We start from the raw sequence: 56,046 nt of genomic DNA, 5'->3' as shown, positions 1-56,046 counted from the left end.
CCGAACCACCATTGGAGGTTTGGCGCGGAGTGGCGAAGATCTTGTCGAGATTGTTCCCCTGGACGACACACTATTGGTCGAAGCTTACGTAAAGCCCGAAGATATTGCATTCTTGCGTGCAGGACAGCCCGTAAAGGTAAAGATCACGGCTTATGATTTTGCGCGATACGGGGCGCTGGATGGTGAAATCGTACGGATTGGCGCCGATACCGTCACACGATCAGAGCGGAACGACGAAGAGGTGTTCGTTGTAGAAATTCGCACGAGCAACACCATGCTCGATGGAAATGGTGTCGCAGTGGAAATCATACCCGGCATGATCGCAGAGGTTGACATTTTGTCAGGTCGAAAATCCGTATTGGAGTATCTGCTGGAACCTGTCGTGAAGATAAAAGATCAAGCTTTGCGTGAGTGAGCGCAAAGACCAAAATATTCGTTCTTGCGACGCTTACTGTGTTTTCTATCTACACTGCCGGACGCAGAGGGGATCGAAAGAAATTCAGGTTCACACTCTGGCCAACAGAGCGTCGCTATTTCCAGTCGACATCCCCTAAAAAAATATACCCGGCACCGTAAATCGTTTTGATCAGGCGCGGATTCTTTGGGTCTTCTCCAAGTTTCGTACGCAACCTGGAGATTCTGACATCCATAGCACGATCAAAACTGTCGCCGGCCGCACCGCCCAAGGACTCCTGCATCTGCCCCCTGCTGATCAGCCGCTTGGGGCTTTCCAGAAACAGACGCAAAACCTCGCCTTCTGCATGGCTGAAAGGTGTTTCAGCCCCTGACCCGTCTTCCAGAACATACCGATCAAAATGCGCAATCCAGCCGTTGAATTCCGCCCTGTCCGATTGTGATGTCCGACCGCGCGGCGCGCGCAACCTGGCCCGTACCCGGGCTACGACCTCGGTGGGGTCAAACGGCTTGGTAATATAGTCATCTGCGCCAAGCTCCAGCCCTGTCACACGGTCCTGAACCTGCGCCCGGCCGGAAATAATGATCACTGCTGCACCCTGTTCCAGCGCCAAGCGATGAACAAGCGCCAGCCCGTCGGTATCTGGTAAGGACAGGTCCACAAGGCAGACATCAGGGGTTACTCGATTAAGGGATGCTTCAAACTCTCTGGCACGGGAAAAACTCTGCGTTCTGAAACCGGCATCCTCCAGCGCATCCGTCAGAATGCGCCGAATTTCGGGTTCGTCGTCGAGAATGGTCACCATTGGTTGCGACATCAGGCGGCCTCGGCTTGGATGAGAGCGGACAATTGGGCCTGTGAGAACGGTTTACGCAAAACAGGTGCCAAAGCAAGGGCCCGTTGATGCAGCGGATCTGAATTTGGCAGAGATGTCATAAGGATAAGCGGCAACCCCGGTTTCAACTGTTCAAGGATATCCAAGCCTGTACCGTGTCCTTCCAAACGGATATCGGACAAGACCAGCGAAATGTCCTTCACACTTGATATCAAGGCTAGTGCTTCATCAACTGAATTTGCTTCAATGACGGTAAAGCCCAAATCCACCAGCATGTCCCGAAACTGCCCGCGCAGGTCTTCGCTGTCTTCAACCAACAGAACCAATCCGTCCTGCGCCGGAGGAGCGGGCCGAAAAGGCAAACGCATGACAACTGAGGCCCCAGATGGCGTATTTCTTAGATTCAGATCGCCACCAGCAAGCTTGACCGTATCATAAACCATCGGCAGCCCCAGACCCGAACCGTCGCTCCCTTTTGTTGTGAAAAACGGGTTCAGCGCTTTTTCAAGCGCCTCGGGTGAAAACCCCGGCCCAGTGTCGGAAACCGTGACTTCGATCCAGATCTCACCAATGGCATGTGCACTGATTGTGATCTGGCCCGTGCTCCCGCAGGCATCCCTGGCATTCAGAACCAAATTCAAAAGCGCATCCTGAACCATACCCGGATCAAGCATCAATGTCTGTTTTGGCAAGGTGTTTACGACGGACAGGCCCACACCGCGAGGCAGCGAGGGCGTCGCCAGAATCCTCAGGTCTTCCAACAATCCCCCGATGTCAGTGGCCTGCGGTTGCGGCGTTCGGTTTCCAGTCATGTCGGCGATCCGGTTCAACAGCTGCCCGCCCCGGCGCGCCGTTTGTTGAGTTGCGGCCACAAGTTCCTGCGCGCCATCCGGCAAATCCATCTTGTCGAGGCGGGACTGCATCCCAAGGATGATAGTGAGCAGATTGGAGAAGTCATGGGCAAGCCCGCTGGTCATCTGGGCAGCCATCGCCCGGCGGCGGGTTTGCTGTAATGCAACGCGTGCCTGTGTCTCTTCGGTGATGTCCACCGACATCACGTACACACCCCCTGCCCCATCTGGCGTAAACGAAACCCGAATACGGCGGGAATCCTGATCTTCAGTGAACTCAAAGACCGACGGCTCTCCGCTATAGGCCTTAAGCAAATGGGCCTGAACCCGTTCAAAGGCGGCCGTGCCTAACGCTTCAGAAATATGAAGTCCCAGAATATCGGACGGACGCCCGGGCATGACGGCGCTCAGGCGGCGGTTCGAGTAATCGTAACGGCCGTCGCTGTCCAAATGCGCGATATGAGCCGGCATCATCTCGGTCACCATACGAGTACGCGCTTCGATTTCGGTCAGTTCCCGCTTGGCCTCTTCAAGCGCCGCGATCGTGGCCGCAAGTTTGCGGTTGGTTGCGGACAGTTCTTCCGCGTGGCTCAGCAACTGTTCCGACAGTTCCTCTGACCGCGCCCGCAACAGGTTTTCCGCCCGCCGCGTGCCGGTAATATCCGTGTAGACCGCGACCCACCCGCCTTGGGGCAGCGGCGCGCCTTCAATTGAAACAACCTGCCCATTGGGGCGCACGCGCTCCATGTAGTGGGGCTCAAACGCCAAGGCTTGCTGGACACGCAGATTGACCATTTCCTCGACACTTTCATCGTCGCCATACTCACCGCGGCTGGCAAGAAAGTGGATCGTGTCGCGAAACAGAGCGCCCCTTTGAACCAGCTCATCCGGCAAACCGAACATTTCCTGGAAGCGGCGATTGCTGAGCACCAGTTGCAACTTGCTGTCATAAATGGAAAGCGCCTGACCGATCAGGTTCAGCCCGGCGGTCGTCATCGCCTTGATACGCTTTTCGGTTATGTTCAAGTTGGTCTTCTCCACGGCTCATGCGTAGCATCAGAAATCACGCGCGGGTAGTGGAATTGAGAGGAGGCGTTTCGGACTCTGCCTTCGTTCAAGTGCTTTTGCCAATCCGCGAATGCGCAAAGAGAAATACGTCGACACACCTGCCCGTGACCGAGTGCCCGGTATAGTTAGAATAGATGAACGTTGACAAAAAACCGCGTTCTAAGATGTGTATCTGGGGCGGGATTTTGCACCCTCAGATGTGATCGAATGCAAGGACAATGTGTGGTCCATATTTTTCATCCGGTGGCGCAACATCTGTCGGCTTAACCGTGCGAGGTCCGTTGCAAAATCTGGATTCTCCGCGACGTTCTCGAATTCGCCCTTACCTTGGTGGTCGAACAGGATCGGGGGCAGATCGGCAGCGAACTCGACCAGTGTGAACCGTTCATCCCGCAATATTCCCAAACACGAGTCGCTGTTACCGGTCCCCAAGTCTTGCTGCCACAGCGTAGGGTTTTCAGGTTCTGAAAAATCAAGTTCACTGAAAGAATAGTCGCGCCAATCGTCTGGGATATTACCCCGCAACAATGGCAGCAAGGACCGACCATCCATAGCGTTCGGAACAGCCTGACCAATCCAGTCCAGTATGGTCGGAGTGACATCCACGGACTCGGTTGGAACGGTGATCTTGCTTCCCGCCATAGCTTCATTCCCGGGCAAACGGATCATCAGCGGTGTGTGATACGCTGCGTCGTAGACCGTCATTTTGCCCCAGCTGTGTCGATCCCCCAGCATTTCACCATGATCGGCGGTGATAACCAGCAATGTATCGTCGTATTGCCCGCTGTCCTTCAGGTACTGGACAACACGACCGATGTGGTGATCAACCTCGGTCGCCAGACCCAGATATATAGCACGCAAGGTGCGAATGTTTTCGTCCGTAGGTTCAACGTCATCGAAACCGTGAACGAATTTTTTCGCGCTAAAGGTATCCAGCTTTGGTCCAAAGAACGGGTGCACTGCTTTTTCTGCTGCTGCGCTTGGCAAGCAGTGCGGCAGAGGGATATCCGCCGGGTCATACATGTCATTGTACGGGGCCGGTGCGACCAAGGGCGGATGCGGGCGGATATAGGTCAAATGGGCGAACCAACCCTTTCCACGATGCGGCGCGATCCCATCAAGAAAGGCATCTGTCAGAAAAGCTGTATCGCTGTCTTCCGCCCGATACAGCGCGGGATCATTCAGCCGCGGGTGTCCACCGTCGGGCGAAACGGGCTTGTAGACATCCCAGTACTTTTCGAACTGGTACCCCTTTTTCATCAGATGCGCTTGCCAAGGATATGATTCTTCAAGGCGCATTTCGACAACTTCAACAAACCCGGTCATCGACTGTTCGTAAGACTTGAGGTCAGGGTCATTGGGATCATGGACGCGCGGGTCGGCGGAGGTATCTGTGTACCCAAACAACATTGGCAAGTAACCAGCTTTGCGCATCTCCGTGGCGATGTTTGGGGTATCGTGCCGTAACGGCGTTCCGTTTCTTACCGACCGATGATTCATCGCATATTGACCGGTCAGAATCGATGCGCGCGAGGGACCACAGGGATTGGTGACCGAAAAATGGCGGGTAAAGGTCACGGCCTCATCCATAAAAGCCCGCAAATTCGGAAGGTTCATATGGTCTGCCAAGGCCCCGGACAGGCAATCCGCTCTAAGTTGGTCGATGATGACAAACAAGACGTTCTTGGTCTGATGCATACCGACTTCTCCGATTCCGCGCCGTAACAAACAACGCGGAATGTGTATTGCTTCCCGCCATAGCGCAACCGATTTGTCGGTCAGGCAAAGGCGTGCTATCCCGACAAAGTTGTTGTGCGACAACCTCTGGCATGCACCTGTTCAGCATAGCTCCAATGCGACGGTCGGCGTGACGTCAAGGCCATCCAGCGCGGCAAAAAGAAGTCCAATGGCACAAAGCCATTGCGGTCACTGAATGTTTCACTTCACATGACCTCATGACGCAGCCTTCGATAATCTCAGAACACGATTCCAGCGGTACTCGTGTACGCATATCCGGAGAGCTGCTCACGCAATCGCTGCAAACCGTTGAACAAGGTTTTGCCTCTGTCCGCCCAACCGGAGACAGGCTTGTTCTCGATCTGTCCGAGGTCGAAGCCCTGGATACCGGCGGTGCCTGGCTGATCGCGGACCTTGGCAAACGCTTCACGTCACAAGGTGCAACACTTGAATTTCAAGGTGTGAAACCGGCACATGCCACTCTGATAGATACTGTAACCCGCAGCATACCCGACGAACCCGGTGAACTTGATAAACCGCGAAGTCTGTTGGATTTGATCGCACAGATGGGTCACATCACCGTAGGTGCCTGGCGGGATACGCTTTCCATCCTCGAATTTCTGGGTCTGACACTGCATCGGCTGTTTCGTACCATTGTCATGCCATGGCGACTTCGCAAGGCAGCGCTGGTCACACACATGGAAGAGACCGGGTTCAAGGCACTGCCAATCGTGGCCCTTATGGGGTTTCTGATCGGTGTCGTACTAGCATTTCAGGGCGCGACCCAACTGAAGCAATTTGGAGCTGAGATATTCGTGGTCGAGCTGATCTCGATCTCGGTTCTGCGTGAATTGGGCATATTGCTGACGGCTATAATCGTTGCCGGGCGCTCGGGTTCTGCATTCACTGCGTCAATCGGCTCGATGAAAGTGCAGGAAGAAATCGACGCAATGCGAACGCTGGGTCTGGACCCGATCGAAGTACTGGTCATTCCGCGCGTTTTGGCCTTGTTGATCATGCTACCCATATTGGGTTTTGTCGCCGATATGGCAGGCCTGTTTGGCGGTGCCTTGATGAGCTGGATCGACCTGGGTGTAAGCCCCGGAATGTTTCTTACCCGTTTGAAGGAAAACACCGACGTCTGGCAATTGGCAGTCGGTCTTATCAAAGCTCCGTTCTTTGCGCTCGTCATCGGCGTTATCGCCTGCTGGCAGGCAATGCAGGTCAAGGGGTCCGCCCAAAGTGTCGGTCAACGTACGACAGCATCAGTTGTTCAATCCATTTTCATGGTGATCGCAATCGACGCTTTGTTTTCGATCTTCTTCTCAGAGATCGGGATATGACATGACCGGGGATACACCACAGCCATCAGCTGCCGCGACTAAAGGTCGTGAGGCTGTCATTCGTGTACGCGGGCTCCGAACTCAGTTCGGTACCCAGGTGGTACACGAAAACCTGAATCTTGATGTCTGGAAGGGAGAAGTTCTGGGAATCGTTGGCGGGTCGGGCACCGGTAAATCCGTATTACTCAGAACTATCGTAGGGCTGAACAAACCCGCCGCCGGAGAAATCGAGGTGCTGGGCGTCGATGTTCTGAATGGTCCGGAAGATGATCGTCGCAGAATCGAACGCCACTGGGGCGTTGCTTTTCAGGACGGGGCACTGTTTTCGTCGCTGACCGTGCTCCAAAATGTGATGGCTCCTTTGCGGGAACACACAGGTCTCAGCGAAAAACTGATGGAGTCTCTGGGTGCATTGAAGATCAGCCTCGTGGGTCTGCCGCAGCTGAGTTGCGGCAAGTTTCCGTCAGAACTGTCGGGTGGCATGCGCAAACGCGCCGCGCTAGCACGAGCGCTTGCCCTTGACCCCGAGATCGTTTTTCTGGACGAACCGACCGCAGGATTGGACCCGATTGGCGCAGCCGCGTATGATGAGCTGATCGGCGAGTTGCAGCAGGCACTTGGGTTGACTGTTTTCATGGTCACCCATGATCTGGACAGTCTATACGCGATCTGCGACCGCGTTGCAGTGCTTGCAGAAAAGCGTGTGCTGGTTGAAGGTCCGATTGAGGATATGACCAAGGTCGACCATCCTTGGGTACAGGAATACTTCACAGGCCCCCGCGCCCGCGCGGCGCAACAGAAGGGGCAAAACAGGTAAAGGCAATGGAAACCCGGGCGAACTATATTCTGATCGGCGCGTTTACCCTTGCGGGGTTGTTGGGCGCATTCGGCTTTTTCCTGTGGCTCGCCAAGTTTGAGATCACGCGCCAATACGCTTATTACGATGTACTATTTGACAATGTCGCAGGTCTGTCGGCAGCCGGCGGCGTGAACTTCAACGGCCTGCCGGTCGGGCAGGTCGTTTCCTTGCAACTGGATGAAAATGATCCGTCAAAGGTTCGGGTGCGGATCGAAGTGGACGCAGACATTCCGATAACCAATGAGACAATCGCGCAGCTTCAGTCACTTGGCGTGACCGGTGTTGGCTATGTTGAACTGACCGGCGGATCGGCTAACGCTGAACGATTGCCACAAAAGAGTGTTATCAAGAGCAAACGCAGCGCAATTCAATCCCTGTTCGAAGGCGCGCCAAAAGTTCTGGATGAAGCCGTGACACTTTTGGAAAACCTGAACAAAGTCGTCGATGATAAAAACCGGGAAGCTGTGAGCGGTATTCTGGACAATCTTGCTTCGGCTACGGGTAAACTGGACAAGACACTGACAAGTTTTGAATCCGTCGCAAATGACATCGGCAGCGCTGCGCAGGATATTGGCGCGTTTTCAAAGCGGCTGGACCCACTGATCGAAACTGCGCAAACAACGCTCAAGACCGGCACGGAAACATTGGAAGCCGTCAAAACGGCATCCGGGTCCGCCAAAACGGCGCTGGACGAAGCTAAAACAACCCTTCAGACGGCGGACCGCATTTTGCAGCAGGACGTGAAGCCTTTCATCGAGCGAGGCTCGCAACTGGCTGAACGATTGACCGTTCTGTCTGATGAAGGCAGCATCACCCTTGGAATTGTAAACGAAACCGTGATGAACGCCAATACGACGCTTGGTTCGATTACTACGGCCATGGAGTCCGCCAAGGGGGCGCTGGCTTCGGCAGAATCCGCTTTTGACTCTGCAAATCGTGTCATGGAGGAAGACGTGGCACCTGTTGCGGAAGATGTCCGGAAGGCGGCCAATCAGGTGACTGAAACTGTCGCGGGCATAACGGAAAAGATCGACCAGATCTCGGACGACGTCCTGAGCGCGTCAAATTCCGCGTCCGAATTGCTGGGAACCATCGACGGCATTGTTCAGAGCAACCGCCGACAAGTGTCAGACTTCCTGCGGGTCGGGTTGCCTCAGTTTGTTCGTTTCATCGAAGAATCCCAGCGTCTTGTTATCAGTCTGGATCGCCTCGTAGACAAAGTTGAACGCGATCCGGCACGTTTCCTTCTGGGCACCCAAGCATCGGAGTTCCGTCAATGATCAAGCCTGCACTTGCAATGTTGATGGTCGCGTTGTTTGGCGGCTGCGCTGGTCTGGGCACGTTGCAACAAGCGGCGAAACCAAATGATTTGTATCTGCTGACCCCAAAAAGCACGTTTTCCTCCGCACTGCCCAGGATTGAAAAGCAGATCGTCGTTCAGGAACCCACGGCAACTGCCGCAGTGAACACGGACCAGATTGCCATTCAGCCCACCTCGTTGCAGGTTCAATATTTGCCCCGCGCCCGCTGGGTGGATCGCGCGCCCTTGATCGTTCAAACCTTGTTGGTTGAAAGCTTTGAGAACTCGGGCAAAGTCGCAGCTGTTGGACGCTCAACCGTTGGCCTGCGGGCCGATTATGTAATAGCCCCGGACCTTCGAGAGTTTCAGGGGGTCGTGATCGAAAATACCGAGAACGGAGCCAATATTCGCGTCGAAGTTCGTATTAACATCAAGGTGATCGACGAATACGAAGATAAAATCGTTGCATCCAGCTCGTTCCAGGAAAACGTCGTGGCGGCAAGCGATCAGACGCCGGATCTGATCAACGCGTTTGACCTGGCGTTGGGGCGCGCGATGAGAGATTCTGTTGAATGGAGCATTCGCAAGATCAATACCCACGTGGCAAACAACCCGCGATCCATTCCCAGATAACGAAAGTTGCATAAGACGGCGGAAAAAGCGGGCAACTACGGCCGCGCTTTCACATGCCCAATCATCGCGCTACCCAATGTGGTTTTCAGAATTGTGCGGCCGAAGCTCGGTTCCAATCATCTGCAAATTCTTCGGGAATGTCGTCCTTTAACAAGGCACCGTCCTCCAGATAAATATAAAGCTCGGCATAGGTACGCTCATGCTCGTCCGCAGTTCGGCGCAGGATATCACGGGGATGTAACTCGGACGCTTTTTCCTTGCCCATCGCGCCCAAAAGCTCGCGGAAACTTTCCAGTGTGGCATCGTGATAGCGATGAACACGCCGGCGTTTCTGCGGCACGTTCACAGCGCGCCCGCGGATGGGATCTTGTGTAGCCACCCCTGACGGACAACGGTTTGTGTTGCAATGCAATGCCTGGATGCAACCCACCGCAAACATCATCGCGCGCGCAGAGTTGCACATGTCGGCACCAAGCGCCAACTTCTCGACCATGTCATAACCGGTCGCCACTTTTCCGGAACAGATGATCCGGATCTTGTCACGCACTCCGACACCGCGCAAACAGTTGCTGACAAAGATCAAGGCTTCGTTCAGGGGCATACCCAACCGGTTGGTGAATTCCACCGGGGCTGCGCCCGTGCCCCCTTCTGCCCCGTCAATTGTGATGAAATCCGGCAAGATACCCGTTTCAAGCATTGCTTTACAGATCGCCATGAATTCGGACGGCCTGCCGATGCACAGCTTGAACCCGACAGGTTTGCCGCCTGACATTTCTCGCAGGTGCTGGACAAAATGCATCAAACCTGTGGGCCCATCGAAGGCACTGTGGGTGGGCGGAGAAATCACATCCTGATGTTCGGGCACTCCCCGTATCTCGGCAATCTCGGCATCGACTTTGGCAGCAGGCAGAACACCGCCATGGGCGGGCTTTGCACCTTGAGACAGCTTGATCTCAATAGCCTTGACCACGTCCCTTCCTGCCTTTTCGGCAAACTTGTCCTTGTCAAATCCACCAGCAGGGGTCCGGCACCCGAAGTAACCCGTCCCGATTTGCCAGATGATGTCCCCGCCTTCGGCCAGATGATGCGGTGACAGCCCACCCTCTCCGGTGTTATGCGCGAACCCCCCATCCTTGGCTCCTCCGTTCAGCGCGCGGATGGCATTGGCGCTGAGCGCGCCAAAGCTCATGGCAGACACATTAAGGCGTGAGGCGCTGTAGGGTTGCGTACATTGCGGACCCCCCAGCACTATGCGTTCTTCACTTTTGTCTACATGTTTGGGGGCTAGTGAGTGGTTGGCGCGATGATACCCGGTTTCCGTAATGTCGTATTGCGTGCCGAACGCCTGTGTGTCCACCTGCCCCTTGGCCCGAGAATAAACCAGCCCTCGGACAATCCTGTTGAAAGGCCGTCCGCTTTCGTTGGTTTCCACAAAATATTGGCGAATTTCCGGGCTTACAAATTCCAGCATGTACCGGAAATGCCCAAGAACCGGGTAATTGTTCAGGACGTTATGCCTGGTCGTCAGAACATCATAAAGACCGATGATCGCGTACGGCACCAAAATGATCAGAAGCCAAAGCGCATGAGACCAGAAGAACCCAAGGATCAGAACCACCGGCAGACAGACACAGCTCAGAAAAAAGAAAATTCTGCGTACAATCATGTTCCATACTCCTTGTGTTATTATCGGGCTGATGAGCCATGCTGTCAGAACTCAACGTGAAACAGATTGAAATTTTATTTCAAGTGCCCGCGGAAAAATGTCTGCTGAGGGACGCAAACGTGAAATCATGTTACGAACCTCCCAACTGTTGAACCCGGTGCAACCGGCGGATAAATCACGCTTAACGGACGACAAAGGGCCGATCCTTGGCAAACACACAATCCCACCTCTGGCGTGACCGAAAAAGCGTGATGTTTCTGTCCGTCTTCGCAGGCGGTGCGCTTGGGTCGTTGTTGCGTGAGGCGTTTGCACTAGAGATCCCAGGCCTAAGCTTTCTCACCTCGACTTTTGGCATCAACGTAGTCGCCTGTTTTGTTCTGGGCTCGCTATATTCCGTGCGCCATAAGGTGCACGCGCATGTTCTGCATCTTGGCGCCGTCGGGTTTTGCGGTGGATTGTCGACCTTTTCGTCTTTTGTTGCAGATCTTGAACGAATAGCCGACGGCGGCCTATGGGTAACGTCCCTGGCAATCGGGCTTGAAGTTTCATTTGGCCTTGCTGCCGCGCTGTTTGGTGAAAGACTTGGACGGCATTTTCATTCCGAAAAGACGCCGTCATGAGCGAAGTGTATCTTCATTCCATGTTCGCGTTGGGCGGAGGTCTGGGGGCTGTGATGCGCCATTGGCTGGCGCTGAAGATTCGGCACGACTTGCCACTAGCAACCTTGCTCGTAAATGTGTTGGGTAGCTTGCTGCTGGGGATCTGGGTTGGGTTTTTAGGAGGTCCAGTAGACATTCCAGAGGACCAAAAACGCCTTGTTTTCGGGTTTTGCGGTGGTTTTACAACATTCTCCAGCTTTGCCTACCAATCGCTCGAACTTCACCGCGAGCGCACATTGCTTTTGGCAGCAGGCAATATTCTGATCAGCCTTGCTCTGTGCTGGTTTTCTTTCTGGCTTGGCCTGTTGCTAACGAGCTAAAGTGCATCAAGCTGGGCAACAAGTTTGAACGCTGACCTGCTTTTCTTTCCGGCCAATGTTGGGTCCCAAGCCACGCCAATAGTTCGACAAATAAAGAGTTTGAAAAGACTTATCGCAGTAAGCTGAACTGCATCGAGTGTTCTGGTGTGTGAGCAATGGCCTGTATCCCTGATCCGGATATGGGCCATTTCTTTCTTGGATCAGACCCCATACCGGGCAAGAAACATGTCCACGGCTTGTGTCGCTACTTCAGCGATTTCTTCATTGCTGAATGAATTCTGAATTCCAAATGCAGCCCGGGTCCAGATCCGTACTTTGCAAAGCTCGGAAAACTGCTCAGCCGCTATTTGGACATTTTCAACTGCTAACTCACCTTTAGCCACGGCTTTTTCAAGGTATTCTGCCATTTGACGCTGGCCGTTTTGCGGCCCCGCTTCGTAAAATGCGCGGCCAAGTTCCGGAAACCGGTCTCGTTCGGCAACACAAATGCGGAAAACCTGCTGCGCGAAATCTGAAACCAGAAACGCCGTCAACTGTGTGGCCGCGATCATCAAAACTTCTCGTGCGGGTTTGGTCTCGTCGATCATCGCGACGACCCGTTCGGCCATAAGACAGCATTCCGTTTGTGCAACTTCCATGAACAAAAGGCGCTTGTCCGGAAAATAGCTGTACAAGGTTGCTTTTGACACTCCAGCCGCGCGGGCAATGTCATCCACGCTTGCGCCCTCGAATCCGTCCGCCATGAAAACCTCTCGGGCCCCGCGCAAAACCTGATCAAACTTTCGGCCTGTGCGCAGGATGGTGGCGGTCTGGGTCATGTCATCTCCTCGATCAATACCTGTCACAGTTTATAAACCGTTCGGTTCAGGTACAAGGATTCTCGTATTCCCTTTAACTCTGACCTCGCCCAATTTGGGGTGTTGAGCTCTTGCGACGGTTCTAAACCGTGCTAGGACTTGGCCCATGGCCGATATCTTTTTGCGTACACTTCCCTTTTTTGCAATCATCGGCCTTGGCTTTTGGGCTGGGCGCACACGGTTCTTTACGGCCGAAGCAACCGCATACCTGACCAAGTTCGTCTTCTTCTTCGCGCTGTCGGCAATGCTTTTTCGATTTGCGGCGACCCTACCCTTTGCAGAGATTTTCAACGCAAGACTGATCTTCGGTTATCTCATTGGAACCGCTGCTGTTTATGGCATAGCAACTTGCGTTGCGTGGATACGCGGCCTGGACGTGCCTACTTCGGCGGTTGAGGCACAATGCGCTGCTATTGGGAACGTTGGCTTTCTTGGCCTGCCGATGCTCGCGCTGCTGTTCACCGAAGCCGCTATTGGCCCGGTCATGCTGGTTCTGACCGTAGATCTGGTTGTATTCTCGTCTCTGATCGTGATCCTGATCAACGGTGGGCGTGACGGAAGGCTGACGCCAGCCACTTTCAAACTGATTGGAATGGGTCTGCTCAAGAACCCGATGATTGTCTCGATCTCTGCCGGGCTCGTCTGGTCATCCCTGCAAATCCCGGTTCCCGATCCGTTGAACAGCTTTCTTGACATTCTAGGTGGTGCCGCAACCCCCGGAGCACTTTTTGCAATCGGTGCGTCCCTTGCTGGCAAATCCGCGGAAAGAATTCAGATCGCGGCCTGGTTGAGTTTCTGCAAACTAGTGCTCCACCCGCTTTTCGTAGCAATCACCCTGATCTGGCTGATCCCGATCGAAACATTCCCGGCAAGCGTTGCAATTGCAGCAGCAGCTCTGCCCGTAGCAGGAAATGTCTATATGCTGGCCGCGCATTACGGCATTGCCCCACAGCGCGCCTCGGCTGCTATTTTACTGTCGACGCTCGTCAGCATTGTCACCATACCACTTGTTATTGCGGCTCTAGGTACCCCCTGACCTTCACCCTTTTAAAAATACTCACTCCAAAGGCACTCGGACTTTACGCCGGGTCCGTGGATCGTTAGCCATGTTGCGACTCTAGAATAAGGACGATGCCTGATGGAAACCCTTTCGGAAAATGCCTGTTTCGGCGGAGTGCAAGGCGTGTATCGACATGCTTCGTCGGCATGCCAATGCGACATGACGTTTGGCCTTTTTCTTCCGGCCGAGGCGAAAGATGGCCCGGTTCCGATCTTGTGGTATCTGTCTGGTCTGACCTGCACCCATGAAAACGCGATGACAAAAGCCGGCGCACAAGCTTGGGCTGCGGAACAAGGCATTGCGGTGGTATTTCCCGACACTTCGCCACGCGGTGAAGGTGTTGCGGATCACAACGACTACGATTTGGGCCAGGGCGCTGGGTTTTACGTGAACGCCACGCAGGAGCCTTGGGCACCGCATTTCCGGATGTGGGATTACATTGCCGACGAATTGCCCGCCTTGCTGTTCGAAAACTTTGCCATCGACAGCGAACGTCAGGCCATTACGGGTCATTCCATGGGCGGGCATGGCGCATTGACACTGGCCATGAACCTTCCGGGACGGTACCGCTCGGTTTCGGCCTTCGCACCCATCGCGAACCCGACGGGCGCTGACTGGGGGCGCAAACAGCTGGGCGCGTATCTGGGGGATGATGAATCCCTTTGGGCCAAACACGATGCTTCCCTGTTGATGAAAGAAACCGGTTTCGACGGCCCCATCCTGATCGATACGGGCACCAATGATCAGTTCATGGACCTGCTGCGCCCAGAAGCGCTTGCCCAAGCCATCGCAGAGCGTCGCCAGCAAGCAACCTTCCGCCTCCAGCCGGGGTATGACCATTCGTATTTCTTCGTATCTACCTTCATGGAAGATCACATCGTTTTCCACGCCGAAGCGCTGTACGGAGACTGAGATATGAGCAAATACGACTATGATCTGGTCATCATCGGGTCCGGGCCTTCGGGGCGTTCTGCGGCCATTCAGGCTGGCAAGCTCAAGCGACGGGTTCTGGTGATTGACCGAAAAGACCGTTTTGGTGGGGTGTCCGTTCACACCGGAACTATCCCATCCAAGACATTGCGCGAAACGGTTCTGAACCTGTCGGGCTGGCGCGAGCGCAGCTTTTATGGCCGTTCCTATCGGGTCAAGGACCAGATCCGCGCCGAAGATCTGAAAGCCCGCCTGCACATGACCCTCGATCACGAGGTCGATGTGTTGGAACATCAGTTCAACCGGAACCACGTCGATACTCTGGACGGTTTAGCCAAGTTCGTCGGGCCACATGAAGTGGAAGTCGCCACCGATGCCGGAGAGACCACACGTGTAACGGCCGCCAAGTTTTTGATTGCGACAGGAACCAAGACCTACCGCCCCGATTATGTTCCGTTTAACGGCAAGACCGTGGTCGATGGCGACGAGTTTCTGGAAATGGCGGAAATCCCGCGTTCACTGGTTGTTATCGGTGCCGGGGTCATTGGGGTCGAATACGCCACGATGTTCTCGGCACTGGACGTTCGGGTGACGCTGATCGAGCCGCGGGATACGTTTCTGGACTTCATCGATAGCCGCTTGATTCATGATTTCACCCATCAGATCCGCGAAAACGGTGTTGATCTGAGGTTGGGATCGGCTGTCGAAAAGATTGAAGATGCGGGCGAGCATGTGGAAGTGACCCTTGAAAACGGGCGCCACGTGCGGGCGGAAATGCTGCTGTTTGCAGCCGGGCGCATGGGCGCAACATCGAAACTCAATCTGGATTCAGTTGGACTGGAAACCGATCACCGCAATCGGATCAAGGTAGACCGCAAGACATATCAGACCGCGGTTCCGCATATCTATGCGACCGGGGATGTGATCGGTCACCCTTCGCTGGCCTCGACTTCATTACAGCAAGGGCGTGTGGCTGCCTGCCATGCGCTCGAGACACCTACACTGCCGGAAAGCCCGTGGTACCCCTATGGCATCTACTCGGTTCCCGAAATTTCCACCTGCGGCATGTCCGAGGAAGAACTTCAGGAGCGTGGCATTCCCTATGAGGTTGGCGTGGCCCGATTCCGCGAAACCTCGCGCGGGCATATCATGGGTCTGGAACACGGTATGCTGAAGATGCTGTTTTCGCTTAAAACCCGCCGTGTCTTGGGCGTGCAGATTGTGGGCGAAGGTGCGACCGAACTGATCCACATCGCTCAGGCGGTGCTGAACCTGAAGGGCACTGTCGATTACTTCGTTCAAAACACGTTCAACTATCCAACTCTGGCCGAGGCTTACAAGATCGCCGGGCTGGATGCTTTCAACCGGATGCCGATCCCGGAGGAATTCAAGGTGCGGAAGAAACCTGCTGAACCAGAGAAAAAAGAGGCCAAAAAGGCGTGACAACGCTGTATGTCGATGGCGATGCCTGCCCTGTAAAGGCCGAGGCCGAACGGGTTGCAACACGACACAAGGTGCCTATGGCACTGGTGTCGAATGGCGGTCTTCGACCGTCAGCAAACCCGCTTGTACAGGTCATCGTGGTCTCGGAAGGTGCTGACGAAGCCGACAAATGGATTGCAGAACGCTGTGGCGCTGAGGATGTAGTTGTGACCTCCGATATCCCTCTGGCCGCGAAATGCGTCGAAACAGGTGCCCGAGTTTTGCGCCCCAACGGCGAGGCCTTTACGGCAGCCAACATTGGCCAGCAATTGGCGATGCGTGATTTGATGGCTGACCTGCGGGCCGCCAATCCATTGGGGGCCGGAGGCGGCGGCCGACCGTTCAGCAAAGCAGATCGTTCGAGGTTTCTGGATGCGTTAGAGCGGGAACTTCGCGCAGCGACCCGAGGGTAAGTGCAGTCACCGGCAAGCTAAAATGCCAGACGGTAACCAGAAACGCCCGTTTACAAGCCCGCCGAAAGAACGCAGGCTGCGAAAGACTTCTGATCAGGCTATTCGCAAACGGAGACCGAATTATGAAAGTACAGGGTGCTCATTACCGGTCGATTTGGTGGGACAAATCGGCAGGTGAGGTTCGGATTATCGACCAGCGTTGGCTGCCCCATGACTTTCGGGTGGTTGCCCTGAAAACGCTGGATGAATTTGCGACAGCGATCCGCGACATGTGGGTCAGGGGTGCGCCACTGATTGGTGCAACAGCCGCGTTTGGAATTGCCGAACAGATGTCCCGTGACAGCTCTGACGCTTCGTTCGATGCCGCATATGACGTATTGCACGCGACCCGGCCAACGGCAATCAACCTGCGATGGGCATTGGACAGATGCCGCGACTCGCTGATGCCACTTGCCCCAAGTGATCGTGCTGAACGGGCCTGGGCACTGGCACAGGAGGTTGCAGACGAAGATGTTGAGATCAATGCCTCGATAGGTCGCCACGGGCTGCAACTGATCAAGGAAATTGCAGCCCGAAAGCCCGCAGGTGAACCGGTCCGGCTATTGACGCATTGCAACGCCGGTTGGCTGGCGACGGTGGATTGGGGAACGGCGACAAGCCCGATGTATCACGCGCATGACGCGGGCATTCCGCTTCATGTCTGGGTGGATGAGACCCGGCCACGAAATCAAGGGGCGCTGACATCCTGGGAGCTTGGTGAACACGGCATTCCCCATCGTTACATCGTGGACAATGCAGGCGGTCACCTAATGCAACATGGTTTGGTTGACGCCGTCATCACCGGTACAGACCGGACCACGGCACAAGGCGACGTCTGCAATAAAATCGGCACCTACCTGAAAGCCTTGGCGGCGCGGGACAATGGGGTTCCGTTTTATGTCGCCCTGCCCTCGCCTACGATTGACTGGACGGTTCGGGATGGAGTGTCGGAAATCCCGATCGAAGAACGCGATACAAAAGAAGTGACCCATGTCATGGGCGTGGATGGACAGGGGGATATTGCCGATGTTCGCGTCACCCCGAACGGGACGAAAGGTGGCAATCCTGCCTTTGATGTCACACCCAACCGGCTGGTGACGGGGCTTATCACCGAACGCGGCGTCTGTGCCGCCTCGGCCGAAGGCCTTGCAGGATTGTTTCCGGATCGAGTCGGCTAGATTAACACCCCACACGGCGTTACCGCTGGCACGCGCACGTAGGTCGAGCGCGAAACGTCACGTCAGGCGGGGACTGCCAGACGGTTCTCTCGGATAGGTAGATGAACGATGGCGCTGAAGGCCCCTATTGCCACACCGATCCACCAGACCAGGGCATAGTCACCATACTGGTCATACATACGCCCCCCCAGCCAGACGCCCAGGAAGCTGCCAACCTGATGGCTGAAGAAGATTATGCCATAGAGTGTTCCCATGTAACGCAAACCATAGAGGTGCGCGACAAGACCCGACGTGAGCGGAACGGTGGCCAACCAAAGCGATCCCATCACCAGCGAGAATGTAATGACGGACAGCGGCGTTATCGGGAAAACGATGAACAATGCCGCAGCAAGTGTCCGACCGGCATAGACCGAGGCCAGCAGGTATTTCTTAGGGAAATGATTACCTGCCCAACCCGCCAATAGAGTCCCGGCGATATTGGCCAAACCAATCAGTGAAATCGATACCGCGCCAAGTGCTGACGTGGATGTGATGCCGATGGAATACAGCACGCTGCCGGGTTCGATCGGGCCGCACATTTCGGTTACGAATGCCGGAAAATGAGCGGTGATAAATCCAAGCTGGTAACCGCAGCTGAAAAACCCAATAAATATCAAAGCATAAGAAGGATCTCGGAACGCCTTCCCCAGAATTTCTCCCATGCTTTCTTGCAACTCTGCCTTTGAAGCTGGTTGAGGCGCCCGCATGAAAGGCAAGGTCAATACAAGCGCAAGAATGGCAGCGGCAAACACGACGAAGACTTGTTGCCAGGGCAAGAATGACAGCAACCACTCAGCCGTCGGCGCGCCCAGAACCTGCCCGAAACTGCCCGCAGCAGTAACGATGGCCAGCGACATGGACCGGTTTTCATCAGAGGACGCGCGACCGACCACAGCCAAAACCACACCGAACCCGGTGCCAGCAATGCCAAACCCAACCAGCCACGCATAAACCTGATGCTCGAGCGGTGTGACGGACCAAGCCGACAGAACCAGACCAGCAGCATAGGTCAAGGCGCCGAGGATAATGGCCTTTCGGTCTCCTACTTTCTCAGCGATAGCTGCAAAGATCGGTTGACCGATGCCCCAAGCCAGATTCTGGATTGCAATCGCCAATGAGAAATCCGTGCGCAGCCAGCCAAATTCACTGGCGACCGGAATCTGAAACACGCCGAAAGACGCGCGCACGGCAAAGCTGACCGTGATGATGATGCATCCAACGATCAGGATCGGGTTCAACATGCGGGTGGGTTGCGGCATTGCGACCTCGGGTAGTTTGGTTCGACGGACCGTACTGCATTTACGAGTCGCGTCAATTCAACAGATTTGCGGTCACGGATAAGCAAATTTGATACGTCAGGGAAATGTCTTCTTTTCAACGGGCTGGGTCACGGGTAAGGCTCTGGGTCATGACGGATCTGATTTCGCACTACGAAGCCCGCGTCTCGGATGGAACTCTGACGCGTGACGACGCTCAAGAAGCCGTTTTGCCCCAGTTTGAGCGCATCCGCGCGGCACTGGCCGAGCCGGTAAAACGAGGGTTTTTCCGCAAGGCTCCACCGCCACCCAAAGGCCTGTACTTGTGGGGCGGCGTCGGACGCGGTAAATCGATGCTGATGGATATGTTCGTCGACACGCTGGGTGAAATCCCCGCACGGCGCGTTCACTTTCATGCCTTCATGCAGGAAATCCATGCCGGAATGCACAAGGCCCGGAAAGAGAACGTCGAAGATGCGCTGGCACCCGTGGCAAAGGAGGTGGTGAAATCCGTCCGCCTGCTGGCCTTCGACGAGATGCAGATCACTGACATTACGGATGCGATGATCGTCGGCCGTTTGTTTGACCTGCTGCATGAAGGTGGCGTTGTTGTCGTGACCACGTCGAACAGGCATCCGGACGCGCTGTATAAGGATGGGTTGAACCGGCAATTGTTCCTGCCTTTTATTGCCCATATCAAAGACCAGTTGCAGGTATGGGAACTGGTATCGCCCACGGATTACCGTCAGAACAGATTAGAGGGGGCTCCGGTATATTTTACACCCATCGGACCAGAAGCGCGGCAGAAATTACGGGATGTCTGGAAAGATCTTGCAGGCGGACCTGCCGATCCGTTGATATTGCAGGTCAAAGGCCGCGCTGTCGAACTGCCCGCATTTCGCAACGGGGTTGCACGGGCTTCGTTTTATGACCTGTGTGGCCGGATGCTGGGACCGGCGGACTATCTGGCTATCGCAGAAGCAATTAAAGTGTTGGTGCTTGAGGATATCCCCCGTTTGTCGAGAAATAACTTCAATGAAGCCAAGCGCTTTGTCATCATGATTGATGCGCTCTACGAGGCAAAAGTTCGGTTGATCTGCTCGGCTGCGGCAGAGCCCGAGATGTTGTATGTCGAAGGAGAAGGCACCTTTGAGTTTGAGCGTACTGCATCGCGCCTGCGGGAAATGCAGGACCAGAACTGGGGGAAGTAGGGGCTCTGCCCCCGTCGCGCTGCGCGCGCCTCCCCCGGAGTATTTGCGAAAAGATGAAGCTTAACCGTTTTCGCGCAGGATGTTTCCGGCAAGATAAAGGGAGCCGCAGATCAGGACACGCGCCTGTGGGTCTTTGTCCGTGATTGTCTTCAACGCTTCCGAAACACTTGCAGCGACTGAAGAAGGCAGGCCAACTTTGGTGGCAGCGGCGGCGGTTTCTTCGGCGCTGAGCGTGGCCGCCTCGCCCGGTATGGAGACGGCGGTCAGGCTTGCAACCTGTCTTGACAGTGGCGCGAGGTACCCAGTCACGTCTTTCGTGTTGAGCATACCGCAGATTATGTGCGTAGGGCGTTGCGGCATCTTTGCCAGCACATCGGCAAGCGCGATGCCTGCGGCCGCGTTATGCCCTCCATCCAGCCACAGTTCGACCTGGGGGGCTTGCTCGGTCAGCGGGCCGGTTTTGAGACGTTGCATACGCGCGGGCCAATTGGCATTGGACACGGCAGCCTCGTAGGCAGTGTCACCCATTGAAAGATGACGCAGAACCGCCAAGGCAGCACCGGCATTTTGGAACTGATGTGCACCCAGCAGGTTGGGGAGCGGCAGATCACGCAACCCGGTTTCGTCCTGATAGATCAAGCACCCGTTTTCTTCATGAACGTGCCAATGCTGGCCATGTATAAGCAGCGGTGCGCCCAACCGGGCGGCTGTGTACTCGATCACCTCCAGTGCCTCGTCTTCCTGCGGGCCGACGATGCATGGCACACCGGGTTTGATAATTCCCGCCTTTTCGGCGGCAATCTTTCCCAAAGTGTCGCCCAGATACTGTTCATGATCGATTGAAACAGGCGTAATGACTGTCACCGCCGGTTCATCAATCACATTTGTTGCGTCCAGCCGTCCGCCGAGACCGACTTCAAGCAGAGTGTAATCTGCTTTGCAGCGAGAGAAGGCCAGCAAGGCAGCGCAGGTTGTGATCTCGAAATACGTGATGTTTTCGCCGCCATTCGCCGCGTAGCACTCATCCAGAACCGCAGTCAGGTCGGGTTCTGAAATCAGTTCGCCCGCCAACCGGATACGTTCGTGAAATCGCGCCAGATGGGGCGAGGTGTAGGCATGAACGGAACGCCCTGCCCCTTCCAAGCCCGCCCGGATCATGGCCTGGGTCGAGCCTTTGCCATTGGTCCCGGCAATATGGATAACCGGTGGCAGCTTGAGCTGCGGATTGTCCAAGGCGGCCAGCAATCGCCAGACGCGATCCAAGGTCAAATCAATGATCTTGGGGTGTAGCGCCATCATCCGGTCGAGGATGGCGTCAGATGTCTTGGTGTTCATTTTTTCCCGGTCTCTTCGGCCTGCGCGACCTTGGCCGTTTCATCCGGTGTCGGTGCTGGCAGGTCACCTTTGATCGCCGGCGGTTGGTTCATCAGCATCCGGGTGATGGTGATCAGTTCGTCACGCATCTCGGTACGTTTGGTGACACGGTCCAGCATCCCGTGATCCAGCAGGTACTCGGCCCTCTGGAAGCCGTCGGGCAGCTTTTCGCGAATCGTCTGCTCGATAACTCGGGGACCGGCAAAGCAGATCAGCGCGTTCGGTTCCGAGATGTGGACATCACCCAACATCGCATATGACGCCGTCACACCACCGGTGGTAGGATGGGTCAGCACAACGATATAGGGCAGATTTGCTTCTTTCAGCATTTCGACGGCCACGGTTGTGCGCGGCATTTGCATCAGGCTGAGTATACCTTCCTGCATCCGCGCTCCACCCGCTGCCGAGAACAGGATCAGTGGGCGCTTTAGCTTAACCGCTTCTTGAGCGGCTGCGATGATCGCGTTGCCCACATACATGCCCATTGATCCGCCCATGAAGGAGAAATCCTGCGCTGCTGCAACGATAGGCGTGCGTCCGATTTCGCCTTTGGCAACCAGCATCGCCTCTTTTTCGCCGGTCTTTTTCTGCGCCGCTCGCATACGCTCGGGGTATTTCTTCTGGTCGCGGAAATGCAAGGGATCTTCTTTTGGCGCTGGCACTGCAACCTCAGTGAAAATTCCGCCGTCGAACAGGTGATTAAACCGCTCGCGTGGGGTAATCGCCATGTGATGGTCACATTGGGTACAGACGTTCTGATTTTCCGCTAGTTCACGATGAAACAGCATCGTTCCGCACTCGTCACATTTCTGCCAGAGGTTTTCGGGCACTTCGCGGCGAGAGAAGATCGAGTTGATCCGGGGGCGGACGTAGTTTGTGATCCAGTTCATGTCGGAACCTTGGCTTGTGCGGTGTTGACGTCAAATAAGACGCCACGGGAAGAAATGCAATCAACGCCTGATCGCAAGCCGCGCCGCCAGCCAGCATACGAACATCACAGCCAAATCCACCACCAGCCAGGGACGAAGCTGTTCGGCGTCAGATGCATCGAACGGAAGCGAGAAAAGCGCCAGCCCGCTCAGGTTGTCCGGCAAGGAAACGAACAATAGTGCGATGATGTTATTGAAGAAATGCAAGGCGATAGCTGGCCCCAATGTCCCTGATCGCGCTGTGAGATCGGATGCAAGCATCCCAAACATTAAGGCCCACAGCACAAACAGAATTGCATTTTCTCCTGCCAGTTCCGGTGTGTAATGGCCAGCAGCAAACACAACAGACGGAACCCCCATCCAAATGACGGGCGATTGAAACCTGGCGGCAAGGGCTTGCTGAATGTACCCTCGAAACAGAACTTCTTCGGCGCTGGTCTGAATCAGGACAACCAATACCGAGACCGGAAGCAACAAGAGCCATGTTAAAAATGGCAGATTCTTTGACAGAGATCCCCCCAAACCGTAGGGCGGTAGCAAGACACCGACAGCGCCCAAGATGAGTAGGGCTTTCAGCACTTTCAGAAATTGGGCCGCAACCAGACCCCGCTTGCCGAAAATTGATCCTAAGGATCGGTGCTGCAGCTGACGTGCGGCCACTGCCACGCCAAGAATGATAAACCCGAAACTGGCCAGCAACAAAAGCAGCGCCAAAGGTGTGCTGCCTTGCAAAAGTTCCTGAGCCCACTTCGCTGAGCCCAACCCCGCGACCACGGTAAAAAACACCAGGTTCAAAACGCTGACCAACACGGCGATCAATGCCAGCCCCAGCAATAGACGCCAGAGTTCGGGTTTGGCGCGGGCTGTTTCGATCAAACGCGCATGAGCTGAATACGCACTAGGCATCCTTACCAATACCTTCCTGCACCGTTTCATCTGTCACGGGTGGAAACATGTCTTCGGCGTTCTGGGCCACGCTGATTCTGTTCGAAAGCGTCGTCAGATACCCTGCAACCGTCTGTAGCAACTGCATAGCGACCGAAGAATCGCTTTCAACAACGGCACGCAGCTCTTCCGCGCCAATACGCAAAAAGCTGCTATCTTCCGTCGCGACCAGATCCAGCTGCCTAAGTTCCCCTGTAATAATAGACAGGTCTCCGATAAGCCGACCGGGTTCTATGATCGAGATTGTACGTTTCGTTTCATCCTCGTTGGACCAATCCAGTTTGGCCTGTCCTGAAATGCACAAATAGGCCGCATCCGGCGCCTGACCGCGGGAAAAGATGACTTGCCCGGCGCTGGCTTCGTACCATTGCGCCGAAAACGCCAGCAGCCTCTGGTTTCTGCCATCCAGGCCTGAAAACAACTGCGTTGCTGACAGGATCTCGAGTTTCCGGCTCAGATCGTCCGACGTGCTGTCCTCATGCGCTGGTCTGCTTCGCGAGACGCCGTCGATCCGTCCATCCTTGATTTCCACAAACAAGTCATAGGCTTCGGGATGTGCAAAATGATCCTCCATGAATATCATGATGGAATCGGGCAGCAGTTCCCGCAGTTTCAGGCGCGTGCGCAACCGGCTTTCCGAGTCGTGGCTGGCTAGGGCTTTGTCCAGGATCAGGATGTCGGGGCGTTTGATGCCTGCGCGCGAAAAAGCGGCACGCTCCTGAAACACAGTTGGAAGGTTGTTGCCGCCCAGCCCGGACGGAAGGTCATAAATAATGGCCGCTGCCCGACGGCGCAGACCGGCTTCGTTCATGGCCTCTGCAACGATGTCTTCGATATCTTCGGCATGGGCACCCGCCATCAACGATATCCGGCCATAGATCGCGTTCTCCATCACGGTCAAGCGCGGCACATAGATGTCAGGCGCCACAGACATGAACAAACCGTCCATGGCACCACGCAACCGTTCAGCCTGGGTCTTGCGGATAGCTAGGATTTTTTCCTTGTATTCCTCTGGGAAATCCGGGCCGATCTGTTCTGCGGTCAGAAGGAAAGGCACTGTCAATAGCAAGGCGCGCTCCTGATCGCTCAGCGCGGCATTCCCTTTGGCTTTGCGCCGGTCCTGGATGTCGAGCAGCCGATGATACATGTCCTTTGACATGCCAAGCCGCAGAAACAGAGGATGGTCGGCCCCGTCCCGCCCAAATGTCTTGCCAAGAGTATCCATGACAGCATTCGATATGCTGATCGCGTCATCTGCCAGATCATGGGTGCTGAGCAATTGCACGAACCGCGCGTCTCCGGCCAGAATGTCTGGAGATATGTCTCGCGACGGTGCCGCGAACAACAGGTTGCCCCCAAGCGGGACGGCCGGGTTAAACTGGTTTGGATCGAACCTATAGACATACCGATCCAATCCTTTTTCTTTCAGCCGTTCTGCAATGGTTTCTCTCAGCCTGACTATTTCCTGTGCCAGTACAGGGTGTATTTCTGGATCAAACTGGGAGCGCAGAGTGCGCCGGAACATGAACTCGTCTATCCCCATAGCTTCCACCAGCTGGAACCACCAGTCACGTATTCCATCAATATCGTCCAGACCGGCAAGCCCCGGATCGATCCACTCATCTTCCAGCGAATCCGGTGGGTTACCCGCCCGAACAGACTCGATCTGACGACGGGACGGGGTTCTTATGGCATCTGCCTCGTGCTGCGGATGTGTGCGCAACGGCATCATGAGGTTATCGCCCAAAGTCCCATCAAACAGATAGGGGCGTGAATAGGCATACCCGATCCGGGCCGCGATAACTGATTGGTGCAATTCGTCCAGCTTGTGGCCAGCTATGACCACATCCCCCTGAACAGGTAGCACCTCGCGGGTCAGCAACTGGCCCAACGCACTACGTTCCGACGCATGGGTGGATTGAATTGCCACACGCGCGCCCTGCGGGATGGTCAGATCAATGTCTTCCAGAATGGTTTTGCCGTCGCCATCGCGAACGGTCACATTGCGCAATTCGATATCACCGGTCAGATGTGGGATGGTTTCCGGCTCTCCGATGAACAGCTCTTCGGGGATCATGTTGTCCGGGGCAAATCTTTCGGTGACCACCTCCCACCGCAGGGACATGTCCTGTACCTGGTTGTAGTAGGTCAGAAGGTCTTTCCAGGGCCCGCTTAGGTCTTTGTACGCGCCCAACGCGGCAACCAGTGCACCTACTGTCACCTCGCCCGTGATCGCCAGGTATCCGCCCACCGAATAAAACAGGAATGGCGTCATCTGAGTGATCAAATTGTTCAGGAACTTCATAAAGAATTTCTTGTTGTAGATCTTGAACCGGATCTCGAACAAGGTCCCCAGCCTGTGACTGAACTGGGCCAGACGATAGCGCCAGCCGCCATTCGTGCGCAGGTCACTGATGCCCGCCGCGCTTTCCCCGATTTCCGAGCTCAGACGCCGAACCTCCTGAATACGATCCTTGTTCAGCAAGTTGATCTGGCGTTGCAGCTTCGGAATTAACCAGGCTTGGAGCGGAATCAGCGCGACGCTTGCCAGACCGAACCAGATGCTTTGCATGAACAGAAAGGTGACGATTGTCATCATCTGGCCAAACTGAAACACCGGTTGCGCGACCGCATCCCCCATAAGGCCGCCCATCGGCTCGGCCTCGGATGTGATCATCGAGACCAGCTCTCCTTGGCTGGTGGTCGCGAAATAGGACTTTGGGAACCGCATCGTGCGTTGAATCAGGGTATAGCGCAGACGGCGCAGCATGCGTTCGGACAAGATGCCTTTCATCGTATTGATGCGCATCTTCATCAACCCACTGGCAACCACAGTAGCCAGAAATGCAAAGCATAATATCATCAGATACTGAACCTGAGACACTGTGATGCCCAAGATTGTCACCGTATCGCCTGGCGCACCGATGGCATCGTTGATGATTTGCTTAGGCAGCTCCAGCGACGCATATAGAAACGGGAAAGACAGGACCGTTAACAGCAGCAGGACAAGTTGCTGTTTTTTTGAATGCTTCCAAATAAAAGAAAATAATGTGGGCTCCATAGCCTGGCCTTATCGATAGCTGAACTGATGTTTGGCTGTTCAGGGGTAACCCATTTTTAGGAAACAGACGGTAAGCATTGACCCGACGTATTGCAAGAATTGACGGGGTCAGGCTCCAAATCCGGCACCTATCTTTTTTACGCTTAGCCACCAACCGGAAAACGTAGCGCTCAAGTAGTGTTTTTGTGATTGCGGGTTTATTCCTACTCATTTCTTTGACTAAAGAAGGACATTGTCGGACGAAGAGACCATGCGCAAGATTCTGGATCGCTATATTCATCGCCGGACGCTCGGCCGCTGGCGCCGGGCCGTGCGGCAGGCGCCAGATTCGGCGCAGGCCGAGTTGCGGGTGAAACGCGATCAGGCGCGCAGTCTGCGTGGACAACTGGATCGCCTGATCCAACTGGCGGATGCGCGCTTGCTCCGCCCGAAAATAGGATCAACTCAGTTTCACCGGCCTGTCGGCACCGACTGGAGCTGGCGACCCGACCTGTGGCGCGCGCCGTTGTTGCAATCCGGCATGGCCTCTGTTCCCCGTAAAACGGTAATGGACGATCAGGTCAGCTTATTTCACGACTGCCCATTGACCGAAATCGCTGTGCGGCAAATCCGCAACCGGGGGGCAAGTGATCTGGCCCCGTTCAGTCTGGAGGTCGAGGTTTTTGGCTTCGAGGGGTCGTTCCTGTCGGTATCTATCGATTTGCCGCGTGAGGTTGCCCGCGACCTGACACGCGAGCATCTGATCCGGTTGGAAACCCTGATTGACTGCGAGAAACCGTCTGGCGTGTTTGCACGTCTCAATGTTCAGCACGGGCCCAACATGGAGCAGGTTTTGCGGCAGCTAGACCCTTCTGACACCGTGAACGCAGTTGATTTCGACCTGGCTCACCTGCCTCTGAATGAACGTCGGATCGAAAAGATCTGGCTGGATCTTATTTTTGAGAAACCGCAGATGAACCGTATGAGTGTGCGAGACCTTACGTTTTGCCGCTTCCATCGCGCGGACTTGTGAGACGATCAAAGATGACACAACCATCCCTGACTTTCATTCGGTTCGAAAACGGTATTTGGCACGGCCATGTTGAGGCCGAACGGCAACCAGAGTTGGAGGTTCGATATCTGGGCAAAGCTCTGGAGGGTGTTGAGCTTTCACCTACAGACAACGGATGGAATCTGTATGTTCCGGTACCCGTCACAGCCCTGTCCGAAGGCGTGCACAGCTTCGTCATAGTCGACGCAGGCAGTGTCGATAAACTTGGGAGTTTCTCCATAATAGCAGGAGAGCCCGCCGCCGATGATCTCAGGGCGGAAGTGGACCTTTTGCGCGCGGAGTTGGATATGCTGAAACGCGCTTTCCGACGGGTAAGCCGCGGAGACGGCTGAAACGCTTGCGAAATCGGATCATCCATTCGGTTATGCGCTCTCTGCGCGACGCCTTCAGATTGCGCTGCTGGATGATGAAATGAAATCTCGCGAGACAGAAAGAAAAGGGCCGCGTGGTACGCGACCCATTGGTTTGGTTATTGGGACGGCCCGTGCGGGGTGAACGCTGACAAGCCTTTGAGGATGTCTATGGCATATGCCAGTTGATAATCCTCTTTCCTCAGCTCAGCGGTTGCTTCGGCCCTTGCACGATCTTCCTCGATCTGGCGGATTTCATCCTCGCTCAGGCTGTCATTGTTCAGACTGCCGCGCAAGTCAGCTTCGGACCGGGTACGCCCGTTGCTCTCTTCCTCTTCTTCTGCAGGTGCAGGGCGAGGCTGTTCAACAATGATGTCCGGGCTGACGCCAAGAGCCTGGATTGATCGTCCTGATGGCGTGTAATAGCGCGATGTGGTCAGGCGCATAGCGCCGTCGCCGCGCAGCGGCATGACCGTCTGCACGGATCCTTTGCCAAAGCTCTTGGTGCCCACAACGATAGCGCGGCGATGATCCTGCAATGCACCGGCCACAATCTCGGATGCCGAGGCCGAGCCGCCATTGATCAGCACCACAATTGGCTTGCCTTCAGCCAGATCCCCGGGGGTGGCGTTGAACCGCTCACCCTCATTCGGGTCGCGGCCGCGCGTGGAAACAATTTCGCCTTCGTTCAGGAACGCATCCGAGACTTTGATCGCCTGAGTCAACAGGCCGCCTGGGTTGTTGCGCAGGTCCAGAACAAAACCGTTCACCTTGTCGATGCCACCCGCTTCGGCAATCTGTTCCTGCAATCCTTCCTGCAGGTTCGGGAAGGTCTGGTCGTTGAACGTGGTTACACGCAGCACGACACTGGTGCCTTCGGTCCGTGCGCGCACAGCGGTCAACTTGATTGTATCACGGATAATAGTGACATCGAAGGGATCAGGCTCACCCTCGCGTACGACGGTGATGATAATTTCGGATCCGACCGGGCCGCGCATCAGGTCAACCGCTTTGTCCAGCGTCAGGCCCAGAATACTTTCGCCGTCCACATGGGTAATGAAATCCCCGGCTTCGATTCCGGCTGCGTCGGCGGGGGTATCGTCAATAGGTGAGACGACTTTGACAAAGCCTTCTTCCTGCGTGACTTCGATACCCAACCCACCAAACTCACCCCGGGTCTGCACGCGCATCTGTTCGGCGTCGTCAGGAGAAAGATAACTCGAATGCGGATCAAGCGATGTCAACATGCCGTCAATGGCCGCCTCGATCAGTTCTTCGGGCTCAACCTCTTCGACATACTGGGCGCGAATACGTTCGAAAATGTCGCCGAACAAATCCAGCTGTTCATAGACGCTTGCCTTGTTCTCGGCCTCCTGCGCCAGCAGGGGTCCTGCGATCTGAGTTGTTGCAAGAATTCCTGCCACAGTTCCAGCCAGACCGGCCACCACAAATTTCTTCATACGCGTTTATCCATCCTTGTCGGTCCGAAACCACGATTCCGGGTCCACGGGGCGATTGTCTTCTCTTACCTCTATATAGAGCGTTTCTGAGCGGTCAGTTCCAGTGCCATCACTGCTTGTTGACAAAATTGCGCCGATTTCCGGCATTTCACCGGGCATCAGACCAACTGGTGTGCCCTCTGGGATCACCTGACCGGTCCGGCCATAGACCTCCTGCAAACCGGAAAATACGAACAAAAGTCCCGATTGAGGTTCAAGTATTATCAGGTTCCCCAGGTCCAGCAGCGGCCCGCGATAGCGAATTGTCGCAGCGGTTGGCGATGTGACCAAGGCGCGCGGGCGTGTCCCCACGATCAGGCCGGGGCGCGTGACACCAGCGGCGTCCGTTTCACCCGCCTTGTGCAGCAAGATGCCCTGTACCGGCATTGATATCCGGCCTTTCCTGTCCAAGACGCTGGCATTGCTGTCGAGGATCTCTCCCTCCGAGATCTCGGACAGACCACTTGCAAAACCATCCAGTGTTTCGGTCGACGAGATCAGAATGGCCGTACGTACCGGGTCTTCCACGAAACGGCGGGGCAAATCCGTGCGGTCGGCGATTGCCTCGCTCAGACGGGTGCGGGCCGCCTGAACGCCCGTCAGACCCTCTGTCAAAGTTTCCGAGGCCTTTTGCTGCAAGACACGCAATGTCTGCACTTCATTTAGGTCCTGCGCCAGTTCCTGCGCGCTGGCGTTCAGGCCGGGGGTGACCTCGGACAGCATAATACCCGCGCGGGCAGCCCCCAACGGGCCGGCGGGATGTAACATCAAAACGGGTGGTTCAGTCGTTTCAATGGTTTGCAGAACACCGAGCAATCGCCGGATTTCCTTTTCGCGCGTCCGCAAGTCGGCACTCAGTTGCGCCTCGCGGGTAGCCGCTTGGCGCAATCCCACCCGCATCGCACCCAACCCGGCCTCATAGGCATGGATCGTCTCCGTAAGAGCATTGACCCGGTCCCGGGCACTTTCGGCTTCGGATAACGCGATGGACGCCTGTTCGAGCATCTGCGCTGCATCCAAAGCAGCCTTGGAAGCGTCTGGCTGGGCCAGCGCCGGCAAGGCCAAAAACAGACACACTGCCAGAGCAGCCGGTTTCATGACAGCAGGCTTTCCCCGGTCATTTCCATGGGTTTAGGCAAACCCATCAGTTCAAGCAGGGTCGGGGCGAGATCGGACAAACGTCCTTGGCGCAATACAGCACCTTCTGGCCCGCCAACCAGCGCTATGGGAACAGGATTAAGCGTATGGGCCGTATGCGGACCACCGGTCACAGGATCAACCATGACTTCGCAATTGCCGTGATCGGCCGTGATAATCATCGCCCCCTTGACCTTTTCAAGAGCCGTAATGACTTGAGCCAACCCATGATCGACGGCTTCACATGCTTTGATTGCGGCATTCAGATCACCTGTATGACCAACCATATCGGGGTTGGCATAATTTGTAACAATCAGGTCATACCCGCCTTCGATGGCTTCGATAAACTTCGCCGTAACCTCTGCGGATGACATTTCGGGCTGTAGATCGTAGGTTGCCACTTTCGGCGAGCTCGGCATAAAGCGGTCCTCACCTCGTTCGGGCGTCTCCTTACCGCCATTCAAAAAGAACGTAACATGCGGGTACTTCTCGGTTTCCGCCAGTCGAAACTGACGGAGCCCTTGCTTGGCGACCCACTCGCCCAACGTATTTACAAGCGCGCGCTTTGGAAAAACCGTGGTCATGTAAGCATTATGCCCGTCAGAGTACTCGACCATGCCCAGCAGTGCTGAAAGCTTCGGGCGCGGTCCTGTCGCGAACTCGGAAAATCCGGGCTCTCCGATGGCGCGCAGGATTTCACGTGCACGGTCAGCGCGGAAGTTCAGGCAAAAGAAACCGTCGCCATCGTGAATACCGTCATATCCCGTCAATACGGTTGGTGTGACAAACTCGTCAGATTCGGACTGGTTATAGGCGTGATCAACCGCGCCATGGGCGCTGCTGGCTGTTCGGCCCTGCCCGTTGACCATTGCACCATATGCTTCACTGACACGCTCCCAGCGATTGTCGCGATCCATGGCAAAGTACCGCCCGCTCACGGTGACGATGCGTACGTTTTCGGGCAGGCGTTCTTCCAGCTCAGCGATGTAAGTCAGAGCTGACCTTGGCGCGACATCACGCCCGTCCGTCACTGCGTGCAGTGCAACCGGGACACCGGCATCCGTTATGGCAGTGGCTGCGGCAAGGATATGGTTCAGATGACCATGCACGCCTCCATCCGAGATCAACCCCATCAGATGCGCAGTACCGCCAACGGACTTAACACTGGCGATGAAAGCTTGCAGAGCTTCGTTTTCAAAGAATGTCCCGTCTTCAATGGAAAGGTCGATCTGGCCCAGATCCATGGCGACCACACGCCCTGCACCGATATTGGTGTGCCCGACCTCTGAGTTGCCCATCTGCCCGCTAGGCAGACCCACATCGGGGCCGTGGGTGATCAGGGTTGAATGCGGGCACTCAGACATGATCGCGTCAAACGTCGGCGTGTTTGCCAGATAGGGTGCGTTGGCTTTTGTGTCCTCGGACAGGCCCCAACCATCAAGAATGCACAGGACTACAGGTTTGGGGGTGGCCATTGATGTACTCCATTTGCTGCTCTTGGGTCACCTTCTATCCTTTGGACTTCGACGGGTGAACCGCCTTTTGCAATGATGTACAATTATAACCAACACAGAGGTGTTAGTCCTTCAGATAGCTTTGGAAAGGGCGCACCTTGCGATTGCGGTATTTGACTGTCAGATCCAGTGGTGCATCGTTTTCATCATAAACGCCCAGAACAACACCCCTGCCCCGGCTTTTGGTGCGCATTTCAATCAATTGCTGCTCGGACCGGGTCGTGCGCTGTGACGCCCGCCGCGTCCAGGCGAACAGGTGCTCGTACATTTCGGCGATTACACCGGCATGTTCGGCGCTGTCACCCAGATCGTTCAACTCATCAGGGTCATTCTCCAAATCGAACAGGATTGGCCGGTACCCACCTTCACAATGGATCAGTTTCCATTTCTTGCTTGCGACCATGAACATCACCGCATCGCGGACGGACATGTCCAAAACATTTGCGATTGGCGAAGCCGAGTAGTCATATTCGCAGATCACCACATCGCGTTGCAACGTGTCCACCTCCCCATAAAGGATGGGCAGCAGGGAGTGACCTTCCAGAATATGCGTCGCCACTTCCCCACCAGCCGCATCGACAAAGGTCGGTGCAAGGTCGATGGATTCTACAAGCGCATCGCTGACTGTGCCACGTGTCGCGTCCGCCTCGGGCGACGGGTCATAAATGATCAACGGCACTCTGGTTGAGGCGTCGTGGAAAAAGGTCTTTTCCCCCATCCAGTGATCGCCCAGAAAATCACCGTGGTCTGATGTCAACACGATCATCGTGTTTTCCATCCGCCCGGCTCTCTCCAACCAATCCAACAGGCGGCCCATCTGGTCATCGGCTTGCTTGATCAGCCCCATATAGGCTGGGATAACCGCCTCACGCACATCCTGCCGCGAAAAGGTCTGGCCGATCTTTGTGTCCATGAAGGCTTTGAGCACGGGATGCGCATTCTGACGTTCCGCCTCGGATCGCACCACAGGCAACACATGTTCCGGCCCATACATCGAGGCGTATGGGTCCGGTACGATGTACGGCCAATGCGGCTTGATAAAGCTCAGATGGCAGCACCACGGGCCATCATGCGTTTCCATGAACTCGATCCCGCGCCCGGTCAGATAGGGCGTTTCGCTGTCTTCCTCGGCAATATTCGCGGCTTCGGGTGAATTCTTCAGAAACCAGCCAGACAGAACGTTGCCATCCGCATCCAGTCCGGAATTGGCAAAGTCATGCCAGGGATTGTCACTCTCATACCCCTTTGCTTTCAGGAACTTGTTGTATTCCTTTGCCCCGTCCGGGTCATAATACCCATCCGGACCTTCGGGCAGCATACCGTCATCCCTTTCATATACGTCAAACCCACATTCGGCGACGCGCGCACCTATCAAGCTGTCAGGTTCCAGACCAAGCCGGGCCATCCCTTCGGCGTCTGCACGCATATGGGTTTTGCCGACCAGCCAGCAATCCATCCCCGCCTTCCGCAGGTGATCACCCATCGTTATCTCGCCGACTTTCAACGGAATTCCGTTCCACGACGCGCCGTGAGAATGCACATAGCGCCCTGTGTAGGTGGACATGCGAGAGCTGCCGCAGATCGGTGATTGGATATAGGCGCGGTTGAAGCGCACGCCTTTGGCAGCCAGACGATCGATATTTGGAGTATGCAGATGTGGATGGCCGTAACAGCTCAGATAATCCCAGCGCAGCTGGTCGAACATGATGAACAGGATGTTGTTTGCCTTGGCCAAGTTGACGCCCTTCCCCAAAAGTCACGAGGGCCTAGTTAGCCCCTTCTATCCGCAGAACGAAGCAAAACCTGCGTCAGGCCTGACGGTCCATTTGTTCCAGCATCTTCTTGGCGCGTTTACATTGCAGCTTGTCGCGCAGTGGGCTGTCGGGGTCGATGTCTTTTTGGCAGACAACGCATTTGTCAGCGCCCGAGATCGCGTTTAGACCACCGCAGCTGCCTTTGATGGTCTTTCCCATCAGCATGACACCCAATGACATGCCCACCATGACGAGAGCGAGAAGAATGAAGGCCAGAATAAAGGTACTCATCTCAGCTCCAACAGTCAGTTCGATCCCAGCGCGTCTTTGAACCCCGCACTATGGGCAGTGATATAGGCATCTTCGCCGCCTGTCACATCCCGCGAGATGAAATACACGGCAAGTTTATGTTTCTCCGCCAAAGCAAGACCTTTTTCCTGACCCAAGGCCAGCATGGCTGTTGCCCAGGCATCGGCCATCATCGCGTTTTCGGCCAGCACGGTGACCGAAGTGGTGCGGTGCGTGATCGGGCGGCCTGTTGTCGGATCGATGATATGCGAATAGCGCACACCATCTTTTTCAAAGAAGTTCCTGTAATCGCCCGAGCTGGCCATACCCCTGTCATCCAGAGAAACGATCAACTGGATAGTTTGCGAACCCGTTTCAGGTTTTTCGATGCCAATGAGCCACGCTTCGCCCTTGTCATTCTTACCCTTGGTCACAAGATCGCCGCCGATTTCAACCAGATAGTTTTCGATGCCAGCGGCCTGCAAGGTTTCCGCAACAGCGTCAATTCCATAACCTTTTGCAATCGCCGAAAGGTTAATGCCCACACTGGCGTTTGACTTGGCAAGCGTGCCAGCATCTGTATCGAGCTTCAGCAGGCGGCCCTGACCTACACCGCTCAGCGCGGTGTTGATATCGGCATCCGATGGCACCGGGTCCTCGGGTTTGCGTGGGCCAAAACCCCAAAGTTCGATCAAAGGGCCGAGGGTTACGTCGAAAATGCCACCGGATTTTGCGTGCACTTCGTTCGCCGCCGAAAGAACCAGCGCAAATTCGTCGGAAATAGGCATTGGATCTGTGCTGGACGACGCGGAAAAAACGGAAACCTCGGAGTTCGGATCCCAGTTGGACATCTTGGCATTCACGGCTGCCAGCTTTTCACTGACAGCAGAAGCCAGTGCGTCTTCGTCAAGGTCTTCGCCAATTGCGGTGATTTTGTAGGTCGTGCCCATTGTCTCACCAGACAGACGGACCACTTCGGGTTCCTTGTCAAAAAGACAGCCTGAAAGAAGGGTGAAAAAGGCCAGCACGGGTAAAAGACGCATTGGGCTATCTCCGGGACATTCTGTGCCCGGCATATGCCAGCGGTCCCAGCCAGAGTCAAATTGGCATTACAGTTTCAGCGGAAGGAAACCCAACAGCAAAAGACCAGTTCCGGCCGGAATACCAAACAACCACGCGCGTTTGCGCCACCCGGGCTGCTGTTGCTTCCACGCCATGCGAAAGTTGTGACCGCACACGACAGCCGCAAAGAAGATCAGCGCGGCAACCGGGGGCGTAAGATAGAGTTCATTCAAAGGCTTAAGCTCCCTTTGCTGACCTGCGTTCGGCCAACTCGTGCAATTGTACCCTATACAGGTCGTTTAGCTGCGCTAAGGTGAAAGGGAAAGACTTTGCAAGAACCAAAAGGAGATTGCCCATGGCTCCAACCTCTTACCAGTCGCCGTCGCGCGGTGACAAGGCTGACAAGACAACCTACAGCCAATCAGCGGAATCAAACCTGTCGCATTCGCAGACGACCGTGGCCAAGTTGCTTGAGGGTAAAGGGGATGCGGTGTTTTCGGTGCGGCCTAATGATACCATCCATTCGGTGGTGAACACGCTCAAGGAAAAGCGGATTGGCGCTGTTCTGGTGACAGATCAGAACGGGGCATTGCAAGGGATCTTGTCGGAACGCGACATCGTGCGTCGCATGGCCGATACGCCCGGACAGACCCTGCCACAGTCGGTCGAAGACCTGATGACCAGGGATGTAAAGGCCTGTACGCCCGAGGATACGCTGAATGACGTGCTGAAAACCATGACCGAAGGGCGTTTCCGCCATATGCCGGTTCTGCGTGATGGCAATTTGTGCGGTGTCATCACTATCGGTGACGTGGTGCATTTCCGTCTGAGGGAATTGGAGTATGAAGCGCTTCGCATGAAGCAGATGATCGTAGGATAGTTTCAACCGGTTGAAAAAAACCTGACACTGCCGCCGTTTATTTCAGCGGCAGTTAATCTGCCTGAGGCAAAGGCACCTGTATCGATCGACACAACCCGGTTTCTAATCTGGGGGTGGCTTACAATAGTATGACCGTGAACAACCCATTGCGCGTCGCTGCGTGCAAGCCGTGGAAACATCGGATGACCCCAAAGACAGATCTGGCGATCCTGGGATTGAATGGATTGCCGCGGATCAAGTGCCGCGTGGACAAAGGTGACGTTGCCGCTGGTCCAGGTCAGCGGCAGATTTTCAAGCCAGTCCAGCAAGCTGTCGCCCATCTTGTGCCGCAGACGCTCTGCCAGTTCAGGCAGATGCTTGCCACTGTCCAACTCGTCGGGACATTCGAGACCGAAAGATGCCAAAGTTTCCGCTCCGCCGTTATGAAACCAAAGCCTGGCGTATCGTTCCGGGTCGTTTACAAACTGCAGCAGCATCTCTTCGTGATTGCCAAGCAGGCATTGAACCCGCCCGTCTGACGCCTCACTCAGGTGATGCAAATGCCGCAGTACCTGCGCGCTGTATGCCCCCCGATCGATGTAATCGCCCAGAAAGACCAGCGGGCTTTGATCGTCGAGTCGTGGCAAAACCGCCTGAAGCAAATCAAGACGGCCGTGAATATCACCGACAGCTGTCACCTTTTCCGCGGGTGCCACGTCGCATAGCATCGCATTGGTGCTTTCCTTCGCCGCGGATTGGAACCGCCGTCTGATCCAGTCTTTTATCATGGCATTTGATCCCTACCTGCCCTGCGTAGTGGTCGCAATCAACAACTGTTTGAGTAGGCAAAGTGTTGACCACGAGCCTTAGATTGTCCGATATGGCCCGCAGGATGTTCGCAAGCAGTTGATCTGATGATAGGATCAACGCCTTTCGATCAGCGATGAATTTGCAGTGAGTTCTGAGGGTTTTATGAAACGAGTTTTGATTACAGGTTCTGCCGGGTTCATCGGATTCCATCTGGCCAAATTGCTTCTGGCAGAAGGGTTTCAGGTACATGGCTATGACGGGATTACCGACTATTATGATGTGACCCTGAAACAGCGTCGACATCAGATACTGCTTCAAACCCCGGGATTTACGGCAACTGAAGACCGTTTGGAAAACTTTGACCGTCTTGTGCAGGTCGCTGAGGAGTTTCAGCCCGATGTCATCGTCCATCTGGCCGCGCAGGCAGGCGTGCGGCACAGCCTTGAATATCCTCGCAGCTATATCGAGTCGAACGTTGTGGGCACGTTCAATGTGATGGAAATCGCGCGTCAGCACAAAGTGGAACACCTTTTGATGGCGTCGACCTCATCAATCTACGGTGCAAACGAGGACATGCCGTTCATCGAAACAGAAAAAGCCGACACCCAACTGACGATCTACTCCGCCACCAAAAAGGCGAATGAGGCGATGGGGCATTCCTATGCCCATCTGTGGGATTTGCCGACCACCATGTTTCGGTTTTTTACCGTTTACGGCACTTGGGGGCGCCCCGATCTGGCCTATTTCAAATTCGTCGCTGCGATACTGGATGGCAGACCAATCGACATCTACAATCATGGCGACATGTATCGCGACTTCACGCATGTAGAAGACCTTGTGCGTGGGATCAGGTTGCTGATCGATGTTCCGCCGGTCCGCCCGACCAGCCGCGCGGATATCGAAGATGGTGACAGCTTGTCGCCCGTTGCACCGTACCGCATCGTCAACATTGGCAACGGAGACAAGGTGCGTCTGATGGATTTCATAGAAGCCATCGAAAAGGCTGTTGGCCAGAAAGCGGTCAAAAACTTCATGCCAATGCAGATGGGCGATGTTCATGCCACCTGGGCTGACAATCGGCTGCTGCAGCGGCTGACGAATTATCGCCCGCATACCGACCTGAAGGACGGTATCGCGCAGTTCGTCGCCTGGTATCGGGACTACTACGGAAAATAGGTCGATCTGGCGCCGGAATGAAAAAAAACCGGCGCACACAGCGCCGGTTACTTTAGTTACCCGCCAAAATCGTCGAGCATGATGTCTTCGCGATCCACGCCCAGATCCAGCAGCATGTTGATAACCGACTGGTTCATGATTGGCGGCCCACACATGTAGTATTCACAATCCTCGGGTGCCGGGTGGTTCTTGAGGTATTCGTCGAACAGAACGTTGTGGATGAAGCCGGTATAGCCTTTCCACTCATCCTCGGGCTGGGCATCCGACAGAGCGACATGCCATTCAAAATTGTCGAACTCTTCCGCCAGTTGGTCGAAATCCTCGACAAAGAACATCTCTTTCTTGGACCGCGCACCGTACCAGAAACTGATCTTGCGGTCGCGGTTCTCAAGGCGTTTGAGCTGGTCAAAGATGTGGCTGCGCATCGGTGCCATACCGGCGCCACCACCGATGAAGACCATTTCCTTCTTGGTTTCACGTGCGAAAAACTCGCCAAATGGACCCGAGATTGTGACTTTGTCGCCCGGCTTCAGGTTAAAGATGTAGGACGACATCTGTCCCGCCGGAATTCCTTCTGAGCCCGGAGGCGGTGAAGCAACCCGGACGTTAAGCATGATCATGCCCTTTTCATCCGGATAGTTGGCCATCGAATAGGCGCGCTCGATAGGTTCGTTCACAACCGACTCGTATTGCCACAGATTGAAGCGATCCCAATCCTCGCGATATTCTTCCTGCACGTCGAAATCAGTGTATTTCAACTGATGAGCAGGCGCTTCGATCTGGATGTAGCCACCGGCGCGGAAATTCACGTCCTCACCTTCGGGCAGGTCTAGGGTAAGGGCCTTGATAAAGGTCGCGACATTCTCGTTCGAGCGAACGGTGCATTCCCATTTCTTGACGCCGAAGACCTCTTCTGGAACTTCGATTTCCATGTCCTGCTTGACCGCCACCTGACAGGACAGACGGTCGCCACAGGAGGCTTCGCGCTTTGTGATATGGCTTTCTTCGGTCGGCAGGATCGAACCGCCACCCGAATGCACTTTCACGCGGCACTGGGCACAGGTACCACCACCACCGCAGGCTGACGGAACAAACAGTTTTTCGGCCGCCAATGTTTGCAGCAGTTTGCCACCAGCCGGAACCGAGATAGTCTTTTCACCGTTGATGGTGATGTTGACGTTGCCGGTCGACACCAGCTTGGAACGTGCAGCCATAATGATGGCCACCAGCGCCAGAACGATCAGGGTGAACAGGACAACGCCGAGCGAAAAGGTTTCCATTCTCACGCCCCCCTTACAGTTTCACGCCCGAGAAGGACATAAAGGCCATCGCCATCAGCCCGGCAGTGATAAAGGTGATGCCCAGCCCCTGAAGCCCGTCCGGCACATCCGAGTATTTCAGCTTTTCGCGCACGCCTGCCATCGCAGTGATTGCCAGCGCCCAGCCGAAACCGGATGAGATGCCATAGGTGGTCGCCTCGGCAAAATTATAGTCGCGTTCGACCATGAACAGCGAACCACCCAGAATGGCACAGTTCACAGTGATCAAAGGCAGGAAGATCCCCAGCGCGTTGTAGAGCGGCGGGAAATACTTATCGAGAATCATTTCGAGGATCTGAACCATCGCTGCGATCACGCCGATATAGGAAATCAGCCCGAGAAAGGTCAGATCCACATCCGGGAACCCGGCCCATGCCAATGCGCCCGGTTTCAGCAGGAAGGACAACAACAGGTTGTTGGCGGGCACGGTGATGGCCTGCACCACCATGACTGATATTCCCAGCCCGATGGCAGTCGAAATCTTTTTCGACACGGCGATGAAGGTACACATGCCAAGGAAAAAGCTGAGCGCAAGGTTTTCGATAAAGACGGCCTTCACGGCCAGAGAGATAAGCCCTTCCATCAGTGCGCCTCTACCTGCTGGATTTTGTATTCACGTTCTTCAACCTGGTTCGGCTTCCACGTGCGGAAAGCCCAGATCAGCAGGCCGATCACGAAGAACGCCGAAGGTGGCAGCAGCAACAGGCCGTTGGGCACGTACCAACCGCCATTGTTGACCGTTTGCAGGATTGTCACGCCGAACAGGCTGCCCGATCCAAACAACTCCCGGATGATGCCCACCAGCATCAGGATCAGGCCATAACCCATGCCGTTACCCAAACCGTCGATGAACGAGGCCACCGGGGGGTTCTTCATGGCGAATGCTTCGGCACGGCCCATTACGATGCAGTTGGTGATGATCAGGCCGACAAACACCGACAGCGTCTTGGAAATCTGAAAGGCATAAGCCTTGAGTATCTGATCCACCAGAATCACGAGCGAGGCGATGATCACCATCTGCACGATGATCCGGATCGAGCCCGGGATCTGGTTGCGCAGCATCGAGATGAACATCGACGAAAACGCCGTCACCGACGTCACCGCTATGGCCATGACAAAGGCCACTTGCAGTGATGAGGTTACAGCCAGTGCCGAACAGATTCCCAGCACCTGCAAGGTGATCGGGTTGTTGTCGACAAGGGGGTCGACCAGCAGCTCTTTCTTGGTCTGCGACATCAGATCTCTCCTGCTTGCAACTTGGCCAGGAACGGCGCGTAACCCGCATCGCCCATCCAGAATTTCACAAGGTTGTCGACCCCGCGCGATGTCAGGGTCGCGCCCGCCAGCGCATCTACGAAAAACTCGGGCCCGGCCGCTGGTTGTGACTTGGCGACGGTGATCTGCAAGGCGCCCGCGTCATCATGCAGTTTCTTGCCGTTCCACAACGCCTTCCAACGCGGGTTGTCCACCTCGGCACCCAGACCAGGCGTTTCACCATGCTGATAGAATTGCAGGCCGAAAATGTCGTTGCCGTTCTTTTCCAGCGCGATGAAGCCATAAAGCGTGGACCACAACCCATAGCCATGCAGCGGCAGGATCACCTTGTCCAACGCTCCGCTGTCGTCGCGCAGCAGATAGATGACCCGATACTTTGCCTTGCGACCAATGCCTGCGGGGTCATCGTCAAGGGCAACACTTAATTCCGGATCACCGGCAGCGGCCAGATCGTCAAAGGTGGCTGGGTCGAACTGATCGTCCGCAAATTCGCCCGTCGCCAGATCCAGAACATGCGGCTCGAACGCGGCAAAGGCCTGGCTGACATCAATGCCGGGTTCATACACCCCCGCCACCTGCAGAATGTTGACCTGCTTGTCCTTCAGCTTGTTGGCCTCCTGCACCGGGCGCAGGCTGACTGCCGCGGCCGACACGATCATCGAGGCAACGAGACAAACCGCAACAGCGATGAAGATCGTTTTGCCAACCGAATCCGGCGAGGCCGCCAGAAACCGGGCAATCGCGCCCTTGCGTTCAGGGGATTGCGTATCAGACATGGCGACGCGCCCTCCGTTTGATGTTGGCCTGAACGACAAAATAGTCGATCAGCGGTGCAAAGACGTTGCCGAACAGAATGGCCAGCATCATACCTTCGGGGAAGGCTGGGTTGATCACACGAATTAACACAACCATGACACCAATCAGTGCACCATAGATATAGCGCCCGACATTGGTGTGGCTTGCCGAGACCGGCTCGGTCACCATGAAAGCCAGACCAAAGGCGTAACCGCCCAACACGACATGCCAGTACCATGGCATTGCGAACATCGGGTTCGTCTCGGACCCGATCAGGTTCAACAGCCAGGTGAACGCAATTGTGCCCGCCAGACATCCCAAAATCAGCCGATAGTTGGCAATCTTGGTGATCAGCAGGAAGGCCAGACCGATCAGGCAGGCCAGAGTCGAGGTTTCCCCGATACTGCCCTGAATGGTGCCGTAAAACGCGCTCCACCAGGTGATACCGTCAGCGGCCAGTGCCTGGTAGCCTTCGGCAGCCGACACAGCCAGAGCCGTCGCCCCGGAAAAACCGTCAACCGGGGTCCAGACTGCATCGCCCGACATCTGCGCGGGATAGGCGAAATACAAAAACGCCCGCCCCACCAAGGCAGGGTTGAGGAAGTTCTTACCAGTGCCGCCGAATACCTCTTTGCCGATGACAACACCAAAGATAATACCCAGGGCAACCTGCCACAGAGGCGTGGTTGCAGGCATGATCAGGGCGTAAAGCATCGAAGTGACAAGAAAGCCTTCATTCACCTCATGCCCGCGGACGGTTGCGAAAATGACTTCGAAAATACCGCCTGCCACCAACGTGACAATATAGATCGGCAGGAAGTACATAAGCCCGTGCATGACATTGGCAAAAATACTGTCCGGATTCAACGAGATGCCAAGAACCTGAAGAATTGCAATCCGCCAACCAGTTGCAGACTCTGGGCCAAGCGCGGCAATGGCCGAATTTGCCTGATAACCGGTGTTCCACATTCCCCACAGGATGCAAGGAATAGTGGCAATCACGACATATGTCATGATGCGCTTCATATCCACGTAAGACCGCGCATGAGGAGCAACGGTGGTTACGGTTTTCGGAGTGTAGATGAAGCTTTCCACCATCTCGTAGATCGGAAAAAGCTTCTCGTACTTGCCGCCCTTGGTAAAGTTCGGCTCGATCCGGTCAAAGAAGTTACGCAATCCCATTCGGATCAGCCCTCCTTTTCAATCTTTTTCAGGCAGTCGCGCAGCGCCAGCCCGTATTCATATTTCGCCGGACAGGCAAAGCCCACAAGGCCCAGATCCTCTTCGTCCAGCTCAAGCGCTCCCAGTGCCTGAGCCGTATCCGTATCCATCACCAGCAACGCCCGAAGCAATTGTGTGGGCAGGTAATCCTGCGGCATCAGCTCTTCGAACACGCCTGTCGGCACCATCGCGCGGCGGCCACCGTTCAGGTTGGACGTGAAAGCATAGAGTTTTCTGGAAAAGGCCGAGCCCAATACTGGCTGGACGGAATACTTGGAAGGCATTGGTCGGATCCAACCCATCGGAATCTGATCGTGATCCTCTCGGATGATACAGATTTGACGGGCAAACCGCCCCAGATATGCGGTCGGTCCGTCGGCATGTTGACCCGACAGGATCGAACCCGAGATAATGCGGGGCGTTCCGTCCACACTTACCTCACCTCGTGTCAAGTCGTCCGTGGACGCGCCCATCACGGTGCGGATCAAACGCGGCTGACGCGCACCGGGCCCGGTCAAGGCGATCACAACACTCGGATCCAGACGCCCGGTCTGCATCAGGCGGCCAATCGCGATGGTGTCCTGATAACCGATAGTCCAGACTTGCTTTTCCCCCGAAATCGGTTCGAGGAAGTGAATATGCGTTCCTGCCAGGCCCGATGGATGTGGACCGGAAAACGCCACGGCCTCGACACCGGCGACATCCGCGCCGGGGATCGTGTCACCTTGTTTCTGGCAAATATAAGTCTTGCCTTCGGTTAGCTTGCTGACTGCCGCCAACCCAGCGGCAAAGGCCTCGGGTGCCTCGGCAATGATCGTGGCGGCATCAGCCGCCAATGGGTCACTGTCCATGGCTGTCACGAAAATCGCGTTCGGTTTGGCACCGGGTTCCGGCATTTTCGAATAAGGCCGCGTGCGGAATGAAGTCCATAGACCCGCGGTGCACAGTTTTGCAGTCACGCCTTCGGCGCTATGCGCATCGCCCACGCTCGAAAAATCCAAGCCCGTGTCATTGGTGTCGGACACTTCGATGACGACGCTCTGCAACACCCTGCGGGCACCCCGGTTGATGGCAACAATCTTGCCAGTCACCGGTGCGACCATCATCGCGTCAGGCGCATCTTTGTGACAAAAGAGCGGCGTACCCCGCTCGACACTATCACCTTCCTGCACCAGCATCTTTGGCTTCAGGCCAATGTAGTCCCCACCCAGAACACCAACGGTCGAGTATTCCGGACCCGGATGAATGGTTTGGTCGGGAGCGCCTTCCACTGGCAGGTCCAACCCTTTTTTAAGTTTGAAAGTTTGCATACCGCTACGTTCTTCCAAGCCTCTTTCCTGCGCCAGCCCTGCCGACACCCTTTAGGGGTCATGCAATAACGCGGTTTTTTCCGGTGCCCATCGCAAAAGCGTCGAAACGGGTCCAAATTCCGCAGGCGTATTTCTGATCACGGACCCTTTACGCGCGGATGCCCGCAAACGCAAACCTGTTACCGCCGAAAGTTAAGATCAAACTGCAAAATCTTGGAGTTTTCCCTCAAGATGGCCAAAAATTCGGGTCAAAATTGCGTGTCGCGCCCGCTGAACTTCCAGTGTAAGCAACCGGAATGAAAAAAGACACAGACTTCGAAATCTTTCTGATTGCCACCCCGGGCCTTGAAGCCCCCCTCTGTGCCGAGGCGCAGTCCAACGGGTTCGCTCAGGTCAAGACGATTCCAGGGGGTGTCATTTGCCGTGGTTCGTGGTCCGAGGTCTGGCGCGCCAACCTGACCTTACGCGGTGCAAACAAGGTTCTGGTTCGTCTGGGCAGTTTTCCTGCCGTGCATTTAGCCCAATTGGACAAACGTGCGCGCAAATTCCCGTGGGGCGAGTTCCTGCGCTCCGGTGTTCCGGTCAAAGTCGAGGCCACCAGCCGCAAATCCAGAATATATCATGCCGGTGCCGCACGGCAGAGAGTTGAACAAGCGATATCCGAAACTCTGGGCGCTCCGATATCTTCCGACGCCGATGTCAGGATCTTGCTGAGAATCGAAAAGGACATCTGTACATTTTCCGTCGACAGTTCTGGAGAGCTTTTGCACAAGCGTGGTCATAAAGAAGCAATTGCCAAAGCGCCAATTCGCGAAACGATGGCAGCCATGTTTCTGCGTGACTGCGGATTTAGCGGCAATGAACCGGTGTTGGACCCGATGTGCGGTTCGGGTACTTTCGTGATCGAAGCCGCCGAGATTGCCCTGGGGCTGCGCCCTGGTCGGTCCCGCAGTTTTGCGTTTGAAAACCTTGCGGGCTTCGACCCTAACCGCTGGCAAGACATGCGCAGCGAGTCAGAGGTCGCTGAGTGTTTTCTCACCTTCTGTGGCTCTGACCGCAACGCCGGAGCTATCGAAGCCGCAACAGCCAACGCCCATAGAGCGCAGGTTAACGCCAACACGCGTTTTCAACAGCTTTCCGTCAGTGACATCAAACCCCCTGCGGGACCCGCCGGGCTGGTCATTGTGAACCCTCCCTACGGGGCGCGAATTGGAGATGAAAAGCGTCTGCGCTCTGTCTACGGAGCCTTGGGTAAATCTTTGATGAGCCGGTTTCGAGGATGGCGTGTTGGGATTGTGACCAGCGCTCCGGCTTTGGCTCGGGCGACCCGCCTGCCTTTGCTGGCGCCCGGTCCGGTCGTGGACCACGGAGGCACCAAGATCCGTCTGTACAAAACGGATCCGCTGCCATGAGAGTCTCGTGACCTGTTTAGCCCGTCCGTTACCGATCCAAAGACGGAAGATTAGGATGATCGCTTCTCAAAATCCTCTTGCGCATCGGCAAAGCCGCGTATAGATCACCCGCCACGGTCGGAGTGTAGCTCAGTCTGGTAGAGCACTGTCTTCGGGAGGCAGGGGCCGGAGGTTCGAATCCTCTCACTCCGACCAATAATTCCAGATACTTAGCCCGTTTAGCTATGACCCTTGTTGAGGGTCGGTCCGGATTATGCGGCTTTTGAGGCGGTTTTTGGTGAGTTCAGCCTCCTCAGAAACCGAAAGGCCGCTGACTGGGCTGGCACCCGCGTCAACGGCCAAATCGAAAAGATTGCTCAGACTGGATACCAGATCGCGCCCGTGATCGCAATCGCGGGAGGGGCCGATGTCTGAGCTTCTGCCCTTCTGCAAGATCAAGCTGCAATTCCTGCTCGAGATGGTCACCGACCACGAGTTGGACGACAACGCCCTGCGCGTCGCCCTCTACTTGGCGTTGGCCCATGCGGACCACGAGACCGGCGAGAGCCGCCCATCTTTTGAGACCATCGGCGCGGCCATCGGCAAGCACGCCAAGTCGGTCAAGCGGGCGCTGAACAAGGTCGAGGCGGCGGGCTACATGACCATTGAGCGCGGGACCAACAAAGGGAACTCGTCGCGCTATCGTCCGACCGAAGCGGCCCTGAAACGGGCAACGGATCGTCGCCAGGAGGGGGACAAGAACGCGCCCTGCTTCGGTCAAAAGAGGTTCCGGGTCTGCAACATGGGTAAGCACTGTGTGCATTATCACGTTATCAACTGAGCCATCATCCAGGGGCAGCGACGCTCCACCAGCGACCTCAAACTCCACATTGTCGTGGCCCCCAACCCGCGCTCTTGCTTCGGTCACAAAGCCTACAGACGGCTCGAAACCAATGACCCGCGCGGGTTTGGCCTTCTCCGCAATGCGGCGCGTGACAGCTCCCGCACCGCACCCGACTTCAACCGTCAGGCTATCTTTGGCAAACTCAAGTTTGGTCAGATAGTTTTAAACGATCTTTTCCATTGTGGGATCGGCCTGACGCGCGTCCATCGAGTCGGCAAATGCGGAAATGAACTCCGCACCCGCAGCATCTACATCTTGAAACGGATCAGCCATCCCAACCACCCTCCATTAATGCTCAGTATTTTCTACCAAAAAACCCTAGCATCACCTGAACCAAGAACAAGCCGTGCCAAAATGGGTATACTTGGGACAAACAGGAGGTTCATGCCATGCGTCAGCTAGTTTCAAATGGAAATCCGATGGAAGAAATCGTTGGGTTCAGCCGAGCAGTTCGGGTTGGTCCCCACATATCTGTTGGCGGCACCGCACCTGTCGATGCTGAAGGCAAGACCGTAGGGGTCGGAGATGTATTTGCCCAAACAACCCAGTGCTTTGAAATCATCAAGGCGGCTCTCGAACAGGCAGGTTCCGGAATTCAAGACATTGTTCGGACGCGAGTCATACTGACAGATATCGACAATTGGAAAGAAGCCATCGAGGCAAGGAAGAAGTATTGCGTCGATGCACGACCCGTCGACACAATTATGGCGATCAATCGGTTTGTGAACCCTGAATGGTTGGTCGAGATCGAAGTCGATGCAATCATAGCCGACGACGCATAGCTGAGAAGGCCACTACGCGGTTACGTAGCTGTCACTTACAGCTCGCAACTGCCTTGGATGTGATCTCGTTGCCTTATTTGGCCGATTGTCACCAAGTGTCGTCAGAACCTTCCTGGATACAGACTCATCATGTTCTGCACGTCCAGTTCACTCGAAAACGCAGCGGGATTACTCCAGATCACGTCATTAATATAGTCGCGTTCCGCGTGAAGATCGTTGGCTGTAGGCTGCGGCTTACGGGTTTCGGGGCAGGCTCTTTTGGTCCAACCGAACAGTCCACCAAATACGGTCCAGATGCTGGGTGACATTGTATGGGAAGCCATCTCATGTTCCTTTCCGAGTTACTTGCGCTGTCGCAACAAAGGTAACTGTTCACCTGTTTTTCTGGTATCCGGCACAAGATTGTGCTGTTCTACAAAAATGAAGAATGGGTTCCGAAATTGGTCGGATATTCGTGTGTTCCTCTCCGTCTTCAGAGAAGGGTCGACGCTTGCGGCCTCTAGAAAGCTAAAGGTCTCCCAACCAACGGTTGCCCGACGCATTGATGTTCTCGAAAGAGAAACAGGCTTAACGCTTTTTGAGCGCGGTACGCACGGGTTCAAACCAACCCCAGAAGCCCTTCGCCTCGTTCCTCTCGCCGAAGCAATCGAGGCTTCAGTCCGCGAATTTGCCGATTGCGCGAAGGAATTGACGTCGACACAGCCCATCCGGATTACAGCTTATTCAGCAAACTTCTCTGCACGCATGATTGAGATCGTAAACGAGTTCTCTGCCGACAATCAGGATGTCGCATTCGAGTTCTTGTCCAGCGTTCGGGCGCTGGACCTGATGGCCGGTGAGGCTGATATCGCGTTGCGCCTGGCTCGAACCGATCCCGATCCTGACCTGATCTGTCGTAAGATCAGCACGGCCCGCTGGTCTTTGTTCGGCAGCAGAAATTACGCGGACAAATTTGGCTTGCCGGAGTCAACCGATGATCTGGCCGGGCATCGGTTTGTTACCTTTCAGCGGGACGATGTTCCGAATGTATTCCACGAATGGTTGACCAATCATGTGGCACCGGACCAGATCGCTATGTCTTTCACTGAACTCGAGCTGATGCATGCAGCGATCAGATCAGGCCAAGGCCTTGGGATCAGCAATGTGAAACTGGTTGAAACAGACGACTCCTTTATCCGGTGCTTCGACGAAATCCCCGAACTTGCGGTGCCGCACCTGATGCTCATTTCGCCGGAAGCTTATCGCCGGCCCGAGGTCAGAGCCTTCGTCAAGTTCTTCGCACCTCGCTATGCGGCAATCTACAAGTGATGGTTATCCCCGCATTGGACCGCGAACTGACGCTGATGCCAAGGGCGGAGAGCATCAGTAAAGAGCCCCGAGCGAACCTCGCATTCAGGCAGTTGGAGTAGAGGGCCGCATCATCTATCGTCGAACGCATGTCGAACAAGGGACAACAGTTGCAACGAAGGTTGGCGGCAATTCTAGCCGCGGATGTCGTTGGGTATTCGGCGCTTATGCACAAAGATGAGCAAGCCACAATTCTAATGCTTGATCACCTGGAAAGCGACATCGTCACCCCAACGATAGCCGGCCAATCAGGTCGTGTCGTGAAGAGCATGGGCGATGGTTGGCTGGTGCAATTTGACAGCGCGGCGCAAGCTGTAACCGCAGCAATGCAGCTACAAGAGCAGTTGGCTGAATACTCGTTAATAAACATGCGGATCGGTGTTCATGTGGGTGACATCACAGAAAAAGGTGATGACATCCTGGGTGACGGTGTGAACATTGCCGCACGGCTTGAGAGCATTGCGCCAACCGGTGGTATCGCAATTTCTGAACCCGTACATCTGAACCTTGAACACAATCTGGCAGACGCTTTCAAAGCAGTTGGGAAGAAGAGGCTCAAGAACATCCAACGCAGCCTGGATGTGTGGATTCACGATGGACCACAACTGAGTGCACCGCAAAGTTCGCCTTCTTTTACAGAGACGAGCTTGCCAAAGCTATCCATCCATCCTGTCACGTGCAGCGACCAACGCGCTGAGCTCAAGGAAATGGCCGCAGCTCTCACTTCAGATTTCGGTTCTTATTTTCGGACGATCAACTGGTTAAACGCGGCAATAACCTCCACGGAAGCATCAGAGGGATATGCACTTCGCGGCGTGCTGCGTGGACACGGCGACCGATTGCGTCTGGAAGCACGCTTAAATGACTCTTCTGGTTCTGAAATCTGGACTCAGAAGTTCGACGGTTCGGTCGAAGCTATCTTTGATTGGCAAGACGAGGTTGTAGAAAAGCTGTTGGATGCCGTTAGCGGGATCTTGATCCAGTCGCTGACCGCAAAGCTCTCTGCTTTACCTGAAGACGAGCTGACTGCCGAACAGTGCGTCTTGATGGGCATGATCACATGGTCGGAGGCCAGCATCGACAGCTATAAAGAGACGTTGTCGTACCACGCCAGGGCCATCGAGGCCAAACCAACCCTCGCCGCCGCTTATGCCGAAGCTATTTGGACAATGAATGGTGCGAGAACCTATGATCTTCGACGCGATCTGTCATCCAACTACGAGAAGCTGCCACACTGGATCGAGGCCGGACGACACATGGCGGGTCAAAGCCCAACGCTTGATCTGAGTGTTGCAGTGGCTGACTACAATGTCGACGGGGACGCGGATCGACTTTCCGTGGCGCTGGAGCAAATCCGGCAACGAGCGCCACTAGATGCCCGCCTGCATTTGTTCATGGGTTGGGGATACAACTGGGCCGGGTTTCCTAAAATGGCACTAAGCTGCTTTCAGACGGCGCTCCGGTTGGGCCGATATGGGGCCGTTTTCGTGGGTGCTTCCGGAGGGGCCGCCACCTCTTGCGTAATGCTTGGTCGAGACCATGATGCTATCGCCTATGCTGAGGCAGGTTTGCGCTTTTCAAAGAACTATGCCGCACTTCACAGCACGAGAGCCGCTGCTCACGCTATGCTTGGGGAACCTGAAAAGGCGTCTGCGGCGTTGGCGCAAATGCTGCAAATGGAACCTGATGAAACGATCTCGAAATGGCGTAGCAACGTGGACTATGGCGGTTCAGAAGGCGCTGAACGTTACTTTGAAGCGCTTCGCCGGGCAGGGTTGCCAGATTAGCGGTGCCGGAACCAAGTTGCGCTGGGAAAACCGGCAGCTTGATCGCGCATTTCAGTAACTGCAAAGCTCGGATTTGAAGGGCCGCTTAGGGCTGCGAGCGGTCAATCATGCTCATCGCAGAAAATGGCAGCGCTGAGCCCAACCTGTACCCTGGGTTTTATTGCTGCATGCGCTTGCAGCAGCAAAACGCTGCGATTGCCGAATATCTAGTGCCGCCAAGCAGCGGAAAAACCGGTCACTCATGCAAATTGCAGCGATGCTCGCGGCGGCAGTTCACAGTTTGCTCAACAAAGCCGTCCTTCACTTCATCCGCAACAGCTATCGCCTAGCTGAATTGGTGGACACGGGACCGTCGCATATGAACAGTAAACACAACAGTCGCCTTCCAACGGCTTCAAAACTGTTTTGCACGACTTGCATTCATAGAACCACTGGCAAGCATCCGTTGGCATTTGCTCGGTTTCACTGTGGCCGCACTTCGGGCAAATCAGGGTGCTTTCTAGGACTACAGTTTGTTTTGTCATAGTCTCACATCTGCATGATCAGGTAATCGTTAATCCGTGCCTCGTTAAACACAACGACCCAAGCCACGCCGGTGATTAGAGTTGTTCCTGCAAGCCGCCATTTCAACGTCGGTAAGGAACCGCGCCGATAAGATACCAGCCACGATATCGCGACGAGTGCCGTTGAAATCGTCAGCACATAGTAACTCGCTGCCGCAACCTTCCCAAAGATTGCCAACCAACTGCCGCCCAGCCCCAGTAACATCATCATCATGGGCAAAACGCAGCAAGTCGCGACGCCAAGCGCTGATAGCGATCCCAAATAGCTGAGGCTAAGGTACTTCTGCATTCTGTTTCCCTGATGGACTACGTCGCGCGGAGTTGTAGAGACAACAACCTCTCGTATAACTTCTGTAGCCACTACAGGATCAAGACAGGAAATCTCACATGTTTGCGATTGGGGAGGCATCCCGGCAAAGCGGTGTCGGAATTGAAACTATCCGCTACTACGAACGCGAAGGGATCGTGCCGAAACCAGAAAGGGCATCGAATAATCGACGCATGTACTCTGCGCACGATGTGGGACGGCTTCGTTTTCTAAGGAAGTGCCGAGACTTGGGTTTTTCGCTTGCCGATGCAATGGTGCTTCTCAACCTGTCCGAAGGTGATAGCGAGGATTGCCAATCCGTTAAGGAACTGGCCGAGCTTCATATCTCCAATGTGCGTATGAAGATAATCGAACTTAAGCGATTGGAGGCCGCCCTGAATGAACTTACGGCCAACTGTAACATCGGGAACGTTTTTTGCCCGATGATTGCGCAGATACGGACCTACTAATGGCACTTTGAGGCTCGCAGTCGCCCTATGCCAACGCAGCATGACCCAAGATTCGGGCCGCGCAGAATCTACCGTTCGTTAGAGAAGTCAACTCGTTGATTTAGCAATGTTTCCATCAATCAATGAACATTTTTGCCTCGCCGCGGTGTTCTTGAAGCACACTGCGATTTCGGACAGTGAGCCCTACCTACCGTGCCTGAGCAATCAATTTGCTGCATACGCACTCGGCAGGTTTTATCAGAAGCCGACCTCTGATTTCCGAATCGCAGAGCAATGGTTCTGCTTATCCTTGTCCTAAATTGGGCTAGGCAGACTCAGATCTTCTGTTGCTTTCTATTGTATCAAGGCTTGTATCGTGCGTACTCGAAGTCCATATACACAAGGCTAACGTTTTTCTTTTTCGACCTGCTGTCTCCCAAATTCGGCGCTCAGTCTTTCGATTCAGACCGACCACGCCGAGTCGCCGCAATAATGCGGGCGGCAAGTATTAGGAGACTTCCACCATGGCAAATGGCACAGTAAAATGGTTCAACTCGACCAAAGGTTTTGGCTTTATCGAGCCTGAAGATGGCAAGCGCGATGTGTTCGTGCATATCTCAGCACTTGAACGTTCCGGCATCAGCGAATTGAAAGACGGCCAGAAGGTCACTTTTGACGTCGAAGCTGGCCGTGACGGACGCGACAGCGCCGCCAATCTGGCACTGGCCTGACCTTTTACGGGCACCCTTATGGGGTGCCCGTTTGCACAATGGGCTGCTAAAAGCCCTTGGAGAAAAAGTCAGTTGCAACCTAAAGACTGGACGCGGGTGCTCGCGCAATACCGTGTTGCCGATGCAAAGCGCAGTATTTATGAAATTGCGATCACCGTTGTCCCCTTATTCGCGCTATGGGCTCTAGCGTGGATGGCTTTATATTTTAGTGTCTGGATCGCTGTTCTACTGGCCGTCCTGAATGCCGCATTTCTGGTCCGTATCTTCATCATTATGCATGATTGCGGTCATGGATCTTTCTTTAGAAGTCGCACTGTTTGCAATTGGACCGGCCGGGTTCTGGGTGTTCTTGCCCTGACACCCTATGACGTCTGGCGGCAAAGCCATGCGATTCACCACGCTTCAACCGGTAACCTTGATCGGCGTGGTATGGGTGACATTCCTACATTGACCATTGAGGAATACCTGAAACGGAATTGGTTCGGGCGTGCCGCTTACAGGTTAATCCGGAACCCCTTCTTCCTGTTCTGTATCGTACCGGTGTACACGTTCTTTTTTCAAAATCGCTTGCCCTTTGGTTTCATGCGGTCAGGCTGGCTGTATTGGGCAAGTGCGATGGGAACAAACGCTGCAATTGCAGGGGTATTGGCCCTAGTTTTTTGGGCCGGAGGCATTGAGGTTTTAGCGTATGTTTTCCTACCAACCATGATTGTCGCATCATCGATTGGTATTTGGCTTTTCTATATTCAACACCAGTTTGAACACACGACCTGGGAACGGGAAGAGGGGTGGAACCTTCAGAACGCCGCATTCTATGGAAGTTCTCACTATGCCCTGCCAGGCATCCTGCGGTGGTTCTCTGCCAATATCGGTGTACACCATGTTCACCACCTTGCCAGCCGCATACCGTTTTATCGGCTAAACGAGGTTTTGCGTGACCATTCCGAGTTGGAAAATTGCCAGCGTATTACTCTATATGAGAGCCTTCATTGCGCACGATTGCATCTTTGGGATGAAGAAAGTCAGCGCCTGCTGACGTTTTCTCAGGCTTTGTCGAACGCCAATCCCAACAAGAGTCTAGTGTAATCGGGCGCGCACCAAAAAGGCTTCGACAGTATCACCGCCGAGGGCGCGAATGGCCTCTAGTCGGTGAAGGCCTTCAATCAGCACGAACCGCTTGTTGTCCGCACGTATCTGGATCGGCGTCTTCTGGCCATTCTTCAGGATATCTTCGGCCAGTGCCAGAACCTTTTGTTGATCAAGTGTTTTGGCCCGTTTCACAGGTACATAGATCAGGTCGAGCGGATATGGTTTTTTCTCCAACATAAGCTACGTGTGCGCCTTTCTTGCGTTTATTCCGGTTCGAAGTTCGCTTCAAAGGCAGGCGCTGGAACGTGCGTCATAGAACCGAACGAACAGCATCGCGCAGCTCCTGATGCATGATCCAAGTCGCTGGTTCATCGTCACTTTTGACGTGAGAAAACGCCAATACCTGAGCGGCGCCATCATTCTGTGCCGATCCGGCTTCGGGAAGCTCGAGTTCCAGATATTCTGCAATCGATAGCCCGATTTTCTTGAAGACCTTGACGGACGCCTCGCGCGATTTGTAACCAGCTGCCTTGGTTAACTGACCAATGCTCAGTCCTTCCTTGCCTGCGATTGTAAGTGCTTTGAGCATGGTGACCTGCGCAGTGGAGAGCCTGATCTGACGCAATGCTTCGACATATTCTCCTTCACTGGGAATGAAGTTGCCGGAGTTCGCCTCCAAACGACGTCGAGCGCTGCGTTTCCTGTCTCGTTCTTCGAGAATTTCTTTTAAGGCTTCAATGGCCAATGACGGTGTTTCGCCAACTGCATCAGCAATCAAACCTTGCGTTTTCGCTGGTGGCTTGGGGAATGCGCGCGCAACGCTGTTACCGCTCAGAATGCCAGCCTTAATCAAGTACTTTCCAAATTCTACTTCGATCACTTCTGATACGTCGGCGTTCCGCGTCTTGCGAACACTGCGGTCCTGAAATGCTCTTTGTTCCAGACCACGCACTGACATCTTTGAGTCAGAAAGGGTCACTTGAGGGGCATTTTTACGCATCAGAGAAACACCACTACAATTACCGCTGCAACAAACACTGCTAACGCCATAGATATCTTAATCCCGTGGGACCGGCGACGCGCCTTTTCGGCTTTGATCCTTTTGCCAAGATTTTCGTCAATCGAGTTATGGTTCACGGCTTGGTCCTTCCGGATTTGTCAGGCGATATTGATTTCCACGAACCTATTTTCGTGGAATATTTTCGGCGCACTTATCGTTCTGTCGTGTGAACGGCCGATTGCATTCCCAACCATCACCTCTTCGATTCAAATGAGCGTTTGAAGGAACAAGGATCGCATCGCACCTGTCCCGGTTTGCGCGAAAACCACGTTCGCATTTCCATCCAGAGTAGGAATCTGGTTCAAGATACGCATGCTGTGGAACAGCCACAGGCTCACAGCCGCTCTCCGCTGCGTTGTAACCTCTGAGGCATACCCACCCATCCGAGCTTTTTTTATCGCTCAGACGACCGTTTTTTGGGACTTCTATTGCAACACAATCCTGGTTCTCCTTACGAAATCCCCAGTTGCAGTGTATTTCCTGTGCGCCAAACCTGGTTTCGACGTATCCATTTTGAGGTGCGATCAGTTCTTCGCATTTTTCTTCGACACGCTGGAACAGCCGATTGCACTCCCACTGATCTCCGGTTGACGCAAGATAGGCATTTTCAGGAACTCTTATTTCCTCACAGAGATCTCCGACATTCTGAAAACCGTGATTGCATTCCCAGCCACTGCCATAGGAGCTACCTGTCAAATATGCGTTTTCTGGTAAGTCTGTTCTTTGGCACGATCCATTCTTGTTTTCGAAACCTTCGTCACAAACTGATCCATCGGCATTGCCTGCGACTTGGGCAGGAAGCTTTGTTCCTGAGAGCGACACCAAAAGTGCTGGGATCAAACAAAGAATGCAGCGCGTAAACACGATGAATGACTGATTGAAGCGGAGCCTGAGACCTGATCTATCGGCCATCAAGCACGCAATTTATGAGCCATGTGTTGTTCATACGGCGCTTTCTTTCATGGGTCACGCGATGGCTGGCGCATGTCAGGTGACAGTTGCGAATGCATGTGAGGAACGAGCTCATAGCGAAGACCCCAGCGAAACCCGTTCCTATGCTGGGGCATATGCTACAGTTATTCTGAAGGCCATTGGATCATCGAAGCCGGCAGCATCGCGGCGACGAGTAACTTTCACCAATGCACTTTTGTGGTCCTTAGCCAGAATAGAGTCAAGGAAGTTTCCCTTGTCGCAATGCAAGTACCGCCAGGGCAGGTAGTTTTTGAAACTGCCGGTGACCAAGATCCTTGGTGAACTACCGAAAGAAATTGTCTGGCCTGAGTGCGGCGAAAGAGGAGTATGTGATCAAGGCTTCCCCGTAACTAGGAATGACTGGCCTGATGACATTGGCTGCAACGCAGCGATTTTCGCGCCGCTTCTGCACAAGTGCTCGCGGCGTGATCAAATGGCCGCTCGGTCCCGCACCCTGTAAATTGCGCCTGAGCCGAGAAAACTGTGCTGCGAGCGTACGCAACAAGATTTTGACACTTCCGCTCAGGGCACGCTACGTCCCACTCCTGCGTAAAAGAACTAGAACTGCTATGGATTGGCGACCGACAGCGCCGCTCGCCAAACTGTTTCAGATATCTATACGCTCTGCAATTCTTAGCGCGTCTTCCAATTCAACGCCCAGGTATCGCACGGTGTGTCCGTCATCGAATGATTTGGAACACGAGCGTTTGATTGGCTTAGGAGGATCAGGCTCGCCGCAGTTTCAATCTACGCCGCGTTCTGATGATGCAGCAAGCGGCGTTTC

55 protein-coding genes, 1 tRNA gene and 1 pseudogene (1 of these 57 only partly in view) are annotated in these 56,046 nt (G+C 54.9%); 26 read left to right on the top strand and 31 right to left on the bottom strand.

All coding sequences use genetic code 11. The features are described 5' to 3' along the window. Positions 1–415, top strand: the 3' end of a protein-coding gene (locus ACR0DY_RS17600) for an HlyD family type I secretion periplasmic adaptor subunit (RefSeq protein ID WP_480483717.1). 896 nt of this gene lie to the left of the window's left edge; 415 of the gene's 1,311 nt are visible here — the last part of the coding sequence; the start codon falls outside the window, past its left edge; its stop codon occupies positions 413–415. A gap of 115 nt (positions 416–530) precedes the next feature. Here ACR0DY_RS17600 and ACR0DY_RS17595 read toward each other — a convergent pair whose 3' ends face one another. The 3 genes from ACR0DY_RS17595 to ACR0DY_RS17585 form a co-directional block, all read right to left on the bottom strand. After that, positions 531–1,232: a response regulator transcription factor gene (locus tag ACR0DY_RS17595; protein ID WP_480483716.1), complete on the bottom strand. Its 702-nt coding sequence runs from the start codon at positions 1,230–1,232 to the stop codon at positions 531–533. Then, the gene (locus ACR0DY_RS17590) at positions 1,232–3,127 is read right to left on the bottom strand and encodes a PAS-domain containing protein (protein ID WP_480487482.1); all 1,896 of its coding nucleotides are present in this window, start codon (positions 3,125–3,127) and stop codon (positions 1,232–1,234) included. The genes ACR0DY_RS17595 and ACR0DY_RS17590 overlap by 1 nt, the downstream gene beginning before the upstream one ends. A gap of 201 nt (positions 3,128–3,328) precedes the next feature. Further along, the gene (locus ACR0DY_RS17585; RefSeq protein ID WP_480547013.1) at positions 3,329–4,867 is read right to left on the bottom strand and encodes an alkaline phosphatase family protein; all 1,539 of its coding nucleotides are present in this window, start codon (positions 4,865–4,867) and stop codon (positions 3,329–3,331) included. Between the two features lie 257 nt (positions 4,868–5,124). On the opposite strand from ACR0DY_RS17585, the gene ACR0DY_RS17580 reads away from it, so the two are divergent. From ACR0DY_RS17580 to ACR0DY_RS17565, 4 genes are read left to right on the top strand one after another with little or no spacing between them, the layout of a single operon-like run. Continuing rightward, positions 5,125–6,249 (top strand): ABC transporter permease, encoded by a 1,125-nt coding sequence (locus ACR0DY_RS17580; protein ID WP_480483714.1) that lies wholly within the window; start codon positions 5,125–5,127, stop codon positions 6,247–6,249. A gap of 1 nt (position 6,250) precedes the next feature. Further along, the gene (locus ACR0DY_RS17575; RefSeq protein ID WP_480483713.1) at positions 6,251–7,066 is read left to right on the top strand and encodes an ABC transporter ATP-binding protein; all 816 of its coding nucleotides are present in this window, start codon (positions 6,251–6,253) and stop codon (positions 7,064–7,066) included. 5 nt (positions 7,067–7,071) lie between these two features. Further along, entirely contained in the window at positions 7,072–8,388 is a 1,317-nt protein-coding gene (locus tag ACR0DY_RS17570; RefSeq protein ID WP_480487477.1) for an MlaD family protein, read from the top strand. Next, on the top strand, positions 8,385–9,041 hold the full coding sequence (locus ACR0DY_RS17565) for an ABC-type transport auxiliary lipoprotein family protein (protein ID WP_480483711.1): 657 nt from the start codon (positions 8,385–8,387) through the stop codon (positions 9,039–9,041). Before ACR0DY_RS17570 ends, ACR0DY_RS17565 begins: the two co-directional genes overlap by 4 nt. Before the next feature lie 85 nt (positions 9,042–9,126). Here ACR0DY_RS17565 and ACR0DY_RS17560 read toward each other — a convergent pair whose 3' ends face one another. Continuing rightward, positions 9,127–10,707, bottom strand: a complete 1,581-nt coding sequence (locus tag ACR0DY_RS17560; RefSeq protein ID WP_480487475.1) for an FMN-binding glutamate synthase family protein — start codon at positions 10,705–10,707, stop codon at positions 9,127–9,129. 251 nt (positions 10,708–10,958) lie between these two features. On the opposite strand from ACR0DY_RS17560, the gene ACR0DY_RS17555 reads away from it, so the two are divergent. Beyond that, complete coding sequence (locus ACR0DY_RS17555) at positions 10,959–11,327, top strand: fluoride efflux transporter FluC (protein ID WP_480483709.1); 369 nt, start codon at positions 10,959–10,961, stop codon at positions 11,325–11,327. Beyond that, positions 11,324–11,686, top strand: a complete 363-nt coding sequence (crcB, locus tag ACR0DY_RS17550) for a fluoride efflux transporter CrcB (RefSeq protein ID WP_480483708.1) — start codon at positions 11,324–11,326, stop codon at positions 11,684–11,686. The genes ACR0DY_RS17555 and crcB overlap by 4 nt, the downstream gene beginning before the upstream one ends. A gap of 200 nt (positions 11,687–11,886) precedes the next feature. Here crcB and ACR0DY_RS17545 read toward each other — a convergent pair whose 3' ends face one another. Then, entirely contained in the window at positions 11,887–12,504 is a 618-nt protein-coding gene (locus tag ACR0DY_RS17545; protein WP_480773673.1) for a TetR/AcrR family transcriptional regulator, read from the bottom strand. A 145-nt stretch (positions 12,505–12,649) separates the two neighbouring features. On the opposite strand from ACR0DY_RS17545, the gene ACR0DY_RS17540 reads away from it, so the two are divergent. From ACR0DY_RS17540 to mtnA, 5 genes are all read left to right on the top strand, one after another. Then, complete coding sequence (locus ACR0DY_RS17540; protein WP_480898811.1) at positions 12,650–13,579, top strand: AEC family transporter; 930 nt, start codon at positions 12,650–12,652, stop codon at positions 13,577–13,579. Positions 13,580–13,681: 102 nt separating this feature from the next. Further along, the gene (fghA, locus tag ACR0DY_RS17535) at positions 13,682–14,515 is read left to right on the top strand and encodes an S-formylglutathione hydrolase (protein ID WP_480506971.1); all 834 of its coding nucleotides are present in this window, start codon (positions 13,682–13,684) and stop codon (positions 14,513–14,515) included. A 3-nt stretch (positions 14,516–14,518) separates the two neighbouring features. Beyond that, positions 14,519–15,976 carry a Si-specific NAD(P)(+) transhydrogenase gene (gene sthA, locus ACR0DY_RS17530; protein ID WP_480547021.1) on the top strand — a complete coding sequence of 486 codons (1,458 nt, stop codon included), beginning with the start codon at positions 14,519–14,521 and terminating at the stop codon, positions 15,974–15,976. Further along, entirely contained in the window at positions 15,973–16,428 is a 456-nt protein-coding gene (locus tag ACR0DY_RS17525; protein WP_480547023.1) for a YaiI/YqxD family protein, read from the top strand. Before sthA ends, ACR0DY_RS17525 begins: the two co-directional genes overlap by 4 nt. A gap of 122 nt (positions 16,429–16,550) precedes the next feature. Next, entirely contained in the window at positions 16,551–17,645 is a 1,095-nt protein-coding gene (mtnA, locus tag ACR0DY_RS17520) for an S-methyl-5-thioribose-1-phosphate isomerase (protein ID WP_480547025.1), read from the top strand. 62 nt (positions 17,646–17,707) lie between these two features. Here the strand turns inward: mtnA and ACR0DY_RS17515 are convergent, their stop codons facing one another. After that, positions 17,708–18,943, bottom strand: coding sequence for an MFS transporter (locus ACR0DY_RS17515; protein ID WP_480547027.1), 1,236 nt, complete (start codon positions 18,941–18,943; stop codon positions 17,708–17,710). 149 nt (positions 18,944–19,092) lie between these two features. Between ACR0DY_RS17515 and zapE the strand changes: the two genes are divergently transcribed. Then, a complete protein-coding gene (gene zapE / locus ACR0DY_RS17510) occupies positions 19,093–20,151 on the top strand; it encodes a cell division protein ZapE (protein ID WP_480547029.1) in 1,059 nt (352 codons plus the stop codon). Between the two features lie 60 nt (positions 20,152–20,211). On the opposite strand, the gene ACR0DY_RS17505 is transcribed toward zapE, so the two are convergent. The 4 genes from ACR0DY_RS17505 to ACR0DY_RS17490 are packed head-to-tail and all read right to left on the bottom strand — an operon-like array spanning position 20,212 to position 26,460. Further along, the gene (locus ACR0DY_RS17505) at positions 20,212–21,486 is read right to left on the bottom strand and encodes a bifunctional folylpolyglutamate synthase/dihydrofolate synthase (protein WP_480483699.1); all 1,275 of its coding nucleotides are present in this window, start codon (positions 21,484–21,486) and stop codon (positions 20,212–20,214) included. Beyond that, positions 21,483–22,415 carry an acetyl-CoA carboxylase, carboxyltransferase subunit beta gene (gene accD, locus ACR0DY_RS17500; RefSeq protein WP_209597255.1) on the bottom strand — a complete coding sequence of 311 codons (933 nt, stop codon included), beginning with the start codon at positions 22,413–22,415 and terminating at the stop codon, positions 21,483–21,485. The genes ACR0DY_RS17505 and accD overlap by 4 nt, the downstream gene beginning before the upstream one ends. A gap of 60 nt (positions 22,416–22,475) precedes the next feature. Continuing rightward, a complete protein-coding gene (locus tag ACR0DY_RS17495; protein WP_480547031.1) occupies positions 22,476–23,360 on the bottom strand; it encodes a CPBP family intramembrane glutamic endopeptidase in 885 nt (294 codons plus the stop codon). Continuing rightward, positions 23,353–26,460: an ABC transporter transmembrane domain-containing protein gene (locus ACR0DY_RS17490; protein ID WP_480483697.1), complete on the bottom strand. Its 3,108-nt coding sequence runs from the start codon at positions 26,458–26,460 to the stop codon at positions 23,353–23,355. Before ACR0DY_RS17490 ends, ACR0DY_RS17495 begins: the two co-directional genes overlap by 8 nt. Before the next feature lie 250 nt (positions 26,461–26,710). Here ACR0DY_RS17490 and ACR0DY_RS17485 point away from each other — a divergent pair, with 250 nt between their 5' ends. Beyond that, the gene (locus ACR0DY_RS17485; RefSeq protein ID WP_480483696.1) at positions 26,711–27,472 is read left to right on the top strand and encodes a DUF6478 family protein; all 762 of its coding nucleotides are present in this window, start codon (positions 26,711–26,713) and stop codon (positions 27,470–27,472) included. An 11-nt stretch (positions 27,473–27,483) separates the two neighbouring features. Next, entirely contained in the window at positions 27,484–27,843 is a 360-nt protein-coding gene (locus tag ACR0DY_RS17480) for a hypothetical protein (RefSeq protein WP_480487460.1), read from the top strand. Between the two features lie 137 nt (positions 27,844–27,980). Here the strand turns inward: ACR0DY_RS17480 and ACR0DY_RS17475 are convergent, their stop codons facing one another. From ACR0DY_RS17475 to ACR0DY_RS17445, 7 genes are all read right to left on the bottom strand, one after another. Next, positions 27,981–29,321 (bottom strand): S41 family peptidase, encoded by a 1,341-nt coding sequence (locus ACR0DY_RS17475; protein WP_209507125.1) that lies wholly within the window; start codon positions 29,319–29,321, stop codon positions 27,981–27,983. 6 nt (positions 29,322–29,327) lie between these two features. Next, complete coding sequence (locus ACR0DY_RS17470; RefSeq protein WP_480483694.1) at positions 29,328–30,458, bottom strand: murein hydrolase activator EnvC family protein; 1,131 nt, start codon at positions 30,456–30,458, stop codon at positions 29,328–29,330. Then, positions 30,455–31,972, bottom strand: coding sequence for a 2,3-bisphosphoglycerate-independent phosphoglycerate mutase (gene gpmI / locus ACR0DY_RS17465; RefSeq protein WP_480483693.1), 1,518 nt, complete (start codon positions 31,970–31,972; stop codon positions 30,455–30,457). Before gpmI ends, ACR0DY_RS17470 begins: the two co-directional genes overlap by 4 nt. Positions 31,973–32,075: 103 nt before the next feature. Continuing rightward, positions 32,076–33,746, bottom strand: coding sequence for a sulfatase-like hydrolase/transferase (locus tag ACR0DY_RS17460; RefSeq protein ID WP_480487459.1), 1,671 nt, complete (start codon positions 33,744–33,746; stop codon positions 32,076–32,078). 73 nt (positions 33,747–33,819) lie between these two features. Next, a complete protein-coding gene (nqrM, locus tag ACR0DY_RS17455) occupies positions 33,820–34,056 on the bottom strand; it encodes a (Na+)-NQR maturation NqrM (RefSeq protein ID WP_267366293.1) in 237 nt (78 codons plus the stop codon). A 14-nt stretch (positions 34,057–34,070) separates the two neighbouring features. After that, on the bottom strand, positions 34,071–35,096 hold the full coding sequence (locus tag ACR0DY_RS17450) for an FAD:protein FMN transferase (RefSeq protein ID WP_480483691.1): 1,026 nt from the start codon (positions 35,094–35,096) through the stop codon (positions 34,071–34,073). A gap of 66 nt (positions 35,097–35,162) precedes the next feature. Beyond that, a complete protein-coding gene (locus ACR0DY_RS17445) occupies positions 35,163–35,348 on the bottom strand; it encodes a hypothetical protein (RefSeq protein WP_480483690.1) in 186 nt (61 codons plus the stop codon). Between the two features lie 122 nt (positions 35,349–35,470). On the opposite strand from ACR0DY_RS17445, the gene ACR0DY_RS17440 reads away from it, so the two are divergent. Beyond that, positions 35,471–35,995: a CBS domain-containing protein gene (locus tag ACR0DY_RS17440; protein WP_480483689.1), complete on the top strand. Its 525-nt coding sequence runs from the start codon at positions 35,471–35,473 to the stop codon at positions 35,993–35,995. 2 nt (positions 35,996–35,997) lie between these two features. Here the strand turns inward: ACR0DY_RS17440 and ACR0DY_RS17435 are convergent, their stop codons facing one another. Continuing rightward, the gene (locus tag ACR0DY_RS17435) at positions 35,998–36,762 is read right to left on the bottom strand and encodes a metallophosphoesterase family protein (RefSeq protein WP_480483688.1); all 765 of its coding nucleotides are present in this window, start codon (positions 36,760–36,762) and stop codon (positions 35,998–36,000) included. Positions 36,763–36,946: 184 nt separating this feature from the next. On the opposite strand from ACR0DY_RS17435, the gene ACR0DY_RS17430 reads away from it, so the two are divergent. Then, positions 36,947–37,960: an NAD-dependent epimerase/dehydratase family protein gene (locus ACR0DY_RS17430; RefSeq protein ID WP_480483687.1), complete on the top strand. Its 1,014-nt coding sequence runs from the start codon at positions 36,947–36,949 to the stop codon at positions 37,958–37,960. 56 nt (positions 37,961–38,016) lie between these two features. On the opposite strand, the gene nqrF is transcribed toward ACR0DY_RS17430, so the two are convergent. From nqrF to ACR0DY_RS17400, 6 genes are read right to left on the bottom strand one after another with little or no spacing between them, the layout of a single operon-like run. Continuing rightward, the gene (gene nqrF / locus ACR0DY_RS17425) at positions 38,017–39,240 is read right to left on the bottom strand and encodes an NADH:ubiquinone reductase (Na(+)-transporting) subunit F (protein ID WP_480483686.1); all 1,224 of its coding nucleotides are present in this window, start codon (positions 39,238–39,240) and stop codon (positions 38,017–38,019) included. Positions 39,241–39,253: 13 nt separating this feature from the next. Then, positions 39,254–39,862, bottom strand: a complete 609-nt coding sequence (gene nqrE, locus ACR0DY_RS17420) for an NADH:ubiquinone reductase (Na(+)-transporting) subunit E (protein ID WP_209507136.1) — start codon at positions 39,860–39,862, stop codon at positions 39,254–39,256. Then, a complete protein-coding gene (locus ACR0DY_RS17415; RefSeq protein ID WP_267365754.1) occupies positions 39,862–40,515 on the bottom strand; it encodes an NADH:ubiquinone reductase (Na(+)-transporting) subunit D in 654 nt (217 codons plus the stop codon). The genes nqrE and ACR0DY_RS17415 overlap by 1 nt, the downstream gene beginning before the upstream one ends. Continuing rightward, complete coding sequence (locus tag ACR0DY_RS17410) at positions 40,515–41,330, bottom strand: Na(+)-translocating NADH-quinone reductase subunit C (RefSeq protein WP_267365756.1); 816 nt, start codon at positions 41,328–41,330, stop codon at positions 40,515–40,517. The genes ACR0DY_RS17415 and ACR0DY_RS17410 overlap by 1 nt, the downstream gene beginning before the upstream one ends. Further along, positions 41,323–42,531, bottom strand: a complete 1,209-nt coding sequence (locus ACR0DY_RS17405; protein WP_480483685.1) for an NADH:ubiquinone reductase (Na(+)-transporting) subunit B — start codon at positions 42,529–42,531, stop codon at positions 41,323–41,325. The genes ACR0DY_RS17410 and ACR0DY_RS17405 overlap by 8 nt, the downstream gene beginning before the upstream one ends. 5 nt (positions 42,532–42,536) lie before the next feature. Beyond that, a complete protein-coding gene (locus ACR0DY_RS17400) occupies positions 42,537–43,880 on the bottom strand; it encodes a Na(+)-translocating NADH-quinone reductase subunit A (RefSeq protein WP_480483684.1) in 1,344 nt (447 codons plus the stop codon). Positions 43,881–44,176: 296 nt separating this feature from the next. Here ACR0DY_RS17400 and ACR0DY_RS17395 point away from each other — a divergent pair, with 296 nt between their 5' ends. The 3 genes from ACR0DY_RS17395 to ACR0DY_RS17385 all read left to right on the top strand — a co-directional run bounded on the left by ACR0DY_RS17395 (position 44,177) and on the right by ACR0DY_RS17385 (position 46,112). Next, positions 44,177–45,292, top strand: coding sequence for a THUMP domain-containing class I SAM-dependent RNA methyltransferase (locus ACR0DY_RS17395; protein ID WP_480547033.1), 1,116 nt, complete (start codon positions 44,177–44,179; stop codon positions 45,290–45,292). Positions 45,293–45,410: 118 nt separating this feature from the next. Continuing rightward, positions 45,411–45,487, top strand: a tRNA-Pro gene (locus ACR0DY_RS17390). A 211-nt stretch (positions 45,488–45,698) separates the two neighbouring features. Then, a complete protein-coding gene (locus ACR0DY_RS17385; protein ID WP_480483682.1) occupies positions 45,699–46,112 on the top strand; it encodes a helix-turn-helix domain-containing protein in 414 nt (137 codons plus the stop codon). On the opposite strand, the pseudogene ACR0DY_RS17380 reads toward ACR0DY_RS17385, so the two are convergent. Then, a pseudogene (locus tag ACR0DY_RS17380) lies at positions 46,083–46,256 on the bottom strand (methyltransferase domain-containing protein); the annotation flags it as partial. The gene ACR0DY_RS17385 and the pseudogene ACR0DY_RS17380 overlap by 30 nt on opposite strands. Before the next feature lie 308 nt (positions 46,257–46,564). Between ACR0DY_RS17380 and ACR0DY_RS17375 the strand changes: the two are divergent. Then, entirely contained in the window at positions 46,565–46,957 is a 393-nt protein-coding gene (locus tag ACR0DY_RS17375; RefSeq protein WP_480432013.1) for a RidA family protein, read from the top strand. 101 nt (positions 46,958–47,058) lie between these two features. Here ACR0DY_RS17375 and ACR0DY_RS17370 read toward each other — a convergent pair whose 3' ends face one another. Further along, entirely contained in the window at positions 47,059–47,280 is a 222-nt protein-coding gene (locus ACR0DY_RS17370) for a hypothetical protein (protein ID WP_170825504.1), read from the bottom strand. A 133-nt stretch (positions 47,281–47,413) separates the two neighbouring features. Here ACR0DY_RS17370 and ACR0DY_RS17365 point away from each other — a divergent pair, with 133 nt between their 5' ends. After that, entirely contained in the window at positions 47,414–48,265 is an 852-nt protein-coding gene (locus ACR0DY_RS17365; protein ID WP_480898805.1) for a LysR family transcriptional regulator, read from the top strand. Positions 48,266–48,393: 128 nt separating this feature from the next. Beyond that, positions 48,394–50,091, top strand: a complete 1,698-nt coding sequence (locus ACR0DY_RS17360) for an adenylate/guanylate cyclase domain-containing protein (protein ID WP_480483680.1) — start codon at positions 48,394–48,396, stop codon at positions 50,089–50,091. A 305-nt stretch (positions 50,092–50,396) separates the two neighbouring features. Here the strand turns inward: ACR0DY_RS17360 and ACR0DY_RS17355 are convergent, their stop codons facing one another. Together ACR0DY_RS17355 and ACR0DY_RS17350 are read right to left on the bottom strand one after the other, a co-directional pair. Further along, complete coding sequence (locus ACR0DY_RS17355) at positions 50,397–50,615, bottom strand: GDCCVxC domain-containing (seleno)protein (protein WP_237217120.1); 219 nt, start codon at positions 50,613–50,615, stop codon at positions 50,397–50,399. Between the two features lie 4 nt (positions 50,616–50,619). Continuing rightward, complete coding sequence (locus ACR0DY_RS17350; protein WP_170499188.1) at positions 50,620–50,943, bottom strand: hypothetical protein; 324 nt, start codon at positions 50,941–50,943, stop codon at positions 50,620–50,622. Positions 50,944–51,041: 98 nt separating this feature from the next. On the opposite strand from ACR0DY_RS17350, the gene ACR0DY_RS17345 reads away from it, so the two are divergent. The 3 genes from ACR0DY_RS17345 to ACR0DY_RS17335 all read left to right on the top strand — a co-directional run bounded on the left by ACR0DY_RS17345 (position 51,042) and on the right by ACR0DY_RS17335 (position 53,227). Continuing rightward, positions 51,042–51,431, top strand: coding sequence for a MerR family transcriptional regulator (locus tag ACR0DY_RS17345; protein WP_480484946.1), 390 nt, complete (start codon positions 51,042–51,044; stop codon positions 51,429–51,431). A 503-nt stretch (positions 51,432–51,934) separates the two neighbouring features. Continuing rightward, the gene (locus tag ACR0DY_RS17340; protein WP_170430361.1) at positions 51,935–52,141 is read left to right on the top strand and encodes a cold-shock protein; all 207 of its coding nucleotides are present in this window, start codon (positions 51,935–51,937) and stop codon (positions 52,139–52,141) included. Positions 52,142–52,213: 72 nt separating this feature from the next. After that, the gene (locus ACR0DY_RS17335; protein ID WP_480484945.1) at positions 52,214–53,227 is read left to right on the top strand and encodes a fatty acid desaturase; all 1,014 of its coding nucleotides are present in this window, start codon (positions 52,214–52,216) and stop codon (positions 53,225–53,227) included. On the opposite strand, the gene ACR0DY_RS17330 is transcribed toward ACR0DY_RS17335, so the two are convergent. From ACR0DY_RS17330 to ACR0DY_RS17320, 3 genes are all read right to left on the bottom strand, one after another. Beyond that, positions 53,219–53,467: a ParB N-terminal domain-containing protein gene (locus ACR0DY_RS17330; RefSeq protein ID WP_480484944.1), complete on the bottom strand. Its 249-nt coding sequence runs from the start codon at positions 53,465–53,467 to the stop codon at positions 53,219–53,221. The two genes, ACR0DY_RS17335 and ACR0DY_RS17330, sit on opposite strands and share 9 nt — an antisense overlap. Before the next feature lie 73 nt (positions 53,468–53,540). After that, the gene (locus ACR0DY_RS17325; RefSeq protein WP_480484943.1) at positions 53,541–54,230 is read right to left on the bottom strand and encodes a hypothetical protein; all 690 of its coding nucleotides are present in this window, start codon (positions 54,228–54,230) and stop codon (positions 53,541–53,543) included. Between the two features lie 183 nt (positions 54,231–54,413). Beyond that, a complete protein-coding gene (locus tag ACR0DY_RS17320) occupies positions 54,414–55,202 on the bottom strand; it encodes a hypothetical protein (RefSeq protein ID WP_480547037.1) in 789 nt (262 codons plus the stop codon). Positions 55,203–56,046: the final 844 nt, after the last annotated feature.

It is taken from the genome of Ruegeria sp. O6 (assembly GCF_056535045.1).
This window is presented reverse-complemented; position numbering and strand designations above follow the sequence as displayed.

Bases quoted from the DNA above. Each gene is read 5' to 3' on its own strand.
- ACR0DY_RS17340 (WP_170430361.1), top strand. From the start codon at position 51,935: ATGGCAAATGGCACAGTAAAATGGTTCAACTCGACCAAAGGTTTTGGC.
- ACR0DY_RS17580 (WP_480483714.1), top strand. From the start codon at position 5,125: ATGACGCAGCCTTCGATAATCTCAGAACACGATTCCAGCGGTACTCGT.
- ACR0DY_RS17405 (WP_480483685.1), bottom strand. From the start codon at position 42,531: ATGGGATTGCGTAACTTCTTTGACCGGATCGAGCCGAACTTTACCAAG.
- ACR0DY_RS17345 (WP_480484946.1), top strand. From the start codon at position 51,042: ATGTTTGCGATTGGGGAGGCATCCCGGCAAAGCGGTGTCGGAATTGAA.
- ACR0DY_RS17560 (WP_480487475.1), bottom strand. From the start codon at position 10,707: ATGATTGTACGCAGAATTTTCTTTTTTCTGAGCTGTGTCTGTCTGCCG.
- ACR0DY_RS17320 (WP_480547037.1), bottom strand. From the start codon at position 55,202: ATGGCCGATAGATCAGGTCTCAGGCTCCGCTTCAATCAGTCATTCATC.
- fghA (WP_480506971.1), top strand. From the start codon at position 13,682: ATGGAAACCCTTTCGGAAAATGCCTGTTTCGGCGGAGTGCAAGGCGTG.
- ACR0DY_RS17570 (WP_480487477.1), top strand. From the start codon at position 7,072: ATGGAAACCCGGGCGAACTATATTCTGATCGGCGCGTTTACCCTTGCG.
- ACR0DY_RS17430 (WP_480483687.1), top strand. From the start codon at position 36,947: ATGAAACGAGTTTTGATTACAGGTTCTGCCGGGTTCATCGGATTCCAT.
- ACR0DY_RS17480 (WP_480487460.1), top strand. From the start codon at position 27,484: ATGACACAACCATCCCTGACTTTCATTCGGTTCGAAAACGGTATTTGG.
- mtnA (WP_480547025.1), top strand. From the start codon at position 16,551: ATGAAAGTACAGGGTGCTCATTACCGGTCGATTTGGTGGGACAAATCG.
- ACR0DY_RS17595 (WP_480483716.1), bottom strand. From the start codon at position 1,232: ATGTCGCAACCAATGGTGACCATTCTCGACGACGAACCCGAAATTCGG.
- crcB (WP_480483708.1), top strand. From the start codon at position 11,324: ATGAGCGAAGTGTATCTTCATTCCATGTTCGCGTTGGGCGGAGGTCTG.
- ACR0DY_RS17385 (WP_480483682.1), top strand. From the start codon at position 45,699: ATGTCTGAGCTTCTGCCCTTCTGCAAGATCAAGCTGCAATTCCTGCTC.
- ACR0DY_RS17360 (WP_480483680.1), top strand. From the start codon at position 48,394: ATGTCGAACAAGGGACAACAGTTGCAACGAAGGTTGGCGGCAATTCTA.
- ACR0DY_RS17470 (WP_480483694.1), bottom strand. From the start codon at position 30,458: ATGAAACCGGCTGCTCTGGCAGTGTGTCTGTTTTTGGCCTTGCCGGCG.
- ACR0DY_RS17545 (WP_480773673.1), bottom strand. From the start codon at position 12,504: ATGACCCAGACCGCCACCATCCTGCGCACAGGCCGAAAGTTTGATCAG.
- ACR0DY_RS17495 (WP_480547031.1), bottom strand. From the start codon at position 23,360: ATGCCTAGTGCGTATTCAGCTCATGCGCGTTTGATCGAAACAGCCCGC.
- ACR0DY_RS17585 (WP_480547013.1), bottom strand. From the start codon at position 4,867: ATGCATCAGACCAAGAACGTCTTGTTTGTCATCATCGACCAACTTAGA.
- nqrF (WP_480483686.1), bottom strand. From the start codon at position 39,240: ATGGAAACCTTTTCGCTCGGCGTTGTCCTGTTCACCCTGATCGTTCTG.
- ACR0DY_RS17395 (WP_480547033.1), top strand. From the start codon at position 44,177: ATGAAAAAAGACACAGACTTCGAAATCTTTCTGATTGCCACCCCGGGC.
- gpmI (WP_480483693.1), bottom strand. From the start codon at position 31,972: ATGGCCACCCCCAAACCTGTAGTCCTGTGCATTCTTGATGGTTGGGGC.
- nqrE (WP_209507136.1), bottom strand. From the start codon at position 39,862: ATGGAAGGGCTTATCTCTCTGGCCGTGAAGGCCGTCTTTATCGAAAAC.
- ACR0DY_RS17355 (WP_237217120.1), bottom strand. From the start codon at position 50,615: ATGACAAAACAAACTGTAGTCCTAGAAAGCACCCTGATTTGCCCGAAG.
- ACR0DY_RS17490 (WP_480483697.1), bottom strand. From the start codon at position 26,460: ATGGAGCCCACATTATTTTCTTTTATTTGGAAGCATTCAAAAAAACAG.
- ACR0DY_RS17440 (WP_480483689.1), top strand. From the start codon at position 35,471: ATGGCTCCAACCTCTTACCAGTCGCCGTCGCGCGGTGACAAGGCTGAC.
- ACR0DY_RS17350 (WP_170499188.1), bottom strand. From the start codon at position 50,943: ATGCAGAAGTACCTTAGCCTCAGCTATTTGGGATCGCTATCAGCGCTT.
- ACR0DY_RS17400 (WP_480483684.1), bottom strand. From the start codon at position 43,880: ATGCAAACTTTCAAACTTAAAAAAGGGTTGGACCTGCCAGTGGAAGGC.
- ACR0DY_RS17325 (WP_480484943.1), bottom strand. From the start codon at position 54,230: ATGCGTAAAAATGCCCCTCAAGTGACCCTTTCTGACTCAAAGATGTCA.
- ACR0DY_RS17575 (WP_480483713.1), top strand. From the start codon at position 6,251: ATGACCGGGGATACACCACAGCCATCAGCTGCCGCGACTAAAGGTCGT.
- ACR0DY_RS17450 (WP_480483691.1), bottom strand. From the start codon at position 35,096: ATGCGTCTTTTACCCGTGCTGGCCTTTTTCACCCTTCTTTCAGGCTGT.
- ACR0DY_RS17410 (WP_267365756.1), bottom strand. From the start codon at position 41,330: ATGTCTGATACGCAATCCCCTGAACGCAAGGGCGCGATTGCCCGGTTT.
- ACR0DY_RS17330 (WP_480484944.1), bottom strand. From the start codon at position 53,467: ATGTTGGAGAAAAAACCATATCCGCTCGACCTGATCTATGTACCTGTG.
- nqrM (WP_267366293.1), bottom strand. From the start codon at position 34,056: ATGAGTACCTTTATTCTGGCCTTCATTCTTCTCGCTCTCGTCATGGTG.
- ACR0DY_RS17565 (WP_480483711.1), top strand. From the start codon at position 8,385: ATGATCAAGCCTGCACTTGCAATGTTGATGGTCGCGTTGTTTGGCGGC.
- zapE (WP_480547029.1), top strand. From the start codon at position 19,093: ATGACGGATCTGATTTCGCACTACGAAGCCCGCGTCTCGGATGGAACT.
- ACR0DY_RS17505 (WP_480483699.1), bottom strand. From the start codon at position 21,486: ATGAACACCAAGACATCTGACGCCATCCTCGACCGGATGATGGCGCTA.
- sthA (WP_480547021.1), top strand. From the start codon at position 14,519: ATGAGCAAATACGACTATGATCTGGTCATCATCGGGTCCGGGCCTTCG.
- accD (WP_209597255.1), bottom strand. From the start codon at position 22,415: ATGAACTGGATCACAAACTACGTCCGCCCCCGGATCAACTCGATCTTC.
- ACR0DY_RS17485 (WP_480483696.1), top strand. From the start codon at position 26,711: ATGCGCAAGATTCTGGATCGCTATATTCATCGCCGGACGCTCGGCCGC.
- ACR0DY_RS17475 (WP_209507125.1), bottom strand. From the start codon at position 29,321: ATGAAGAAATTTGTGGTGGCCGGTCTGGCTGGAACTGTGGCAGGAATT.
- ACR0DY_RS17370 (WP_170825504.1), bottom strand. From the start codon at position 47,280: ATGGCTTCCCATACAATGTCACCCAGCATCTGGACCGTATTTGGTGGA.
- ACR0DY_RS17415 (WP_267365754.1), bottom strand. From the start codon at position 40,515: ATGTCGCAGACCAAGAAAGAGCTGCTGGTCGACCCCCTTGTCGACAAC.
- ACR0DY_RS17515 (WP_480547027.1), bottom strand. From the start codon at position 18,943: ATGCCGCAACCCACCCGCATGTTGAACCCGATCCTGATCGTTGGATGC.
- ACR0DY_RS17555 (WP_480483709.1), top strand. From the start codon at position 10,959: ATGTTTCTGTCCGTCTTCGCAGGCGGTGCGCTTGGGTCGTTGTTGCGT.
- ACR0DY_RS17435 (WP_480483688.1), bottom strand. From the start codon at position 36,762: ATGATAAAAGACTGGATCAGACGGCGGTTCCAATCCGCGGCGAAGGAA.
- ACR0DY_RS17540 (WP_480898811.1), top strand. From the start codon at position 12,650: ATGGCCGATATCTTTTTGCGTACACTTCCCTTTTTTGCAATCATCGGC.
- ACR0DY_RS17375 (WP_480432013.1), top strand. From the start codon at position 46,565: ATGCGTCAGCTAGTTTCAAATGGAAATCCGATGGAAGAAATCGTTGGG.